This window comes from Streptomyces bicolor, from assembly GCF_000719285.1.
Classification (GTDB): Bacteria; Actinomycetota; Actinomycetes; order Streptomycetales; family Streptomycetaceae; genus Streptomyces; species Streptomyces bicolor.
In genome coordinates this window covers 1-57,671 of the sequence record NZ_JOFS01000027.1, presented here as the reverse complement: position 1 = coordinate 57,671, position 57,671 = coordinate 1, and the positions used below count along the sequence as shown (strand labels likewise).

Sequence of the window (57,671 nt, the reverse complement as noted above, 5' to 3'; positions counted from 1 at the left end):
GCACCCCGCCCCGGTGGGCGGCCCAGCCCCCGCGCAACCCACCCCGATCGGCGGCCGAGCCCCCCGCGCACCCCCGCTCACCCGTGCCAGGACCGCCACAGCGCCGCGTACGCCCCGTCGGCGCTGACCAGGTCGTCATGGCTGCCCAGCTCGGTGATGCGGCCGTTCTCGACGACGGCGATGATGTCCGCGTCGTGGGCGGTGTGGAGGCGGTGGGCGATGGCGACCACGGTGCGGCCGTCGAGGACGCGGGCCAGGGAGCGCTCCAGGTGGCGAGCCGCGCGTGGGTCGAGGAGCGAGGTCGCCTCGTCCAGGACCAGCGTGTGCGGGTCGGCCAATACCAGGCGGGCCAGCGCGATCTGCTGGGCCTGGGCCGGGGTGAGCGAGAACCCGCCCGAGCCGACCTCGGTGTCCAGGCCGTCGTCGAGCGCACGGGCCCATTCGTCCGCGTCGACCGCGCCCAGCGCCGCCCACAGCTCGGTGTCGGTCGCGTCGGTGCGGGCCAGCAGCAGGTTGTCGCGCAGGGTGCCCACGAAGACGTGGTGCTCCTGGTTCACCAGGGCCACGTGGGAGCGGACCTGCTCGGCGGTCATCCGGGACAGTTCCGCACCGCCCAGGGTGATCCGGCCGTCGCGGGGCGCGTAGATGCCGGCGAGCAGCCGGCCCAGGGTCGACTTGCCGGCACCCGAGGGACCCACCAGCGCCAGCCGGGTGCCGGGCGCGACCTCCAGGGAGACCTGGCGGAGTACGTCCACGCCCTCCAGGTAGCCGAAGTGCACCCGGTCGGCGTGCACGTCGCGTCCCTCGGGCGACAGCAGGGCGTCCCCGGCCTCCGGTTCGATGTCCCGGACCCCGACCAGCCGGGCCAGCGACACCTGGGCCACCTGCAGCTCGTCGTACCAGCGCAGGATGAGCCCGACGGGATCCACCAGCATCTGCGCGATGAGTGCACCCGTCGTCAGCTGACCGATCCCGATCCAGCCCTGCAGGACGAACACGCCACCGACCATCAGGACCGAGCCGAGGATCATCACGTGGGTGACGTTGATGAACGGGAAGAGCACCGACCGCAGCCAGAGCGTGTAGCGCTCCCAAGCCGTCCACTCCTTGATCCGCCGCTCCGACAGCTCCACCCGTCGCTCACCGAGGCGGTGGGCCTCGATGGTGCGCCCGGCGTCCACGGTCTCGGCGAGCGCGGCGGCCACGGCGGCGTACCCGGCGGCCTCCGAGCGGTAGGCGGACGGCGCCCGCTTGAAGTACCAGCGGCAGCCGATCACGAGCAGGGGCATGGTGAGCAGCACGGCGGCGGCCAGCGGCGGCGCGGTGACGACGAGCCCGCCGAGCAGCAGGACCACCCACACCACACCGATCGCCAGCTGGGGCACCGCCTCGCGCATCGCGTTGGCCAGCCGGTCGATGTCCGTCGTGATCCGGGACAGCAGATCGCCCGTCCCGGCCCGCTCGAGGACACCGGGCGGCAGCCCGACCGACCGGACGAGGAAGTCCTCGCGCAGATCGGCCAGCATCCGTTCGCCGAGCATCGCGCCGCGCAGCCGCACCTGCCGTACGAACCCGGCCTGGACGACGAGTGCGGCCACGAACAGGCCGACGGTGAGCTCCAGATGGAGTTCGCGCTCGGCGACGCCGGCCGACACCCGCTCCACCAGCCCGCCCAGCAGCCAGGGCCCCGCCATCGAGGCCACCACGGCGACCGTGTTGACGGAGACGAGGAGGAGGAAGGCACGGCGGTGCCTGCGGAACAACTCGACCACATAGGCGCGTACGGTCGCGGGGGCGCCGACCGGCAGGGTGTTCGCCGTTGTCGGGGCGGCCGGGTCGTACGCCGGTGGCGCCACGCCGATCATGCCGACTCCTCGATCTCTTCCAGTTCCTTCAGTACGTCCTTGAGGGAGGACTGGGAGGCTTCCTTGCCCAGCGCTCCGTTGAGGGCGGCCTCTTCCTCGGTCTCCCGGGTCACCACCGCCCGGTACCGCGGTTCGGCGTGGACCAGCTCGCGGTGTACGCCGACGGCCGCGACCTCGCCCTCGTGGACGAGGACGACCCGGTCGGCGCGGTCCAGGAGCAGGGGGGAGGAGGTGAACACCACCGTGGTGCGCCCCGCCCGCAGGTTCCGCATGCCCTCCGCGATCCGGGCCTCCGTGTGGGAGTCGACGGCCGACGTCGGCTCGTCCAGGACCAGCACCTCCGGGTCCGTGATCAGCGACCGGGCGAGCGCGAGGCGCTGGCGCTGGCCGCCGGAGAGGGACCGGCCGCGTTCGGTGATACGGGCGTCCATCGGGTCCTCGGCGCCCAGCGACCCCTGGACCAGGGCGGCCAGGACGTCCGCGCACTGCGCTGCCGCCAGCGCCTCCTCGGCACCGACGTCGCCCGACCTCGGCACGTCGAACAGTTCGCGCAGCGTGCCGGAGAGCAGCACCGGGTCCTTGTCCTGCACGAGGACGGCCGTACGGGCGCTGTCGAGCGGCAACTCGTCCAGTGGGACGCCGCCCAGGAGGACCGGAGTGCCCTCCTCCGAGGCGTGGCCGCCCAGCCGTTCGGCCAGCCGCCCCGCCGTGTCCGGGTCGCCGCACACCACGGCGGTGAGCCGGCCCGTGGGGGCGAGCAGTCCGGTGGCCGGGTCGTACAGGTCCCCGGAGGGCACCTCGGAGCCGTCGCGCGATCCGTCGGTGTCGGTGGCCCGCTCCAGGGAGAGCACGCGCGCGGCCCGCCGGGCCGAGGGACGTGAGAAGGAGTAGGCCATCGCGATCTCTTCGAAGTGCCGGAGCGGATAGGTGAGGATCATGATCGAGCTGTAGACGGCGACGAGTTCGCCGACGGTGACGCGGCCCTCGCGGGCCAGTTGGACGCCGTACCAGACCACGCCGATCAGCAGCAGGCCCGGCAGCAGTACCTGGATCGCCGAGATCAGGGACCACATCCGGGCGCTGCGCACGGCGGCGTGGCGTACCTCCTGGGAGGCGCTGCGGTAGCGGTCGAGGAAGAGCTCCTCGCCGCCGATGCCGCGCAGGACCCGCAGTCCGGCGACGGTGTCCGAGGCCAACTCGGTGGCGCGGCCCGCCTTCTCACGCTGGAAGTCGGCCCGCCGGGTCGCCCGGGGCAGCAGCGGCAGCACGGCGACCGCCAGCACGGGCAGGCCCACGGCGACGACCACACCGAGCGCCGGCTGGTAGACCACCAGGCCGACGCAGACCACCACGATGGTGACCGCCGCCGCGGTGAACCGCGACCAGGCCTCGACGAACCAGCCGATCTTCTCGACGTCACCCGTGGAGACGGCCACGACCTCACCGGCCGCGACACGTCGGGTCAGCGCGGAGCCCAGCTGGGCGGCCTTGCGGGCCAGTACCTGCTGGACGCGGGCGGCGGCCGTGATCCAGTTGGTGACGGCGGTGCGGTGCAGGAAGGTGTCGCCGATCGCGTTGCCGGCGGCGCACAGTGCCAACAGGCCGCCCGCGAGGGCGAGTCGCGCACCCGAGCGGTCGACCACGGCCTGCACGGCGACACCGACGCAGAACGGCAGCGCGGAGACGGACAGGAAGTGCAGCAGCCCCCAGGCCAGGGACTTCAGCTGTCCGCCCAGCTGGTTCCGGAAGAGCCACCACAGGAATCGGGGACCCGAGCGTGCGTCCGGCACACCTGGATCGGGATACGGAAGGTCTTGAATCTGCATGACGTCCCAGTGGCTCGTGTCAGTGGGGGGATCAGGGATGGGGGTGATGGGGTCGGTCCGGTGCCGATGCGTGGTGGGGGACGCGCACGGCGGCAGCAAACCGTGACAGGTTCGCGTCGCAGCGTGGTCGGACGCAAACGGTTTTCCGCCGCGCCGCACAGTTCTGGTCCCCAACCGGGAACGCGGAGCGGTCGCCAACTCCGCCAGCCGGCGGATCCCGCAACTCGGCTCGTCCCGCCGATCCCGCAACTCGGCCCGCCCCGTCGCCCCCCGATCCCGCGGTCATGCCGAACGCGGTGTCACCATGGAGTGATGCGGAACGGCGGAGCATGGCGTGCGACGGTCGCGACGGCGGCCCTCGGATCCCTCCTGGTGGCCGTGACGACCCTGACCGCGTGTCAGGGCGCGCGGCACGGCGCGGGCGAGGACGTCGGCAAGTCCGCCCGCACGCACCCGGCCGACGCCGCGGATCCGACGCCGGATCCGAGGCGCATCCCGGGCGTCGGCGACCGCTGGCAGCGGCGCATCCCCGCCGACTCCCGCCAGGTCGTGGCGGTCTACGGCGACGGCAAGGACTCCCCGGAATCCACGGTCGTGCTCTACACCAGACAAGGCTCCACCTGGGAACGCACCCGCAGCTGGCCCGCGCACAACGGCAGGAAGGGCTGGACGACCGATCACCGCGAGGGCGACAAGCGGAGCCCAGTCGGTGTGTTCACGCTGAGCGACGCGGGCGGTGTACGGAAGAACCCCGGGTCCGGGCTGCCGTACACGAGGTCCGCGGCCTTCGCTGCGCCGCGCTGGTGGGAGAAGTCGTACTGGCACGACTTCGACTACGTCATCGCCATCGACTACAACCGCGTCAAGGGCACCCCGCCCAACGACCCCACCCGCCCCGAGGGCGAGGCGAAGGGCGGTGGCATCTGGTTGCACATGGACCACGGCAGTGGCACGTCGGCCTGCGTGAGTTTGTCCGAATCAGCGATGGAGTACCTGCTGCGCACGCTCGATCCGAACCGGCATCCCGTGGTGGTGATGGGGGACAGGGCCGACCTGAAAAGCTCGCACTGACGCAGGAGGCGTCATTGCGGCGAATGCCCAACTCCCCATAGAACACGGCCATGAAGAGACGGATCGTCATGTCCATGCTCGCAGGAGCGACCCTCCTGGCGACCTCGTTCCTCGGGGCGGCCCCCGCCCGATCGGCCGATGTGCCCGCCGAGTTCGGCACCGACTGGCACGACCCCATCACCGCCGGCCCACCCGTCACCAGACCTTCCGGCAAGTCCTGTCAAGTCACCGTCGCCGAGGCCCAGTTCCGCGACTTCACCCCGTACCGGGGCACGTACACACCCCCCAAGGACTGCGGCGACCGCTGGAGCAAGGTCGTGCTGCGGATGGACGGCAAGGTCAAGGGACGTCAGTACGACCGGCTCGGCTATCTGCAGGTCGGCGGCGTCGAGATCTTCCGTACGTCGACTCCGGAGCCGTCGCCCGACGGCATCGAGTGGTCCGTGGAGAAGGACGTCACGCGCTACAGCGACACCCTCCGCCGTGGCCAGGACGTCGAGATGCTCATCGGGAACGTGGTCAACGACACGTACACCGGCGTCATCGACGTCAAGGTCACGCTGACGTTCTACGCCGGCCGCTCCGCCGAGGCCACCGACTACCCCGCCGCGCCCCGCACCCGCCCGGCCGCCACCCCCGACCGCGTCCTCACCCTCCAGAACGGCACCCTCACCACCCCGCGCAACAGCGAACGCATCGTCGCCGAGGTGTACGCCACCGGGTCCGGCGGCGGCTGCGAGGAGTTCTGGTACCTGTCGGCGCCCGACCCGGCGCCCTACTCCTGCAAGGCCGCCGGCGGCCCCTACCGCGAAGTGCAGATCAAGGTCGACGGCCGGCTTGCCGGAATCGCCGCGCCGTTCCCGCATGTGTGGACCGGCGGCTGGTCCAACCCCTTCCTCTGGTACGTCATCCCGGGACCGCGCGCCTTCGACGTCAAGCCGATCGAATACGACCTGACTCCGTTCGCCGGCATCCTCAACGACGGCCGCCCGCACCGCGTCGAGGTCTCCGTGGCCGGCGTCCCCGAGGGGCAGAGCGGCTGGAGCGCGCCGGTGAACGTCCTCGTCTGGCAGGACGCGAAGAGCGCACACGTCGCCGGGAAGCTCACCGCGCACCGGGTCGGCGACCTCGCCAACTCCTCGACGTACACGCCCGGTTCGCAGCACCGGGTGGACACCGAGGGTGGTCACCGGCTGACCGTCGCGGGCTACGTCGACACCTCGCACGGCAGGGTGACGACCACCGTGCGCCGGTCGCTCGCGAACGACTCCGCGCACCGCTGGACCGACGGCGAGAACCTGGACGCTCTTGACGCCACCTGGACGGACGAGGAGTCGATCACGGTCGACGGACGCGGACCGGCCCGCACGACCCGTACTCAGCGGACGTACACGATGGACGGCTCGATCACGATCGGCGCGGGCGACCGGCTGCGCACCGTGCTGACCCTCGGTGACCGTGCCGCGGTCGTGACCACCCAGGACGGACGACGAACCGTGTGGTCGCGGCTCGACGACACCTACACGGGTGACGCCGCCTGGACGTTGAACGTGCCGCGCGACCAGCGGCACGCGGTCGGCACGACGAACGAGCGCTACCGGCTGTACGGCTCGGGCGGCTGCTACGACCGTTCTCTGACCACCGTCCAAGGGGTGCTCACCGAGGACCGCAGCGGCTGTTGAGGCGGGGTGTGTGCGATGCGTCACTCAGGGCGTGATTTACACGGATGCAACACGTGGGCCTTGTGCGGGACCAACATCACCCGCAAAGTGATCGGCACGGAATCCGCTTTCCGTATGGCAGAAGTCCCCCGTCGCCCCATGGCCTTCTGTGTGCCGCCGTCCCCAAGGAGTGCCCGTGCCGCCGTCCGTACCGTCCCTGCCGCGACGCGTCGCACGCATGCTGCGTACCTCTCTCTTCGCGCAGGTCGCCTGCGCGCTCGTGCTCGGAATCGTCGTCGGGAAGCTGTGGCCCGGCTTCGCCGCGGATCTTCAGCCGCTCGGCGACGGTTTCATCCGGCTCATCAAGACGATCATCTCGCCGCTCGTGTTCTGCGTGGTCGTCGTCGGCATCGCCAAGGCCGGTGACCTGAAGGCGTTCGGCCGGATCGGCCTGAAGGCGCTGATCTGGTTCGAGGTCGCGAGCACCCTCGCCCTGCTCGTCGGGCTCCTCGCCGCGAATGTCGTCCAGCCCGGGTCCGGGATGAACGTCGACCCGTCCACGCTCGACACCTCGGCGGTCGACGCGAAGACGAACGGCGGTTCGCTGCCCTCGACGACCGAGTTCGCCCTCAACGCGATTCCCACCTCGTTCATCGGCGCCTTCGCCGAGAACTCCCTGCTCCAGGTGCTCATCCTGGCTTGCCTGGTGGGCGCCGCGCTGCTGCACCTCGGCCACACCAAGGTGCCGCAGGTGCTGCCCGCCATCGAACAGGCCCAAGAGATCATCTTCGCGATCGTGGGCTTCGTCATGCGGCTGGCCCCGATCGCGGTGTTCGGCGCCATGGCCGTCCTGATCGGCAACTACGGGCTCGGGGTGATCGAGACCTACGGCAAGCTGATCATCCTGTGCTACGCGGCCGCGGCGCTCTTCATCGCGCTCCTCGCCATCGCCCTGAAGGTCGTCACCGGGCTCAGCCTCTGGAAGTTCCTCCGCTACATCCGTGAGGAGATGCTGCTCGCGCTCGGCACCGCGTCCACCGAGTCGGTCCTGCCGCGTGTGATGCAGAAGCTGCGCAAGGCCGGCGCCCGCGACGACTCCGTGGGCCTGGTGCTGCCGACGGGCTACTCCTTCAACCTCGACGGCGCCTCGCTCTACCTGTCCATCGGTACGCTGTTCATCGCCCAGGCCGTGGGCGTGGACCTCAGCTTCAGCCAGCAGGTCACCGTGATCCTGGTGCTGATGCTGACCAGCAAGGGCATGGCGGGCATCCCCGGCTCGGCGTTCCTCGCGCTGTCCGCGACCGCATCCTCGCTGGGCGCCATCCCGGCCGGAGCCGTCGCCCTGCTCCTCGGCGTGGACCGCATCATGGACTCCATGCGCGTCGTCACCAACCTGCTCGGCAACTGTGTCGCCGTCTTCGCGGTCTCCCGCTGGGAGGGCGCGCTGGACAAGGAGCGGGCGAGGAAGGTCCTGGACGGCGAGATCGTGGTGGATCTGGAGGACGAGGAACCGGAGAAGGCGCAGCTCAAGAAGTCCGAGACGCCGGAGTCCGGGGAGCCGGTCACCGTTCCCGCTCAGTCGAACAAGGAGACCGCTTCCGAGGCCGGTTGAGCCCAACCAGCACAGCAGGCCGCGGCCCCCTCCACCCACTGGAGGGGGCCGCGGCCCGTTCGGTGCCCGCCGCCCGCCGTTCAGCAGCGCCGCCCGGTTCCCCCATCGATCAGCGTGTCCAGCAACTCGCCCAGCACCGCGCGCTGTTCGTCCGTGAGCGGCGCCAGAATCTCCTCCGCCGCCGACCGTCGCGCGTCATGCAGCTCCCGCAGGGCCCCCCGCCCGTCGTCGGTGAGCTCGATCCGGATCACCCGCCGGTTCGTCGGATCCGGCACCCGTCGTACCTTCCCGCTCGCCTCCAGGCCGTCGACCAGCGACGTCACCGCGCGCGGGACCACCTCGAGGCGCTCGGCGAGATCGGCCATCCGGGGCGGTGAGCCGTAGTGCGCGAGCGTGCGCAGGAGGCGGGACTGGGCCGGGGTGACACCCAGGCCGCACCGCAGCAGGTGCTGTTTCTGGATGCGGTGGACCCGGCGGGTGAAGCGCAGCAGCTGCTCGGCGAGCGGGCCGTCGGGATCGGGGGTGGTCATGCGGGAACAATATCAGGACGACATTCATTGTGAGCATAGGTAACAATGAGCTAAGGTCCGTCAGTCCGCCTCACCACACCTCCGTAGGAGCCCATGCATCCCGACAACGCACCCACCTGGACGCCACCCGCCGCCGAGAACCAGCAACCACGGCAGGTGCGCCGCATCCTGAAGCTCTTCCGTCCGTACCGCGGCCGCCTCGCCGTCGTCGGCCTGCTCGTCGGCGCCTCGTCGCTGGTCGGCGTCGCCACGCCCTTCCTGCTGAAGGCGATCCTCGACGTCGCGATCCCCGAGGGCCGCACCGGGCTGCTCAGTCTGCTCGCGCTGGGCATGATCCTCAGTGCCGTCCTCACCAGCGTGTTCGGCGTGCTGCAGACGCTGATCTCCACCACGGTCGGCCAGCGCGTCATGCACGACCTGCGCACCGCGGTCTACGGCCGCCTCCAGCGCATGTCGCTCGCCTTCTTCACCCGCACCCGCACCGGCGAGGTCCAGTCCCGCATCGCCAACGACATCGGCGGCATGCAGGCGACCGTCACCTCCACCGCCACCTCGCTGGTCTCCAACGCCACCAGCGTGGTCGCCACGATCGTCGCGATGATCGCGCTCGACTGGCGGCTGACCGTCGTGTCGCTGCTCCTGCTGCCGGTCTTCGTCTGGATCAGCCGCCGCGTCGGCAACGAGCGCAAGAAGATCACCACCCAGCGGCAGAAGCAGATGGCCGCGATGGCCGCCACGGTCACCGAGTCGCTCTCGGTCAGCGGCATCCTGCTCGGCCGCACGATGGGCCGGTCCGACTCGCTCACGACGGCCTTCGCCGACGAGTCCGAGCGGCTGGTCGACCTCGAGGTGAGGTCGAACATGGCGGGCCGCTGGCGCATGGCCGTCATCACCATCGTCATGGCCGCGATGCCCGCCGTCATCTACTGGACCGCGGGAATGGCCCTCCAACTCGGCGGCCCGCAGGTCTCCATCGGCACGATCGTCGCCTTCGTCTCGCTCCAGCAGGGCCTGTTCCGCCCGGCCGTCAGCCTGCTGTCCACCGGCGTCCAGATCCAGGCCTCGCTCGCGCTCTTCCAGCGCATCTTCGAGTACCTCGACCTGCCCATCGACATCACCGAGCGGACGGACCCCGTCCACCTCGACCGCGTCAAGGGCGAGGTCCGCTTCGAGAACGTCGAGTTCCGGTACGACGGCGACGACGACCAGCGGGGCGCCATCCTCGACGGCATCGACCTCACCGTCCCGCCGGGCGGCAGCCTCGCGGTCGTCGGCCCGACCGGCGCCGGAAAGTCGACCCTCGGCCATCTCGTGCCGCGGCTGTACGACGTGACGGGCGGCCGCGTCACCCTCGACGGGGTCGACGTACGCGACCTCGACTTCGACACCCTCGCCCGCGCGGTCGGCGTCGTCTCGCAGGAGACGTACCTCTTCCACGCCTCGGTCGCCGACAACCTGCGCTTCGCCAAGCCGGACGCCACCGACGACGAACTGCACGCCGCGGCGAAGGCGGCCCAGATCCACGACCACATCGCCGCCCTGCCCGACGGCTACGACACCGTCGTGGGCGAACGCGGCTACCGCTTCTCCGGAGGCGAGAAACAGCGTCTGGCCATCGCCCGTACGATCCTGCGGGATCCGCCGGTCCTCATCCTCGACGAGGCGACCAGCGCGCTGGACACCCGCACCGAACACGCCGTCCAGGAGGCCATCGACGCCCTGTCCGCCAACCGCACCACGGTCACCATCGCGCACCGCCTGTCCACCATTCGGGGCGCCGACCAGATCGTGGTCCTCGACGCGGGGCGCGTGGCGGAACTGGGGACGCACGAGGAACTGTTGGAGCGGCAGGGGCGGTATGCGGGGCTGGTCCGCCGAGACGCCCAACTGGAGCCGACCAGGTGACGTTATGTCGGGTTTATAAGGATGTGCGGGTTACCGTTCCCGCATGTACTTGAACACTCCGTCACGGAGAACGATTCGACTGACGCGCCGGGGCCGTATCGCTCTCATCGCCGCCGGCGCAGTCGTGGCCGGCACCGCCGTGGCGGTGCCGCTGTTGAGCACGGGCGAGGAGAAGCCGAAGCCCACCTCGCTGGTGGTCCCGAAGGGCTGGCGCGCGAGCCAGGTCTACGACGCCGTCGACAAGGCCCTCGCCCTGCCGCCCGGTTCCACGAAGAAGTCCCTCGAGAAGCTCGACCTCAAGCTGCCGAACGACGCCGACGGCAACCCCGAGGGCTATCTCTTCCCGGCGACGTATCCGCTGGAGCGGGGCGGCAAGCGGGCGACGCCGGAGTCCCTGCTGTCGGCCATGGTCGACACCGCCAACAAGAAGTTCAGCGGCGCTCCGATCGCCGCCGGCGCGCAGCGCAACGCCATGAACGTCTATCAGGCGGTCACCATCGCGAGCATCGTCCAGGCCGAGGCCGGCAGCAAGGCCGACATGGGCAAGGTGGCACGGGTCGTCTTCAACCGGCTCGAACGCGGGATGCCGTTGCAGATGGACTCCACCATCAACTACGCGCTCGGCCGCTCCACTCTCCGGACCACCGAGGCCGACACCCGGATCGAGAGCCCCTACAACTCGTACCAGCGCATGGGTCTGCCGCCCACGCCGATCAGCAACCCGGGCGAGGAGGCGATGCGCGCCGCGATCAGCCCTTCGCCGGGCGACTGGCTGTACTTCGTCACGGTCAAGCCGGGCGACACCCGCTTCACGGCCGACTACGCGGAACACCAGCGCAATGTCGCAGAGTTCAACGCCCAGCAGAAGGCGAGCCCGCGGGCGGGGAAGTGATCCGGCGGCCCGTCGAGGCTGGCGGACGGGAAACGCCCTCAGGGGTGCGGGGCTGTGTGATGTGCGGCTCCGCCGCGTGGGCGCGACAAGCCACGACTGCGCCGCAGACGACTGACGACATCACGCGGCACTTCCGTAGTCGCCGCCCTCCCAGCGGAGCGTCTGCGCCCGCAACCGCCTGATGTCCCGTACGGCCGCCCGGCCGGCCCGGTTTGCGCCGATCGTGCTGGCGGACGGGCCGTAGCCGACGAGATGGACGCGGGGATCGGCGACCGCGCGCGTCCCCTCCACCCGGATTCCGCCGCCCGGCTCGCGCAGGCGCAGCGGGGCCAAGTGGTCGATGGCGGCCCGGAAGCCTGTCGCCCACAGGATGACGTCGGCGGCCACGTGACGGCCGTCCTTCCACTCCACCCCGTCCGGTGTGATCCGGTCGAACATGGGCTGCCGGTCCAGTACCCCGTCCGCGAGCCCCTGCCGGATGGCGTCGTTCAGGGGCAGTCCCGTGACCGACACGACGCTCTTCGGTGGCAGCCCCTGCCGCACCCGCTCCTCGACCAGTGCGACGGCGGCCCGGCCCACGTCCTCGGTGAACGGGCCCTCGCGGAACACGGGCGGACGCCGCGTGACCCACGTCGTGGTCGCCGCGTACGGAGCGATCTCCAGCAGATGCTGGGTACCGGAGGCGCCGCCGCCCACGACCACGACCCGCTGCCCGGCGAACTCCTCGGGCCCGGGGTACTGCGCGGTGTGCAACTGCCGCCCCAGGAACGTCTCCTGGCCGGGGTAGCGCGGCCAGAACGGCCGGTCCCAGGTGCCGGTCGCGTTGATCAGCGCCCGCGTCGCCCAGGTCCCCGCCGAGCTCTCGACGAGCAGCCGCCCGTCCGGTCCCTCCCGCACGGCACGGACCTCGACGGGTCGCCGGACCCGCAGGTCGAAGGTCCGCTCGTAGTCGTGGAAGTACTCGGCGATCACCTCCGACGACGGCCTCTCGGGATCGGCGCCGGTCAGCTCCATACCGGGCAGCGAGTGCATCCCGTGCACCTTGCCGTAGGTCAGGGAGGGCCACCGGAACTGCCAGGCGCCGCCGGGTGCGGGGGAGTGGTCGAGGACGACGAAGTCGCGGCCCGGCTCGAAGCCGGTGCGCCGTAGGTGGTAGGCGCTGGACAGTCCTGCCTGACCAGCGCCTATGACGACGACGTCGATTTCCTCGACCGCCTCGGTATTGTTCACGCTTCTACTAACAGCCTCGGGGGCGCGGATCTTCCCGAGGCGGACCGTACGGACCTGCCGCCTACAGGCGGACCGTACGGACCCCCGCGTACAGGTCGGGTCAGGAACCCTCCGAGGCGAAGGCCCGCGTGGTCGACGGCGGCAGGTCACCGTTGTACCGCGTGTCCACGAACTCGCCGAAGTCCACCTTCGTCGGGATCAGCTTCAGCTCGGTGAAGGTGTCGGCGATCTCCTGCTCGGAGGCGACGAGCGGCTTGTCCACCGCGACCGAGATCCGGGTGGCGTTGGTGCGCTTGACCGAGGCCAGCGCCACCTCGTACGGCAGCCCGGTGTCCTTCGCCCAGACCTTGGCCCACTCCTCCTGGTGGTCGTGCACCCACGCCGTGGCGCGCCGCAGCCGCTCCAGGTAGTCCTTGATGGCGGCGGCCTTCTTCTTGTCCTGCAGCGCGGAGGGCGCCGCCACCTGGAAGGTCAGGCCGTTGGTGATCCCGTCGCCGGTCGTCAGGATCCGGCCCTGCCTGGACTGGAGTACCTGGGAGGTGTACGGGTCCCACACCGCCCACGCGTCGACCTTGCCTGCCGTGAACGCGGCCAGCGCGTCGGCCGGTTGCAGGTACTTGACCTTGACGTCGCCCAGGCTCAGGCCGACCTTCTTGAGGGACGCGACCAGCTGGTAGTTGGCGGAGGAGCCCTGCGCCACGGCGATCGACCTGCCCTTGAGCTGCTCGGGCCTCGTCAGCTTCGAGTCGTTCGGCACGAGGATCGCGTCGCCCTTGGAGGTGCCCTTGAAGGCGGCCACCGCCGTGATCTTCGAGCCCGCGCCCGCCGCGAAGACCGGCGGGGTGTTGCCGACGCCGCCGATGTCGACGGCCTTGGCGTTGACGGCCTCCAGCAGCGGCGGGCCGGAGGCGAAGGTCGACCACTTGATCTTGTAGTCGAGGTTCTCGAGCTCTCCGGCAGCGCGCAGGATGGCCTCCGAACCGCCCTTCTGGTCACCGACGTTGAGGGTGAGGGAGCCCTGGCCGTCGGTGTCCGTCGAAGCTGCCGAGTTGCCGCCGCAGGCGGTGAGCAGGAGCGCGAAGGGGAGGAGGAGCGCGGCGGGGACGAGGCGTCGTCGCATGGTGGTTCCGTTCTGAGGTGGGTGGTCAGGCGGCTTCGGCGGCGGTGTCGACACCGAGGCGCTCCAGCAGTCGGGCACGCAGTTCGGCGAACCGGGGGTCGGTGATGTCGCGCGGCCGGTCGAGGTCGATGCGCTGCTCGTGCGCGATGACCCCGTCGTCCATCACGAGGACGCGGTCGGCGAGGAGTACGGCCTCCTCCACGTCGTGGGTGACGAGCAGAACCGCGCAGCCGCGCCGCTGCCACAACTCCCCGACCAGGCGCTGGGCCTTGATGCGGGTGAGTGCGTCGAGCGCGCCGAACGGCTCGTCGAGCAGCAGCAGATCGGGCTCGCGGACCAACGCCCGTGCCAGTGAGGCGCGTTGGGCCTCGCCGCCGGAGAGCGTCTTGGGCCAGGCGTCCGTACGGTGGTCCAGGCCGACCTCCTTGAGCGCCTGCTCGGCGACGGCACGACCGGGCTTGCCCGGCAGGCCGAGCAGCACATTGCGCCACACCTTCTTCCACGGCATCAGCCGCGGCGCCTGGAAGGCGACGGCCTTGCGGCGCGGCACCAGGACGGTGCCCTCGATGTCGCGGTCGAGGCCGGCGAGGATGCGCAGCAGGGTGGACTTGCCGCAGCCGCTGCGGCCGAGGAGGGCGACGAACTCACCCGGTTGCACGTCGAGTTGGAGCCGGTCGATGACGGCACGCCCGTCGAAGGAGCGGGTCAGTCCCGCCACATGCACGGCCTGGGTGGGCCGGAGGGCCGGTGCGGCCTCGGGGCTCACCGGCCGGTGAACGTCGGTCGCCATTGCAACAGCAGCCTTTCGAGGGAGCGGACGATGAAGTCGGCGAACAGGCCGAGGAAGGCGTAGACGATCAGGCAGACCACGATCACGTCGGTCCGCAGGAAGTCCCGCGCCTGCACCATGAGGAACCCGATGCCGGAGTCGGCGTTGACCTGCTCGGCGAAGACGAGGGCCAGCCAGGCGATGCCGAGCGAGTAGCGCAGGCCGGTCAGGGCCCCCGGCAGCGCACCGGGCAGTACGACGTGCCGCACGAGCCCCCGCCTGGACAGCCCGAGGGACTCCCCGGCCTCGATCAACTGGGCGTCCACGCCGCGGATCCCGGCGTAGACGTTCAGGTACAGCGGGAACGTCACGCCGAGCGTGATGATGGCGACCTTGGGCGCCTCGCCGATGCCGAACCAGATGATGAACAGCGGGATGAGCCCGACGAACGGCACGGTCCGCAGCATCTGGACGGGCGCGTCCACCAGGTCCTCGCCGATCCGGAACAGGCCGGAGACGAGGGCGAGTCCGGTGCCGACGACGGTGCCGAGCGCCAGCCCGGCGGCGACGCGCTGGAGGGACGTACCCATGGCCGAGGGCAGTGAGCCGTCGGCGATCAGATCGCCCGCGACCTGCGCGATGCGGCCGGGCGAGGCGAGGACGTCGGCGGTCAACACGCCTGTGCTGCTGAGCAGTTGCCACAGGGCGAGGAGCAGGACGGGGCCGGTCGTGCGGCGCAGCCAGCGCGGGACGCGGGTGCGGCGGGAGGACGCGGGGAGGAGGGGGACGACATCGACGGAGGCCGAGCTCTCGAAGCCGGATTTAGAGGAAATATCCTTCTTGGGAGAGCTGGGTGGGGCATGGCTGATGCTCATGAGTGCTCCAGGAGGCGATGAGCGTTCGATGGAGACACGCGTCAGCGCCGCCGGGTCAGGTCAGGACCGGGCGGGTGCGCGAAAAAGCGTGGGTGAAGAGAGTGTGGGCGTCAGCGGCCGCGGCGACACGCGGCGGAGGCCACCCGCAGCAGGTCGATGTGACCGCGCGTGGTGAGCAGGGCTGAACGCAACATGCCGCAGAACGTAGCCAGATGGCGTGGCGACGGTCAACGCTGTCTCGCGAAGTGGACCTTGCGTATCACGGCTCGACCGTCGCCCGGCCGTCACCTGGCCTGCGAACTCCGGTGCATGGGCGAGGATGGGGGCATGTCAGACGCCTTCACCACCCGAGTTCTGAACATCGCCTCCGGCTCCTCGGAGCGGGTCGTGGACCTCACATCCGACTGCGAGGCCTTCCTGCGGGAGGCGGCGGCAGGCCGTGACGGTCTCCTGAACGTCTTCGTGCCACACGCGACGGCCGGCATCGCGATCATCGAGACCGGCGCCGGCAGTGACGACGACCTCCTGGCCGCCCTCCACACCCTTCTGCCGGCCGACGACCGCTGGCAGCACCGGCACGGCAGTCCCGGCCACGGCCGCGACCACGTCCTCCCGGCCTTCGTTCCGCCCCACGCGACGCTGCCGGTGCTGGGCGGCCGACTGGAGCTCGGGACGTGGCAGTCGGTGTGCCTCGTCGACACCAACAAGGACAACCCCGAGCGCAAGGTGCGACTTTCGTTCCTCGGGTAGCGGCTACTGCGGAACTGGGACTGCAGGCGGGATATCCGGCCGCACCAACTGACGGTCACGCCAGGTGATGCGGGTGTTCCTGCCGGCCAAGCCCCGGGCGGCCGCGTGGTAGTCGTCGATGACCGGTTCCCGGAACGGACCCGCGCGATCCGGACCTGCGGTGGCAGACCCTCAGCCGGCGAACTCCCGCACAATGCGGGTGAACAGCTGTGGCTGCTGCAGGTTCCAGATGTGCCCGGCGCCGGCGATCAGCCGCAGCTCGGCTTCGGGTAGCCCCTCGGCGAGTTCCTTGGCGAAGGGGATGTTGGCCCGATCCTTCTCTCCGCACAGCACCAGCACCGGCGCCTTGACCTCTGCCAGCCGCGGCCGCAGATCCAATCGTCCCAACTCCCTCAGTCCCGCGAGGAGATCACGCTTGCCGAGCCGACGCAGATCCTCCCCTGCCTGCTGTCGGTATGCCTCCTTCCCTCCGGCGTACATCGGTGTCAGAGCCCGGACCAGCAGGCTCTGAGGCAGCAGCCCCAGAACGAGCCGCTGCACCGCCGCTCCTGCCCCGCCCGCATGTGCCGCCCCCCCGGAGAGAACCAGGCCCGCGACCTTCCCCGGCCCGGCCAGCGCGGCCAGCAGGGCCACGCTCACCCCGCCGGAAACGGCCACGAGATACGCGGGTTCCTCAGCCTCCGCCAGCACCTGCCGCACGGTGGCAACGGCCCGGTCCAGGGTCAGCGGCCCGGGAACGGAGCCGTGCCCAGGGAGATCGGGAGTGTGGACGTGGTGGTGCTCGCCGAGAGCGGCGGCCTGGGCCTGGAAGGCGCGACCGCTGGAACCGAAGGCGTGGACGAAGATCAACGCAGGCATGGCTCGACCTCAGTTCTCAGAAGTGGACATGGGGGAAGCGCCGCTCACGCGGCACCGCCGCGGGGCTCAGGCGTGTCTCGGGCCGGCACTCGCTGAATCGGGGCATCCGGCCGGGGCCGCCGCGGGCCACGCCCGCGGCGGCGGGTCCGGGTCAGTCGGCGCGGGGCCCCAGGGCTGCCGCCAACTGGCCTACCAGGGTGGCGAAGGGCATGTCGAGCGCGCCGTAGACCTCGCCGGCGAGCGGGTCCGCGTTGTCGGCGAGGATCTGGACCATCAGCGAGGAGTAGTCGGTGACGACCACGCCGGCCTGCTGCAGGCGCAGCAGGCCCGTCTCGCGCTTGGTGGCCCAGAAGGTACCGGAGGCGTCGACGGCGACGTAGGCGTCGTACCCGGCGGCCGTGGCGGACAGCGCGGGGAACGCGGCGCACACCTCCAGCGAGACGCCGGCGATGACGAGCTTGGAGCGGCCCGTGGCCTCAACCGCTTCGCGGACGCGCTCGTCGTCCCAGGCGTTGACGGTGCTGCGATCGATGACCTTGTGGTCGGCGGGTAGGGCCGCGGCCAGTTCGGGGATCAGCGGGCCCCACATGCTGTCCGCCGCGGTGGTGGTGGCGACGATGGGCAACTGCAGGACGGCCGCTGCTCGGGCGAGGCCGGTCACGTTGTGTTTGAGGTCCTGCACGGTGATGTCGCGCACCCCGGTGAACAGGCCGACTTGGTGGTCGACCAGCAGGACGGCGGTGTTGTCACGGGTCGGCGGCTCGTCGTACCGGGTGTCGGTGCTCGTGGGCATGGTGTTCCTCTCGGCTGCTCGGGACGTCTGGTGTGTGGCGTAGGGAGTGGTCCTGGGGGGAGCCCGGGCGGCTCGGCGGCTCACGCGGCGGTGGCCGAAGGGCATGCGTCCTCCCGAGGTGGCGTGGTGCGCCGCTGCGCGAGGCCGACCGCGAGGCGCGTCAGGACGGACAGGAGCAGGAAGTGGAGGCCGGCGAGCGCCCAGCCCGTGGTGCCGAGCGCGACGACCGCAGTCGCCATCGCCGGGCCGACGAGGTCGGACAGTGAGCGCCCCAGGCCGTAGACGCCCTGGTAGTCGCCGACGGCCCGGGGATCCGCCAGGGCGTAGCCGAAGTTCCAGGCGGCTGCCGCCGTCCACATCTCGCCGCAGGTGAGCACCGCCGTTGCCAGCACCAGCGTGGCGGCAGCGAGCCCCGGGGGGAGTCCGGCGCCCGCGCCGAAGAGCAGGCAGCCCAGCATCAGCCCGATGCCGCCGCGGGTGTTGACGCCAACGGCCCCGCGGGTCGTGTCCGTGCCGCGGGCGGCGGACACCTGCAGGCAGACCACCAGCACGGAGTTGGCCGTCAGCAGCAGGGAGGCGGTCGTGCGTGGGGCCTCGGTGTGGCCGATCACCCACAGCGGTGCGGCGATGGTCAGCAGCTGGTTGTGGACGGTGGTCAGGCCAGTCAGGACGGAGAGGGACAGGTAGGGCAGGTCGCGCAGCGCGCCGAGGCGCAGCGCCGGGCGGGGGGTGCGCGGCCGCGGGACGCCGGGCAGCAGCCAGGCGAACAGCGCGGAGCAGGCAGTCACCAGGGCGCTCGCCGCAATGAACCAGAGGTACGCCGAGCGCGTGCCCGCCTGGAGGGGGATCGCCATGGCCAGCACACCGACCGCGAAGCCCAGATTGTGCACGGCGCTCAACCGGGCCCGGGAGCGCACCAGGCTCTTTGGGTCCAGGACCTGCTGGATCAGCGTAGCCTCGGCGACCCGGGTCGACGACAGGCACACCGCGGTCGCGCTCCCGGCCAGCAGGAACGCGGGGAGGGAGTGGACGAGAGCGTAGGAGCAGAAGACCCCGGCGGCGGCGAGAGGCAGGCATATCAGGACCCGCCGGGCGCCGATGCGGTCCACCAGCCGGCCGGCCGGCACGGCGGCGATGAGCCCGAAGACGCTCGCGACCGACATGCCGAGGCCGACCTCTTTGCCGCTGAGCCCGCCGGAGTGGACGAAGAACACGGCGACCGTAGGCAGGATGCCGCCAAGGCCCACCGCCCGGGCGAGGACGCCCCCCGCCAGCAGCCGGTGGGGGCCGCGCGGCGGGAGCAACTGCTTGCCCGCCGCGGCGATTTCCTTGATCCTGTGTGCCGTCATGACGCAGAAGCTAGAACGGGCATGTCACGGGACGAATCCGTAGTGCTTCAGTAGAGCCTACGTAGGCCGGAACGGGGATCGCTGTGCTGTACGGGCGGGAGGACGAGGTGGCCGAACTCGTGGGCCTCACCGACCAGGTGCGGGGCGGCACGAGTGCGGCCCTGGTGCTGCGCGGTGAGGCGGGGATCGGCAAGAGCAGTCTGCTGGCGCACCTGGAGCAGAGGGCGCAGGGCATGACGGTGCTGCGGGCCGTCGGCGTGGAGCCGGAGTCCGATCTGGCCTTCGCCGCGCTGCTGCAGCTGCTGCGCCCCGTCGCGCACCACATCGATACGCTTCCCGAGCCCCAGGCGCAGGCGCTTCAGGCGGCGTTGGGGCACGGCGGCACCTGGCAGGGGGATCGCTTCCTCACCGGTCTCGCCGTGCTGTCCCTGCTGGCCGAGGCGGCGGCGGAGCGCCCCCTGCTCTGCCTGCTGGACGACGCCCACTGGATGGACGAGCCATCGGTGCAGGCGCTGCTCTTCGCGGCCCGCCGACTGGCAGCGGAAGGCGTGGCCCTGGTGTTCGCCGCGCGCGACGAGGGGTTCGACGCCCCGGGGCTGCGCGAACTGCGGCCCGGGCACCTGGGCCGCGCGGAGGCCGGGATCCTGCTCGACGCCCTCGGCGTGGACCCAGCTCGGCGGCAGCGGATCATCGAAGAGGCGGGCGGAAACCCCTTGGCGCTCACCGAGTTCGCGGCCGGCGACGACACCGCCTTCGCGCCGGTCGTACCGCTCGCCGCCCCCGACCGGGTGCTCGCCTCCTTCCGCAGCAGGATCTCGGCGCTGCCCGGGCGCACCCGGACGATGCTGCTGATCGCCGCGGCGGACCCGCAGGCTCATCTCGCCCAACTGCTGGCGGCCGCACAGCGGCTGCACGTCGGGCCCGGGGACCTCGCTGACGCGGAGAGCCTGCGGCTGATCGAAGTCGCAGGGAACTCGGTCCGCTTCCGGCACCCGTTGATCCGCTCCGCGGTGTACCAGGGCGCACCGCTGGCGAGCAGGGTCGCCGTGCACCGGGCACTGGCGGACACCGCCCCGACGGCGGACGGCGGCGCCCTGCACCGGGCGGCGGCGGCGCTGGGGCCCGACGAGGCGGTGGCGACCGCCGTCGAAGCGGTGGGCGCCCGCGCCAGCGCCCGGGGCGGCTTTGCGGCGGCGGCGAACCTCTACCGCCAGGCCGCCCGGCTGACGCCGGAGCCGACCGCCCGCGCACCACGCCTGACCTCGGCGGCCTGGTCCGCCCACCGGGCGGGGATGGCGGCCCTGGCCGGCGAACTCGCGGAGGAGGCAGGCCACCAGGCCGCCGCAGGCCCCGAGGGCCGGGCCGACCGGGCGGAGGCGGCCCATGTCCGTGCCCTGGCCCTCTTCGAGCAGGACCAGGCCTCCGAGGCCGTCAGGCTGCTGATCGAGGCAGCCCCGGACGCGCCCGCGCAGGGCGCGCAGATGATGCGGAGCGCCGCGTTCTACGCCTGGCACAGCAATGACCTGGACATGCTGCACCACTGTGCCGCCGTGCTGGCCCGGCAGCGCGAACGGCATCCGGTTGGGCGGGCGGTACAGGGCCTGGACCGGGTGGCGGCTGGCGACTTCGCGAAGGGCCTGCCCCTGCTGTCCCGTCTGTTGGACGAGGCGGACCGGGCGGACGAGGACAGCCGAAGCCACGCCATCACCGGCGGTCTGCTGCTGGGCGACGACACCCGCCTGCGCCGGGTGACCGAGGCCGAGACGGCGCGATGCCGGCAGCAGGGCGTCGTCGGACGGCTGCCTTTCCTGCTGAGCGTGCTCGGCCGCCTGCACGTGTACGCCGGAGAGCATCGGGAGGCTCTGGCCACCATCACGGAGGCGAAGGCGCTCGCCGGCGCCGCGGGCCTGCACAAGCGGCTGACCCAGCTGAACCACGTCGTCGCCCGCATCGCGGCGATCGAGGGCGACGAAATCCGCGTACGCGCGCTCGCCCGGCCAGGCCCGGCCGTCGACGGCAGCCACGGCTTGGCGGCCCTGATCCTCCTCGACCTCGGCCTCGGCCGTTACGAGGAGGTGCTCCGCAGGATCCACGAGGCCGAACGCCAGGGCTCCTGGAACTCCATGGCGCTCATCCTCGCCTGCACGGACGCGGCCGAGGCGGCCGTCCGGCTGGGCGACGAAGACCGGGCCGAGCACGCCGCGCAGCGGTTCGCCTCCTGGGCGACGGCGAGCGGACGGCCCTGGGCCCGGGCCACCGCGCTGCGTATCGAGGCCCTGCTCACCCAGGACCTGCCCCTCTTCGAGCAGGCCATGCAGGCGCATCATGGTGACGCCTCACACGGCGGCAGACCCTTCGAGCAGGCCCGAACCGAACTCGTCTACGGGGAGGCGCTGCGCCGCAACCGGCGCAGCGCCCAGGCGGCGGTGCACCTGCGCGCCGCCGCCGCGACCTTCGACCGTCTCGGCGCCACTCCCTGGGCCGAGCGAGCCCGCGGCGAACTGCGGGCCACCGGCACCAACCCGGCCGCGGCACAGGCCGCCACCTGCGCACCCGCGGTCGCCCTCACCCCGCAAGAGCTTCAGGTCGTCCGGCTCGCCGCCACCGGCATGCCCAGTCGCGAGATCGCCGCTCAGCTGTTCCTGAGCCCGCGCACCGTGGAGTACCACCTCTACAAGGTGTATCCCAAACTGGGCGTGACCTCACGAAAGGAGCTGGCGGAGCTGGACCTGCACGGCTGAGGGCGGCAGGAGAGCCTGAGCGCGCCTGTGCCTTCCAGCAAGGAGGTCATGTCTGCGGCCGGGTTCGCCCCCGACAGTCTCGCGGGCAGCGGGTGGCGCGCGGCCATGACCAGGGCGACGAGATCAGGGGCCAGCCCTGCGATCCACGCACGGTTGCGGCTGCGCACGGCGTCCGATGCGGGGAGCCGCTCGCCCTTGGTGGGCGCGGCTTCGAGTCCAGCGTGGTGCCGGCGGGGCAGTAAGCGATGTAGTAGGAGATCTCCTCGGGCCGGCGGACGCTCCGGCGGGCGATGACCCAGTGCTGCCGGTCGGGACGGTGCCGGGGTCGGACTTCCACGCGGGCTCAGTCGAACACGCGCGGGCCGTGGGCGCCGTCGCCGCACGAGCGGTGTTTCCACGTCGCTGGCTGGTGCCGGAGACGGACTGGATCGTGTCGGTCGTTCAGCCGGCCGCCAGCGGGGAGGTGGACCGGGGGTGCTGTCCACAGGCGCGGCCATGCAGCCTCCTTGCCCACATCATTCGTTGCCGCAGTCGACTGCGGGGACTGTCCGGCCGATTGGGCATTGGTACGCTTCCGTAACACCGCACGTGACGTTCGGGGACCAAGTGACCATGGCAGAACGGGACTTAAGCGATGACGGGTGGCCGGGGTCGCCCGAGGACGATGGCGCGCTCGGTGGTTCGAGCGCGCTCGGCGCCATGCTCGCCACGGCCGTCATCACCGCGGCTGTCGTGCCTTTTGTGCAGACGCTGGTGACCAAGGCCGCCGAGGATTCGTACGCCGTGGCCCGTGACTGGCTTCGACGGCAGTTCGGCCGGGAGGACGTCGGCGAAGGCGATCCCGAGAGCCCGAGCAGGACGCTGCTGGTCGTCAGGGATCCCGATCCAGGACTGAACATGGCCCTGTGTCTCGGGCCGGACGTCTCGAACGAGGCGATCCGTGCGCTGGAGCACTTCGACATCGAAGCGGTCACCGCCGAGGCTGAACGGAATGCCGTCACCAAAGTGCGGGTCTACTGGGACGAGGCGGCGGGCTCCTGGCAGATCGAGCGCAAGCGTCGCCGTGGCCGGCGCAACTGAGCGATTCGCTGGGAGGACTTCGCATGTTGGTCGGTGCCCTGTCGCATCAGTGCTTTCACTTCGTCGATCTCCAAGTCCTTAACAGTTCCACGGACCTCTCTGCCTATCTGCGGAGATGTGCCGGATCGACCTGCCCTCTGTGCGGGACCACGGTCAAGGAACTCGAACTGATCATTGACGACGCGGAAGCGAAAGGTCTCAGGAGCGGGGACTCGCCCTGGAACCGCGGAGCCGAGCCGACAGAAGGTTTTCGCAGGTTCTTCGCTGATCGGGACACGGGATCTACGCGGTTCCAGGGCGTCGCCGGCATCCTGCGCGCACAGGTCACCGGTTCCGAGGAAGCGCGGCGAAGGGAGGTGTGCGCCGCGTTGTCCGAGAAGTACCGGGCGGATGTCGCCTTCAACGTGGCCTTGAGCGCCCTGGAAGTGGGAGACACCAGCAAGGCACGCCGGGCCCTCCAGGTATGTCGGGAATCGGGGGACGACCACCTGCGTGCGAGCGCGGCGTTCAAGCTCGGCGAGACGTACCAGAACCAGGGTGATCAGCAAGTCGCAGCCAGGTGGTACCGAGCCGCGACGCAGACCGAGACGAGGGACATCCGCGCTGCAGCGAATCTCTGTCTCGGGATCGCGTGCAGGAAGCTGGGCGACCTCGATGGGGCCCGGCGAGCGTATGAGGACGGCGTGGACTGCGGTGACACCATGATCCGTGGGATGGCAGCCTTCCGACTCGGCACCGTCTACGAGGAGCTGGGCCATACGGCGAAGGCGCGTGAGACCTACGAGTTCACCGTCGGGCTCCACGACGAGGGCGCGTCGCACGAAGCGGCCGTGAATCTCGGCGCGATCGAAGAGAGCGACGGGCACTGGGACAGGGCCAAGAGCCTGTGGGAATACGCCTTCGAGACGGAGGACGAGGAGGTGAAACCCCACGCTGCGTTCAACCTCGGCCGCGTGTGGGAGCACGAAGGACACCTCAGAGAGGCGAAGAAGTTCTATCGCATCGCGGCACGAACATCCGACCCCGAACTCGCCGCTCGGGCTCGCGGATACCTGCGCAGCACCAGCCGAGTATGGCCGGACGGTCGCTGACCATGACAGTGTCGGATCCCTTGGAGGCGGAGTACCGCGCGCTGCTGGAGCGCCGCGGAGTCGGACATCTGGCCGCCAGGCCCACCCCCGAGCAGATCAACGCGCTCATCGACCGGCTGGAGATGGGGGAAAAGGATCTCCACGCGGACCTCATCCGATCGATACGGCGTGGCGACTACTCGGTCCTGCACCAGAACCCGTACGACGGGATCAGGACGGACCTCCTTCATACACTCCAGCTCAGTGGAATCGAGCTGCCCGGCCCCGTATACGTCGGTGAGTACCCGCACAACTCCTTCAACGCCCAGGCATGTGTGGTTCCTGGCGGAACTCTGATCCTCGTCAACACTGGGCTGATGACCCTGCTGTTCCAGGTCGCGAAGTTGGTCGGAGCCTCGTTCCGGACCTTCACCAGGACCGAGGACGCGGGCATGCAGTTCGAGGAAGAGACCGCCGAGATGATCCGCCAATGGGATCGTGCACGAAAGACCGTCGCGAAGGCGGTGGTCGCCTACATCTTTCACGGGGACGCGCGACGTGCCGGCCGCATTCCGGTGGACGCGGACTCACGCGCCCTCCTCGGCGTCCCGCTCGCCGGCGCCGCCAGAGACTTCGTGGTCGGCCATGAGTTCGGTCACTTCCTGGCCGGCCATCTGCACGAGCCCGCGGCGCGAACACGCTCTGGAGAGTGGATCCGCAAGAGTCACCAACAGGAGTTCGAGGCCGACGAGATCGGCGCGCTGCTCATGCTTCGTCGGCTCGAAAACCCCGGCGACCAGATCCAGAAGAACTTCGCGGTCGCGGGGCCTTTCCTCTTCTTCGCCATCGACCACCTAGTGACCCGGGTGCGCAACGAGATCAACGACATTCCCGCAGGCCTGATCGTTACGGACCACCCGCCGTCCGACGAGCGCGCCGCCGCTCTGCGCCGGCTGTTCGTGGAGATCGAGGGCCCCGGCGTCGTCCAGTTCGCCAACGCCTTCGTCTCCGTGCTGTCCGCGCAGGAGAACGACATCCTCGACTTCGTCGACAGCCTGCTACACACCGCCTCTGGTTAATACTCCAGCAGCGCCTTCGAAGGCGTGGAAGCACAGACTTCGCGGAATCCTTTGCTCGGTGACATAGCTCGAAGACCGTCGAGGTGCGGGGCATGCGACGGAACATAGCCCACGGGAAAAGGGTCTAGGATTTCGCCCCCAACGGAACAGTGAGCAGCGCTGCTGCGGTGGCCGGACGCCTCGTCTGCCGGGGGAGGCGGAGAAGGCCGTCACCCCCTCCGGGACCGTCTCGACAGGGTGAAGGTGCTACGCAGGGAGGACCTGCGACAATCGGCCTCCCCAGGCGGCAGGGCCCGCTCTGCAGGCTGCTACGTTCCGTCGCATGCCCCGTTCCGATCTCCGTCTCCTCGACTTGATCCGGCAGAGTCCACGCCTGGCCGAACTCGCAGCGTTCCCCTTTGACTTCGACCTCTGTCGAGCCGACCACACAGAGGACGTCCGTCTGGCCTCGGGTGCGCCGGTGGAGGGAATCGCAGGCGACGACACCGGTGGCACCTACTTTCTCCATGGCGACGGAGGGGTGCTGTACGCCGACTCGGAGGGGCATGCGGGACTGATCGCCGAAAGCCTCGCCGACGCACTGGAGTTGGTGACCGGCCTCCCCGGATGGCGGGACCACCTGCACCTTCCGCCGGAAACAGGGGAAGAGGAACTGTCGGCCGCAGCCCTCGAAGTGGAGGACGGCATCCGCGCCTCCTACGCGCCCTCCCTCGACGCCTGCCGAGATGAACTCCTCACCGCCCTCGGGCTCAGCCTGCGGCCTTCCGCCGAGCTCTTTGCCCGGATGCACCGTGCCCTTCTCCGCACCGAGCCGGACCACGTGCTGCTGCTCACCGACGAGGGCAGCGCCTACCACCTGTTGGACCCGCACCCCTGCCCCCCGCTGCGGGACACCGTTCTCGAAGCCTGCCGGGCGGACCTGGCCCATCTGCGCGCCGACCGCGCCGCCTGGCCGATGGTGGCCTTCTCCGCGGCGTCTGACCGGAGCGGCTCGGAGCACGACGCCAACGCGGCCCGCCGCGCCGGTGTGCTGCGCGCGGCCCAGTGCGACCGGCGCGACACCGACCTGCCCCTCCTGCGCCATCTCCTCGAGCAGGAGACCCTCTGCCGCCGTGAGGCCCCCTTCGGTGGGATGGGCGAGGAACTGCATCTCGCCGTGTTCCTGGTTGCCCGCTGCCTCCGCGAGGAGGACCTCCCCCGTCTCCACGCAGCTCGCTGCGCCAACTTCGATACCTGGTGCGCCCTGTCCGACCTGCCACTCGGCCGACCGGACAAGAGCGGCGAGGACGATTTCCGCTGGGAGCCCGAGGCCCTGCAGGCCTGGGCCGGAGCCCTCGACACGGCGGAGTGGTTCGGCGACGACCCGAAGTCCGAGCCCGTCGAGACCTGGGTGATCCTCGCCCGTCGCCAAGGCCGCACGGAACTCGCCCGTGTGACCCTGATACGCATGCTTGACGACATCGGGCCCGCCGACATCAGCGAACTGCCCTGGATCGTCAGCGAGTTCGCCGAGCTGGGCGACTTCCCGCAGGCCGCCCGCGCCCAGCGCCTGTACGTCTCGTTGCAGGACACCGACCTTGCCCGTGGCTTCGCGTACACCCGACTGTCCGGCCTGGAGCGGCAGGCCGGCGACCTCGACCGGGCATGGACGTCGCTGCAGCGCGCACTCACCACCCTCAACGGCCCGACGTCCCCGAAGCCGGGCCCGCGTCAGCCCGCACTCTTCGACATCGAGCCGCCCCCTGCCGAGGACGACTGGCGCGACATGGCTGGGGCCCGCGACCTCGTCGAGGAACACTTCCTGCTCGCACGCTCAGCCGCCGACTCCGGCAATCCTGCCCTCGCCCACTCGTCTCTCATCACCGGCACGGCTCTTCTCGACACAGTCCACCGCACGCCCCCGGCCCTGTACACCGCAGGCCCACGCCGCAGCGCGGGCCTGCGGTGACGAAGACCTGACTGCCCGCTACGCGGACCTTTTGGCCCAGGAAGAGGAGCGCCTTGCCGAGTTCCCATATGACGTGGGCGACAACAACGACTGACCCCCCGCAGTCACGTGTCTTCTGATCAGCTGGCTGTGAAGCGGTCGGCCTGCATGGCTACGATCGAGGTTGTCCTAACGGAGTTTGGCGGACACGAACAAGGACAATCCTCGTCGTCAGGTGCGGTTGTCGTTCCTTGCGTGACGAGGGTGCCGACTGTAGGTCTGAAGTCCGGCCGTACCCAACGAGTCCGGCTCGCCCTTGTCCACCCGCAGCCGACATCGAGCGATGCGGTGAACGATGAAGCCGTAGGTGGGGGTGCTGCTGTGTTGCCCGGTGTGCCCGAGTCGACTGTCGCAAGGCGACTTGACGTTGACGACACAGACCGTGCCGATGCCTGCTGGCTCTCGCCCGATGCAACTCTGTTGGCCATCACTTCAGTGAACGCATGAGTCCAGGGTTGCCTGTGGGCTGTGGCCTGCGGTGATGTCGTGACTGGAGAGGCGGCGAGGTGGCGTGGAGTCGCGGCCAGGGGACGCTCTTCGGAGGTCCTCTTCCCGTGGCCGGTCGGCCTCCACAGCCCGACGGTGCGCAGGTCGAACCGCACCTTGCGCTTTGGGCACATCTCCAGACGATCACGCCTCATCGATGTCGTTCGGCCAGGCGGGCCCCACGTCCACATGGCCGAGTTCCACGCGTATTCCGGGGAGCGCCCGCGGGGCCGGGCGCGGGGAGAGCAAGGCGGTGAGGGACCGGCGGAGGCCGTTCTCGTCGCCTTCGGGATGCTTCGCGTGCAGGTGGTAAGGCCGGGGGTCCTGGACGAGGACCCAGCTCGGGTCCCAGACGCCGGTGCGACGGCCCCCTACGACCGCGACGGGGTCCACGACCGTGCAGCGGTAGGTCACCCGGACGGGGAAACGCGCCGCGGAGTCGGACGTGGCCAGGTGCCATTTGGCGAACAGCTGCACGTCGGGGCGGACGTCGACCAGGGTCACGGCGGTGGCCCGCGCCGTGTCGACGGCCCCCGTCCGGTGCTCCCCGTCGATCTCGTGCACGAGGATCTCACCCGCCCCCGCGACCAGCGGAGCGCGCCGCTCGAGCCACGCGCTCCACCGCAGCCGGGGCCGCAGTTCGCGGTGGCGGAGGATCGGGTACCGGGTCGTCACGCCGCCGCCTCCTTCAGTACTGCAGGGCCGTGGCCACGTCCCTGCCGATGCGCTTGACCGCCGCGAGGTCGAGACCGTAGTGGACGTAGCGGCCGTTGCGTTCCACGCGCACGAGCCCCAGGTCGCGCAGGGTGCGAAGGTGACGGGAGACCTGGGGGCGAGTCATCGACAGCCGGTCCGAGAGGTCGGCCGTGGTCATCGCCTGGCGGGCGATGAGCCGGCACAGCCGGACCCGGCGAGGATCGGTGAGCGCCAGCATGCGGCTGCGGGCCAGGGTGACCCCGATCTCCGGGGCGTGCACCGGGAAGTGGACGACCGGTGGGAGCCCCGGTTCGTCCTTCACCAGCAGGTGCGGGGCGCCGTATCGGGTGGGGATGAGCAGGATCGGCGTACGGGCCGGGCTGATCACCGCGTGGTGCACCTTGTCGAAGACGACCCGCGACGGACCGGCCGGCCGTGCGCTGGACGGGCTGAGCGAGAGCAGGGCCGCCTCCGGTCCTTCGTCCGCGAGCCGCTGCCGGACGAGGTGCGCGGCACGGGCGAGCGCGGGCTCGGTCGTGGCCCACAGGTCGGCGAAGAAGACGCGGCGGCACAGGTCGAGGAAGGCGAGGATGTCGGTGCGCAGTCGCTCCGGGTCGCGCAGCAGGTCTTCGGCGAGGGTCGGGTGCGGTTCCGGCAGACCGGAGGCCGCCCGGCGCAGTGCGGCGGCCTGTGCCGGGTCGTGGAGCAGGCGGCTGAAGTCGAAGCCGCGGTAGCCGCTGGCACAGGTGTGGGCGGTGAGTTCGGCGAACCGGTCCGTCGTCAGTTCCGGCAGGGGCGCGTTCAGCCCCGGGTAGAAGCCCCGCCAACGCAGCGCCGTCCACAGCGGGGCGAAGCGACGCAGGCCCGCTCGGAACGCGGGCGGGGCGTTGCGGGTGGTCTCCTCGGCCCAGGGCGCGTGTTCGGTGTGGTGGGTGTGTTCTGTCAGGACGTGCAGGCTTGCTGCCAGTTCCGCGAGCGGCGACACGGTCACGGTGAAGCGGTCGGGGGCGGCCCCTTCCAGGACGATCACGACCGGCATGACGGGAAGTGTAGGGTCGCGGGCTGCTCACATCAGCACCTCGGCTCCCGCAGCGACCAATGCGAACTCCGCTCTCACGGCTGCCAACAGCTCCTCGTCCGTGAGCAGTTCGGCGACTACGCGGGCCAAACCGGTCGCCGCGATCTCGGTGCGGTCGTGGGCGAGCGAGGTCGCCGCCGCCTCGCGCATCGCCTCGGAGTGGGCGGGCGTACCCGGCTCGGCGATCTGGATGTACGGGTGGATCACCGGCAGAAGCTGCGAGAGGTTGCCGATGTCGGAGGAACCGGCGGGGCTGTCCGGACCGGCGGGCGCGATGTCGAGGCCCAGTGCGCGCACGGCCTGCCCGAACCGTTCGGCGAGCACGGTGCTGTCGCGGCGCTCCGCGTAGAGCGGTCCGGTCTCTGACACCTCGGCCGCGGTTCCGGTGGCGAGCGCCGCTCCCTCGGCGGCCGCGCGAACCCGCTCGACCAGGGCCCCGGCCGATACGGCCGTACGGTCCCGTACGTACAACTCCACGGCGGCGTTGGCGGGAACGACGTTCGGGGCTTGCCCGCCGTCCGTGACGATGCCGTGCAGGCGTGCTGTCGGCGGGACGAACTGCCGCAGCGCGTCGAGGGCGGTGAGGAACAACTGGGCGGCGGCCAGTGCGCTGCGGCCCTCCCACGGTGACTTCGCGGCATGCGCACTCACGCCGGTGAAGGCGACGCGCAGGTGCGCCGCGGCCAGCGAGTGCTGGGTGGTGACGGAGCGGTCGGCCGGGTGGAACATCAGCGCCGCGTCCACGCCCTCGAACACCCCGGCCTCGGCCAGCCGGACCTTGCCGGCGCCGCCCATCTCCTCGCCGGGCGTGCCGATGACGGCGACCGTTCCTGGGTGCGACGGCAAGGCCCGTACGACGGCGATCGCGGCTGCGGCGCACCCGGCTGCGATGAGGTTGTGCCCACAGCCGTGCCCGACGCCGGGCAGCGCGTCGTACTCCGCCAGGACGGCGACGTACGGGCCGGGCCGGCTGCCCTCGTGCACGGCCACGAACGCGGTGTCCATCCCGCCCACCGCCTCCGTCACGGCGAAGCCGGCTTCCGTGAGCCAGCGGGTCAGCGCCTGCTGGGCGTGGAACTCGGAGAACTTCAGCTCCGGCCGCGCGTGGATCGCCAGGCTCACCGCCTCCATGCGGGGACGCAGCGCGGCGAGTTCAGCGGCCAGGGCCCCCAGCGGGGGCGGGGCGGTGGTGGGCATGTGGGCCTCCGTCGTACGGGACGAGCACCGGGACGTACGGAATGAGCTGTCACGGTGTGCGTCGAGACTGCGGCAGCCGTCGCGTCGTCGGACCGCGATTACCGCGCCGCAGGTAACCCACGCAGACTGCGCGCTCCGGACGGACAGGATGCCTCCGTAATGAAGGTCGGTGAATTCAGGGGTGCCGGCCCGGGTCACGCCGTTCGACTCGGGACGCCGGACGAGGGTCCGGTCTCGGACGAGAAGGTAGATACCGCCTGGGCCGAGTTGACCGACTTCTCCAGCTACTACGTTGAGCTGCCGGTAAATGACCACCTGCTCACCATGGCGAATGCCATGGCCACCGCCTACGAGAGGATGATGGTCCGCTCGTGGAAGCTGTGTCGGTTCGAGCGCAAGACACTGCTGTTGCCCGATCACCCCGTCACCTTGATCCGTTACGCACGCGAACCCGAGTTGAGGGGCGTCGGCCTCGTAAACGCCGCCGCGATCACGGTTCCCATCGACCGCCAGGCGGCCATCATCATGACGGCACCCGCCGGTCGGGACGGCATGTTCCCGGCTAACACCCAGGTGGCGAACGAGCTGAACCATCGCTTCGCGTGGAACTCGCGCATCGAGCTGTTCCATCACCCTGATGACAGATGGTCTGGCGGGAAACGTCGGCGCCATAGACCTCGGCCAGGTGGGCCTGCACCTCACCGGTGGTCAAGCCCTTCGCGGCCAGCGAGATGACCATCTCGTCGACGCCGGTCAGACGCTTCTGCCGCTTCTTGACGATCTTCGGTTCGAAGGAGCCGTCGCGATCGCGGGGCACCGTTATCTCCACCGGGCCCACGTCGGTCAGCACGGTCTTGGAGCGTTTGCCGTTGCGGGAGTTGCCGCCGTTCTTGCCGGCCGTATCGTGCTTGTCATAGCCGAGGTGGTCGGTGATCTCACCCTCCAGGGCGGACTCCAGCAGCCGCTTGGTCAGCTGCTGCAGCAGCCCGCCCTCGCCGGTCAACTGCAGGCCCTCGGACTGGGCCCGGCCCACCAGCTCGTCGATCAACTGGTCGTCCACGGCCCTCGCCGACGCAGCCTTCGTGGGCTCGACGGGGTCGGACTCAGACACGTTCTCACTGGTCATCGATGCATCTTCCATGATCGGGAGTTACACCGAACGATTTACAGTCCCCGTGCGTCGCCTCAGTACCAGACGGAGAACGTGGCGTCGGCTCTGCCGGTGGCGGTGGAGATCGGGTCGATGCGCAGCGCGTAATTGAAGTGCCGGATGTAGCGGTCCGGGTGGCTGTGAGAGCGGAACGACGACCAGGACGGGTCGGCGAGCCCGGCGGTCCTGTGGAAGGTGGCGTCCTGGGCGAACCTCGTGCTGCCGTCGTTGGCGTCCAGCCGCAGCTGGTAGAAGGAGTGCCGCAGATAGCGGGTCGGCTGGTTGAGGGACTGGAAGGAGACGCCGGAGGGGTCGGCCAGCCCCGGCACCAGCTTCCATTGCGAGTCGGTGTAGGGGTCGAACGGGTACGGGTCGATGCGGCCGAGGGAATCGACCTGCCGCCAGTATCTGTCCGGGAAGTTGTAGGACTTCAGCCGGTTCCAGGCAGGCTTTCCCCAGGTGGCGACCATGTTGTCGTACACCGTTTGGGGGATCGGCTTGATGTCGGCATGCTTGGAGTTCAGCGGCTGGGTGTAGACGCGCCGGTCGGTGGCGGTCCAGGTGCCGGTGGAGAGGTCGTTGGTCTGCCAGGTGTAGAAGAGCGCGTTGGCGTCGCCCCACAGGTACCAGGTGCCGGAGGCCTCGGCGAGGATCGGGCCCTCGATGCCTCCCTGCGGCGCCAGGCCCGAGGTGAACTGGGTGAAGCTGCCGGGGGCGAGGGAGGTGGACCTCGCACCCACCAGGCTGTTGCGGCCCTTGTAGTACAGGTAGTTGACGCCGTTCACGTCCTTGGCCATGGTGCCGTCGATGATGTCGTAGCCCGGGTCGCAGAAGACCTGCGGTGCCGTCACCGTCTGGAAGTCCGTGGTGTAGTTCACCATGATCACGTTGTGTCCGCTGCTGTTGACGGCCGAGTAGATGAGGGCGTACTGGCCGCGGGAGGGGTCCCAGAAGGCTTCGGGCGCCCAGGTGTGGGTGGCCATTTCGTGCAGTTTCAGCAGACGGTAGTTGTCGAAGGAGCGCAGGTCGGCGGAGTCCCAGACGTGGATGTACGGGGTCTTCTTGGTCCAGTCGGTGCCCTTCAGATTGGTCGCCATGACGACGAAGGTGCCGTCCTGCTTGGGCAGGATGAAGGGGTCGCGCAGACCGCCGTCGCCCGCGGTCGGGGTCACGACGGGGTTGTTCTGGTTCAGCGGCATCCATTGCAGCGCGTCGGTGCTGACCGCGAGGTGCAGGCCGTAGTCCGTGCCGAGGTTTCTCGGTGACTGGGTGAAGTAGGCCATGACGAACGGGGAGGTCGTCGCGGCGCTCGCGGACCGGCTGCCGAGGGTCAGCACGCCGGTGGTGGACACCGGCACGGCCGCGGCCATGCCGAGGAAGAGCCGGCGCGACGGGAGGGGCGTTGCACTCATCTGGTGCCTCCGGGGCGTAGGAAAGGTGCGGGCGGATCCAGAACCTGTGGGCGGCCCTGGCCTGGAGCCGCCCACAGGTTCGATCCCTCGTCAGCTCCAGGGAGTCGCGGTGAGCCAACTGGGGCCTGGCTGGGCCCACGCTCTCGTGTTGTTCCAGGCCTTGGTGCCGCCATCAGGGCCCTGCGGACGTGGGGGGTTGGGGTGACGCATCCGTGCCGGCGCCGCCTTGGCGGCGCCGGCACCCCTGGCGATGCGGGTCAGTTCGTCACACGGAAGGTGGCGTCACTGCGGCCCAGAGTGGTGGTGATGGGGTCGAGGCGGAGCTGGTAGGCGTAGTGGCGGATGTAGCGGTCGGGGTGGTTGTACGACTGGAAGGACGACCAGGTGGGGTCGGCGAGTCCGGCGACCTTGTTGAAGGTGGCGTCGGCGGCGAACTGGGCGGAGCCGTCGTTCAGGACGAGCTGGAAGTCGTAGTTGGCGTGGCGCAGGAAGTAGCCGGGGTAGTTCACCGACTCGAACGAGACGGTGCCGGTGCCCGCCAGGCCGGGCCTGATCCGGAACTGGGAGTCCTCGACGGGGCTGACGTTCGGGTCGATGCGCACGTCGAAGTCGATCTGGCGCACGTACCGGTCCTGGAAGTTGTACGACTGGAGCCGCTGCGCCGGGGTGTTGGGCCAGCGGGCGAGCACGCGGCTCTCCTCGGCGGCCGTGAGGGTCGTGATCGCGCCGTGGCGCTTGGGGGTGCCGCCCATGTCGTAGCTGGTCGTCGGCTGCAGCCGGTAGGTGCTGATGTCGAACGGGTTGGTCGTCAGGATCGGCCTGTACTCGCGTACGCCCTGCGCGTTGTTGTGGTCGATGTAGAGGGCCCACTCGTCGCGGTCCCTGAACTTCATCCAGACCGGGCCTTCGACCACGTTGCCGGTGAGGCCGATGCTCGAGAGGTTGCCGAGGTTGGTCCACGTCCCGAGGATCGAGTTGCTGCCCTCGATGTTGTTCTGGCCGTCGCCGGAGACCCGCAGGTAGCGGTAGTTGCCGACACCGGCGGGCACCTCGGTCATCTGGGTGTCGACGACCGGGGTGCTGCCGGGCGGGTCGATCCAGATCTGCGGGGTGGTGATGGTGCGGAAGTCCTTGGTGCGGGCGGAGTAGATGCGGTACTTGAAGATGCCGTTCACCGAGGCGTTCGTCGCCCAGTACAGGACGTAGTCGTTGGTCTCGGGGTTCCAGATCGCCTCCGGCGCCCACGCGTTCTTTCCGCCTGGGATCAGTGAGGCGGCGGCGAGCAGCCACGGCTTCGACCAGGTCACCAGGTCGGTCGACTCCCACACCACGAAGTTGGGGCTGCCGTTGGTGTATGTCGAGCCGCAGCGGACGCACAGGTCGGTCGCGATGATCCAGTACTTGCTGCCGTCGGGGGAGCGCACCAGTGCGGGGTCACGCACTCCCTTCGTGCCGATCTTGGAGTTGAGGATCGGCGCTCCGCCGTTGAGGTCGTTCCAGTGCAGGCCGTCCGTGCTGTGCGCGAGGTACAGCATCTGACCGGTCGCGGAGTCGCCGGTGAAGTGCACCATCAGGTAGCCGGGGTCGGCGGCGGCCGCCCGCTGGGGTGTGGTGAGGGCTTGGCCCGTGAAGAGGAGGCAGACGGCGAGCAATATCACCGTCAGCCGGGCGCGGAGCGCAGACATCGGATCTCCTGTCGGGTGCGGGTGCCACCGCCGGGCGAAGGGGGAGCGGGGTTGGCGGGGGGAACTTGGTCTCGGAGTGGGCGGGACAGGACCCGGACACCGCGTAGTCCGGAAGGGGGGGACCCGAACGACGGTGTTTCACCGCTTCGCCCAGGGCGCCGTGGTGACGGCGGGTCAGGGCGCGCGAGCACGTGCGTCCGCCCAGGTGGGGCGGCTGCGGCACGGGCCGGGTGGTTGTGCTTCTCAGCGCCCGTGAAGGCGTTTCAGGTGGGTGGCGCTTCGGCCGGAAGCCTTCGTAACCAACTCACTGTCCAATCAGGCACGTTGAACGATATATCGAACATTGTTCGCGAAATCGGGCAGAGGCTAAATCCGGAGAAGAGAGCGCGTCAATACATCCGACACATCCGATTAACCGAACGTACAAATGAGCGATCCGGCACTCACCCGGCCCCCTGGGCGTGGCGCGCGACGGGAGACGCGACGCGGCACGTCCGATCACGACCGACGGGCCCCGTCGCCGCACCGGACCGACCGCGACTACCGGCAATCGACACCCCCCGAGCCGGACGCGAACGAGGGCGCGACAGCGCGGAGAAATCCGTGGCACACCGGCGGGACCGGCGACGAGACTGCTCGAATGAGCGCCTCTTCCCCCTGCCCCTGCCTCTGCCTCTGCCGCGGGCATCGCGTGCTGGAAGCGATGCCCGGCTCGTACGAGATCCGCCCCGTCTGCTGGTGGCTGGCCCACGCCCTGGCGCCGGGACCACCCATGACCACGCACATCGAGAGACTCGTCCAGCAGCTCGATGACGGGACCGGCCCGTCCTACGACGCCCGCGCGGAACTGATCGACATGGGCGCCGACGCCCTCCCCGCCCTCATCGACGGGCTGCCCTCCCTCGGCGGCTTCGGGCAGCTGACCGCCATCGAGGTCTTCGAGGAGGTGGGCGACCCCCGCTGCGGTCCCGCCCTCATCGGGCTTCTGAACAGCGACAACCCGACTGTCCGCGAATGCGCTGACGCGGATGACGGGCGCAGCCCGGAGCCGGAGCAATGAGTACGGCGACCGGGCTCTGGAGGCGTGACCATGGTGGTGGCCATGACCAAGCAGCCCGCCAGTGCTCTGACCCATTGGCCTCGCGGCCCCTGGAGACGGGCAGGAGGCAGTCGCTCTGGGCGCGCTGGCCCTCGGTGACCCCGCTCCCGGACCAGGCGCGCCTCCTTCACCGGGATCTGTGGGGAATTGCATCGCCGCAGGTCGGAGCGATGCCACTGGCGAGCCTACGAACGAGTTAGGCCCGATTCCCGAACGCCCTGCCAGGCTCATGCACGTCAGGCGGGGTCGTCGGGTGCAACCCGGACGAGAAGGGCTTCGTTCCGCAGCCCAGGGGGCGGATCGTGGAGCAGACGTATGGCCTCTTGAAGTTCTACCGCCGTCTCGTACGCGACTATGAACACCAGCCCGCCTCCTCCCGCTCCCGCGTCCTGTGGGCGATGACGTCCGCCATGAGCCGCCGCCTCACCGGAGCCGCCCTCGCCTCCTGGAGGACCGCATGAGCTGGAAGATCACTGAAAATGTTCGGCTGTTCTGGCCCTGGACCACACGGTCCGGGGCCAGTCTGGTGGGTATGCAGGGTGAGCGGGCCGGGGTGTCGGTCGGGCCCGATGCGTGGGAAACCTGCCGGGACTTGATCCCGTAGCGGAGTGTGTTCGCGTTCCTGGCCGAGCACCGGGAGGCGCTGTTCCCGGCGGGGATGTTCGCGGACATGTATCCGTCGTCCAACGGGCGGCCGAGCCATCCGCCGCAGATGCTGTCCGCGGTGGCGGTGCTGCAGGTCCTGAACGGTCTGTCGGACACGGAGGCCGTCCAGGAACTGCGCTGCGACCTGCGGTGGAAGGCCGCGTGCGGACTCGGGCTGCTGGACGGAGAGTTCGACTCCTCGCTGCTGACGTACTTTAGGCGCCGGCTGCAGCACTCTCGCGATCCGCACCGCGTGTTCACCGCTGTCAGGCAGGGTGTCGAGGCCACCGGGATCCTGCACGCCGCCACCGGCGGGCATTAGATTCCACCGTCTTCCAGGACGCGGTGGCCATCCAGGACACCGTCACTCATCGCGGTGGTGAAGCTCCTCAGCGGGTATCGCGAGCCGCAGGGTGGGCAGGCGGCTGAGCAGGGTCTTGAAGGCCACGCGGAGTTCGGGGCGGGCCAGGCTCTGCCCCAGGCAGGAGTGCGGACCGGCGCCGAAGGCGAGGTGCGGGTTGGGCGAGCGGGTGAAGTCGAGCCGGTCCGCCGGCCGCCCTCGCCGAGATCGTCCGCCTCTACGGCCTGCGGCCGTGGATCGAGCAGAGCTACAAGCAGGTCAAGGACGAACTCGGCCGGGCCGACTTCCCGGTCCGCTCCGACCGCGCCATCCGCCGCCACCAGAACGTGGTCAACTGCGCCTTCTCCTTCTACTGGGACCGATGGTTCGCCCCACCCGGACCCCTGGACGCCACCGCGCCGGATCCATGTCCCGAGGAGGGGTCACAGAAGGGCCCAGACCAACCCCACCGGGCCTCAACTGCCTTGCTGGCCCAGGGCCATACGCGCCATACGTTCCTGGCTCACCCCCGCCGTCACCCTCAACCGATGGTGGCGAGCCTGGACGGACAAGGACCCACCCCCCGAGCTCCAGGCCCTGATCGACGCGCGGTCACCACCGGACACAGCATTGACCTCTACCACCGGATTCAACGAACTACCGGTACCTCGCCGGACTCCCCCTACACGGTGCCGTGATCTGGATCCGCAGCCTCCGACCAACGTGATCCGAGTACAGGGCTATGAGGCTCGGACGTGTCTCCTATCGCTGCCATAGCCATACGATGCCAGCACTGCCCGCGAAGTGCCCGGAATGGGGACCGCCCCTGGCAGATTGCCCTGTGGGTTGAGACCGTAGCTCGTGCCGTTTGCCCCGGTGACGGGGGAGCGCCCCTGCGTTCCGCGTCGCGGATGACATCGAGGCCGTGCGTCTTCACCTGGAGTTGCCGGCCCACGGGGGTGTTCCTGGGAGCGTCCGCCATCGTCGACCTGCCTGTCCAGATGTGTCCGGGTGACGCCGAGTCCCATGACGGAGGACCGTCAAGACCAGCTGCCTTTCATCGGTGGTGCCCACTTTTGTGTTATCGCCCGCTCCGTATCACGTCTCCCTACGTAGGCACTGTCCCCACAAGAGCCCAAGGAACGACACAGTGACACTTCGGATCAGCCGACGCAGCATGCTCAAGGCCGCGGGAGCGGCGACCGGCGCGGTCGGTATCGGCACGGGCGTGGCCGCCTCCCCCGCGACGGCGGCGGGCACAGCCTTCGCGCATCCCGGGATGCTCCACACCCGGGCCGATCTCGAGCGCATGGCCGCCAAGGTGAAGGCGGGCGCCGCCCCCTACACGGCGGGTTTCGCCAGGCTCACCGCCAACCGTCACTCGCAGAGCACATGGCGGCCCAACCCGCTGACGACCTCGATCCGGGGAGGGAGCGGCGTCCAGAACTACGGGGCTCTCTACCACGACGTCCACGCCGCCTACCAGAACGCGCTGCGCTGGAAGATCACCGGCGACACCGCACACGCCGACACCGCACGGGACATCTGCAACGCCTGGTCGGGGACGCTGAAGGGCATCGGTGGAGGCTCCGAAGTCGTGCTCCTGGCGGGCATCTACGGGTACCAGTTCGCCAACGCCGGCGAGCTCTTGCGCGGCTACCCCGGCTTCGACCTGGCCCGTTTCCAGGACATGCTGGTCAAGCACTTCTATCCGATGAACCGCCACATGATGTACCGCGAGACCAATTGCATCGGCCACTACTGGGCGAACTGGGACCTGTGCACCATGGCCTCGATCATGGCCATCGGGATCCTCTGCGATGACCGGGCCAAGTTCGACGAGACAGTGGACTACTTCTACCACGGCGAAGGCAACGGCTCGCTGGCCAAGGCGATCCCCTACGTCTACAACGACGTGGGCCTGGCCCAGTGGCAGGAGAGCGGGCGCGACCAGGGCCACAGCCTGATGGGTATCGGCCTGATGGGCACCATCTGCGAGATGGCCTGGAACCAGGGCGTCGACCTCTACGGCGCGGAGGACTCCAGGTTCCGCAAGGCGTGCGAGTACGTCGCCCGGTACAACCTCGGCTACGAGGTGCCCTACACCACCTACACCTGGACAAACGGCGTGCACTGTTTGAACACGGAGCAGACCGTCATCTCCGAAGGCGGCCGAGGCGGTGGGCGCCCGGTCTGGGCGCGGGTCTACAACCACTACGCCAAAAGGCGCGGCATGGCCATGCCGAACACCCGCGAGATGCTGGCCCGCAGCGGGCCCGAGGGAGGCGGCGGCGACTACGGCCCGAACAGCGGCGGATTCGACGAACTCGGCTTCGGCACCCTGGCGTACACCCGGGACAAGGCCACCGCGGCCGAGGCGGCGGCCTCACCGTCCCCGTCGAAGTCGACGGCCGCCAAGTCCGGTGCCTCCGGGTCATCCGGTTCGTCCAAGTCCCCGGCCGGGCAGTCCTCCGGGGACGTCAGCACCCAGGGCGGGAAGAGCGGCGAGGGCCTGGCTGCCACCGGCGCCTCGGACCTCGCTCTGTGGACGGCGGCGACCGGCGTCACCGCGGTAGCCGGCGGCCTCCTGCTGCTCCGCCGCCGCGGCCAGGCCCGCCGCAACGCGGAGTGACACCCGCGGTGACACGAAAAGTCCGGTGACTGACCACAGTCGGGCTCCCTGCACGCGCTGTGCGCTACCGCACGCGGTTCGGGGTTCGGGCCTTCTCCGGGACGGTCGACCCCGCCGCTCCCGGGGCGCTGGAGAGCCCGCCGCCCTCCCCCCACGTCGAAGTGTCCGTTGCAGAAGACGGCTCTGCCCGTCTGGTCAACGGCCACCTCGCTGTCGAGGCTGCCGGACGGCCGGCTGAGGTTCCGGCACTCCGCCTCGGGCCGTGAACTCCTCGCCGACAGGTCCCCGTACACCCATCATCCCGGTCCCCGCGTCCATGCCGCCGGCGGCCGGACGGAACAGCACTTCGAGGCCTACGGCGGCGAGCGGCTGCACGGACTCGGGCAGCATCTGCACGGGCTCCTCTCGCCCAGCCGGAGACGGACACCTTCACCGAAGAGCCGAGCAGGGCGCGGCGGGACTCGGGCAGCTCGGCGACGCGCCAGGCGGCCGCGCCCAGCACCAGCGCGGTGCGCGGGTCGGTGGTGCGCAGCGCGTCTGCCACGTCGGCGACCTGGCGGGCCGCTTCCTGGGTGCGCCGGCGCGCGTTGTCGGCGTAGGCCTGCCAGACGGCGAGGGCCGTCCGCAGCGGCACCGCCAGGACGGCGGACAGTGACACGGTCAGGATGCGGTGTTGCGGCCCGCCGCTCCGCCGCCCAGGTGTCCGGCGCGGCGGACAGGAAGTCCCGCTCCGGCAGCGTCAGCGCGAGGTCGGCCGCGTGGTCCGGGAACAGCTTCTCGGCGCGGGCCAGCCGGTTGCCCCGGTACAGGTCGCCCTGGTCTTCCCCGAGCGGGCCGAACTGGAAGAGCTGCGGTCACAAAAGCTGGAGCGGGCCGAGTACGAGGCCGACCGCGCCCGGCGCTGCTACCACCTCGCCGAACCGAAAACCGCCTGGTCGTGCGCCAGTTGGAGAAGGAGTGGGAGACCTCACTGGCCAACGAGCAGAAACTCCGCGAGGAGCATGACCGCTTCACCCGCACCAGCCCCCGCGTCCTCACCCCGGCCGAGCGGCAGACCATCACCGCTCTGGCCAGTGACATCCCCGGGCTGTGGCATGCGAAGAGAACCACGGTCACGGACCGCAAGGAGATCGTCCGCCCGATCGTCGACAAGGTCATCGTCACGGTGATCGGCACCAGCGAACGCGTGAAGGCGACCGTCGTCCGGGCCGGCGGTGCCACCACCTCGGGCGAGCTCGTCCGCCCGATCCAGCGGCTCAACCAGCTGTCGTACTACCCGCAACTGGTCGACCGCATCCGTGAACTCGCAGGCCAGGGCATCGGCGCCAGCGGATCGCCGACGCCTCGAAGCCGAGGGCTACCGGCCGGCCGAGGGCGGCAAGCGGATCACCTCGAACACCATCCGCAACCTCATGCGCCAACTCGGCTGCCCGCTGGCCGAGTCCACCGCCCCGCACCTGACGGAGAAGATCCAGGCCAGGATGAGTCGTGGCTCAAACACCTGGCCGCGGAGTTGGACATGACCACCGCCACCCTCTACGCCTGGATCAACCGCGGCTGGATCGCCACACGCCGAGAGAGCTGCTGGCCGCCCCGGCTCGTCGCCCACGTTGACCAGCACAAACTCGCCGAACTACGCGAACGGCGACTCGTCCGCCCGGCTGGTACAGCCGCCGCCTCTGGAGCGACGCCGAGGGACCCCAGCCGAACCACCTTCATGAGTGCACTGCGCTTGACACGTCTCGATGACCCACCTGCGGGGCAGCACAACGAAACCGGCGATTTTGTCGGTACGTTTGACGATTGTCACGGTCAGCCGCAGAACGGTCTTGGCTCAGGCCACCAGACGTCCGGCGTAGCCGCCATCGGCCCGGACGAGACTGATCGTGGAGAACCGTTCGCGCAGCAGCGCCAGCAGTCGGTGAGCGCCGTCGCGGTCTTGCATGCCGGCGGCGGTGACAGTCACTCAGCCCAGCGCGATCGCGGTCCACGACACCGCCGGCAGCTCGATACTGAGCAGGCCGTCGGACAGGATCGCGCTCGGGTTCGCGTGCGGGGTCACGCGGTTCTGCTCGGTGAGTGTGTTCTTCGCATACGCATCCGGGTCGGCGAGTGTGACCGCCTCCAGAATCCGCGAGGAGCCAAGGCTGCGCACATCGACCGTGACCTGAGTGGCCTGCATAAGCCCGCGGTTGACGAGGAAGACCGCGGCCCGGTCCTCGTCGACGGTCGCGACGGCGTCGACGACAGACGCCTCGCCATGCCGTGCCGTCGTGTAGGTCGGTGCTTCGACAACGGGCCGGATCACCTCACCGGCGGCAAGCCGGCTGGTGATCGAGAACGGGTAGAAGGTCGTCTGCCGCCAGGCAGGGCCGCCGGGCTCGGTCATGATCGGCGCGATCACGTTGACCAGTTGCGCGAGCGAGGCCGAGGTGACGCGGTCGCTGTGCTTGAGCAGCGTCATCAGAAGGTTGCCGACGACGACGGCGTCCGCCACCGAGTAGACGTCCTCCAGCTGCCGGGGGGCGTGCCGCCACTCGTCGTTGACCTCGTCGGACTCGTGGAACTCCTTCTGGTACCAGACGTTCCACTCGTCGAACGAGATGTTGATCTTCTTCTTGGAGCGTTTCTTGTACCCCACGTGGTCGGCGGTCGCGACGACGGTGTCGATGAAGTAGTCCATGTCGGTCGCCGAGGCGAGGAAGGAGCCGAGGTCGCCGTCGAGCTCCTGGTAGTAGGCGTGGCAGGAGACGTAGTCGACGTGGTCGTAGGTGTGCTCGAGCACCGTGCGCTCCCAGTCGCCGAAGGTCGGCATCCAGGAGCCGGAGGAGCCGCAGACCACGAGTTCGAGGTCCTTGTCGGCCATCTTCATCGCGCCGGCGGTACGGGCGGCGAGCTTGCCGTAGTCGTCGGCCGTCATGAAGCCGGTCTGCCAGGGTCCGTCCATCTCGTTGCCGAGACACCACATGCGTACGTTGTGCGGCTCCGGCGTGCCGTTGGCGACACGCAGGTCCGACAGCGCCGTACCGGAGGGGTGGTTGGCGTACTCGAGCAGGTCCAGGGCGGGCTGGATGCCCCGCGTGCCGAGGTTCACCGCGAGCATCAGCTCGGAGTCGGTGAGCCCCAGCCAGCGGGCGAACTCGTCCAGGCCGACCTGGTTCGACTCCAGCGAGTGCCAGGCGAGGTCGCGGCGCACCGGGCGCTTGTCGCGCGGGCCGACGGAGTCCTCCCAGCGGAACCCGGAGACGAAGTTGCCGCCCGGGTAGCGGATGGTCGTGCTGCCGAGCTCCCTGACGAGCGCGACGACGTCCATACGGAACCCTTCGTCGTTCGCGCTCGGGTGTTCCGGCTCGTAGAGCCCGGTGTACACGCAGCGACCGAGGTGTTCGACGAACGAGCCGAAGGTGCGGCGCCGGACGGGAGCGATGACGGCCTGCTTGTCGAGCTTGATGTGGGCCCGGGGCAATTCAGTGGTCCTTTGCAGTTCAGGGCGGGAGTGGGGCAGCGAACGCGCTACTTGACGGCGCCTGCGGTCAGGCCCTTGCGCCAGTACCGCTGGAGGCTGACGAAGGCGACGAGCAGAGGGATCAGCGACAGGAACGCACCGGTGATCGGCAGCAACGGCGGCACTCCGCTGGCGAACTGCGCGCGCCACTGCACCAGGCCCACCGTGACGGGCTGCAGTGAGGGGGTGTTGAGCATGAGCGAGGGCAGCAGGTAGTTGTTCCAGATGCCGACGAACTGGAACAGGAAGACGGTCACCAGTGCCGGGGACATCAGCGGCAGGGCGATCCGGAAGAAGGTGCGCTGTTCGCCTGCTCCATCGAGCCGTGCGGCCTCGAGGAGTTCGTCCGGGACGGACGCCGCGGCGAAGATCCGGCACAGGTAGACGCCGAACGGGCTGACACAGCTGGGCAGCAGCACCGACCAGTAGGAGTTGGTGATGTCGAGCTTGGCCATGAGCAGGAACAACGGCAGGGCGAACATCGGCGCCGGGATGAGAACCGAGGCGAGGACGACGTTGAACACGCTTTCCCGGCCGCGGAAGCTGAACTTGGACAGCGCGTAGCCGGCCATCGCGGACAGCAGGGTGCCGACGGTGGCGCCGACGAAACTGTACAGCGCGCTGTTGGCGAGCCAGGTGGAGAAGATGCCGCCCTCGAAGCTGAACACGTCTTGGATGTTGGTGACCAGGTCGAAGTGGGAGAACCACAGCGGCGTACCGGTATAGAGGTAGCCCGAGGCTTTGGTCGCGGAGACGAACAGCCACCACAGCGGGATCAGCGTGTACAGGGCCATCAGGCCCAGCATGCCGTTGACGACGACCTTGCTCGCGATGTCGGTGCCGCGGCGGGCCGGTCGGGTCGGACGGGTCGGTCGGCCGGCCGAAATCACGCTCATGCCATCGCTCCCTTGCGCTGGTTGTACTTGAGAAAGCCGAACGAGAGCACGAGGGTGATCACCGCGAGCACGACGGACTGGGCGGCGGCCAGGTTCTGGCCGCCCACGTCCATGCCCAGGGTCGCGTTCATGATCGGGGAGAACTTCGGGTCGATGCCCGGGATGCGCGCGCTGACCAGCACCGCCGGCTCGGTGTACAGCTGCGCCGTCCCGATGATGGAGAAGATCGTGGTCAGCACCAGCGCGGGACGTACCAGCGGGATCTTCACCGCCCACGCCAGGCGCCATCCGGTGCAGCCGTCGAGCGCGGCGGCCTCCATCACCTCCGCCGGGATCGTCTGCAGCGCGGAGTAGATGATCAGCATGTTGTAGCCGGTCCAGCCCCACGTGATCATGTTCCCGATCGAGACCGGAACCCACGACGGCGACAGGAAGTCGACGTCGATCCCGAGATGGGACAGCGGTCCGGTGAACGGCGAGAGGTCTTTCGCCAGGAGGAAGGACCACATCAAAGCGGCGATCGCACCCGGCAGCGCGTAGGGCAGGAAGAACGTGAGCCGGTAGGTCTTCCGCAGCCGGGCCGAGCGGGAGTCCAGCAGGAGCGCGAGCAAGAGGGCCAGGCCGAGCATGACCGGGACCTGAACGCAGCCCAGCAGCGCGACCCGGACGATCGACGCGGTGAAGTCGTGGTCGCTGAAGGCGGCGGCGTAGTTGGACAGTCCCGCGAACTCGGTGGACTGCGCACCGCCGAACAGCCCGGCGCGGCGGACGGTGAAGAAGCTCTGGTAGATCGCGTACCCGATCGGCGCGACCATCATGGTCAAGAAGAGCACCGCGAACGGTGCCAGGAAACCGGACGCGGTCAACGCGCTGCGGCGGCCAGTGCGCCGCGGCCGACCGGCGGGGGAGGCGCGGCGGGTGGCCGCGGGCGCCCGCCGCGGCGGTGACGCGGTCCGGGTGCTGCTGGGACTGCTCATGAAAACCTCGCTGGGCGGTTCGTCGTCAGGGAGCGGGTCCCCGCGGCGCCGGTATGGGCGGCCGCGGGAATCCTTCGGGCGGTTGGAGTCCCGCTGCCTCAGCCGTTGGTCACCGACAGTCCGAGCTTCTTGATCGCGGCGACCGTCGAGGCCTGGACCTTGGTGACCGCGTCCGGCAGGGTGCCCTTGCCCATGGCGCCGGTGAGGTCCGTCTGGACCTGCTGATAGGTCGGGCCGTTGGTCCAGGTGCTGGGCACCTGCGCGGCGGAGGCCTTGTAGACGTCGCCGACCTTCTGGCCGCCGAAGTACGGGTCACCTGCCTTCAGCGCCGGGTCGTCCTGTCCGGCCTTCGACGCCGGGTAAAGCCCGCTTTCGATGCCCGTCTTCACGGCCTGCGGGTCGCTGGACAGGAACGCGGCGAACTGCGCGGCTTCGCGGGGCGACTTGCACCCGGTCATCACCGAGGTGGCCGAGCCGCCGTTGCTGGAGCTCTTGCCGTCGCCGGCCTCCCAGGTCGGCATCGGGGCGACCGCCCACTTGCCGGACAGGTCCTTCAGGTCGGACTTCAGGCCGCCGGCGGCCCAGGACGCGTTGACGAACGTCAGCACCTTGCCGGCTGTGGCGGCCTTGTTGAACTTCGGGTCCCAGGCGTTGCCGGTCTTCGACACCAGACCCTTGTCCGTCAGGTCCTGCCAGAATTCGGCGACCTTGCGGGTGCCGGGGTTGTCGATGCTGACGGTCCAGCTGTTTCCCTGGACCGAGTACCAGGACTGGCCGGTCTGCAGGCTGTAGGCCGCCAGATCGTTGCCCTCGCTGGGCGCGTTGCCGAACTTCACGCTCGGATCGGCGGCGGCGACCTTCTTGGCGTCGGCCTTGTACTCGGCCCAGGTGGCCGGCGGCTTGGTGATGCCGTACTTGGCGAACAGGTCCTTGCGGTAGAAGAGGACCATCGGGCCGACGTCCACCGGGACTCCGTAGATCTTGCCGCCGATGCTGGAAGCGGAGACCGCCGACGGGGCGTACTTGGCCATGTCGGCGCTCGCGTACTTCGTGATGTCCATGACGCTGTTCTTCACGAGCATGGACGGGATGGCCTGGTACTCGATCTGGGCCAGGCACGGGCCCTCGCCGGCGGTGATCGCGTTGCTGATCTGGGTGTAGCCGCCCGTGCCGCCCGACGGAATCTTCTTGTAGGTGACCTTGGCGTTCGGGTGGGAGGCGTTCCACTGGTCGACGATCTTCTCGTAGCCGGCCCAGCCCCAGAATTCCATCTTCACCGGCCCGGCCTGGCTCTTCTCGGAGTTGTCGGAGGTGCTCTTGGTGCTGCTGCACGCGCCGAGGCCGGCCACGAGGAGCGCCGCGGTGGTGATCGTCAGGAGTCTGCGGGTGCGTATGGTGGTGCTGTTCATGTGAGGAACCTTCTGTGACAGGGGCGGACTTGCTGGATGGCCGGTGGGCGGGCGGGCAAGGCCCGTCTACCGGCTGGTGCTGAACTCCACGCCGAACGCCGTGGTGACCGCGGCCAGGAAGTGCGGTGCCGACGGGCCCGGGCCGCAGGCCGTGCTGCCCAAGCCGTGGTGGGCGTGGTCAAGGTGCAGGTGGAGTCTGCCGTCGCGGACCAGGTCGTGCTGGTGGGCCGCGGCGGCCAAGGCGTCGGTGCTCCAGGGACGCACGGTCAGGTCGATGACCGGGGCGCCGGTGATGAGCAGGGTGCCGCCCGGAGTTGTGATCCCGGCGCGGCGGACTTGGTGGCGGTTGCCGTTCTCCTGCGGGCGGACCTGAGGGACCTGCATCGCGGAGACGGTCGACCGGTGGCGGCCGACGCGAGCCGCGGCGCGGGAGTCGCGGTACGCCTCACCGGGACCGGGACCGAACCACTCGACTTCGGCGTCGGTGCCGGGCAGCGACATCGCGACACCCAGTCGGGGCAGCGGCACCGACCATGGGCCGTCGGACGTGACGACGGTTTCCAGCCGGAGCCGGGCCTGGCCCGCATCCGGTGTGTCGCAGGCCGTCCAGCGGTAGACCACGCCGAGCCCGCAGGAGGACCCGGCGGCGGCCAGCCGGGCGGTGACCGTGAGTCCCGACGCGTCGGGCTCGACACCCAGGACATCGTGGCGCATCCGGTGCAGTCCGGCGGCGAGCCAAGCGCCGATCTGCTGCTCACCGAAGGCGCTGAGCAGGTCGTTGTCGATCGGGGCCCGCCAGACGTCCAGCCTCGGACCGTCGAGCTCCAGGTCGCCGAGCCGTATCAGCACCCCGCTGCGGGCGTCGAACCGCGCGGGAGCCAGTGCGATGTACCCGTCATGGGCGATCGCCGGCGCCGGAGTGAAGGGGACGGGCGAGGCGGCCGGAGCCACGACCAGCCCCTGGGACCAGGCGATCTCGTGGCCGGCCCCGGCCCAGGTCTCGTCGGCGGCGAGCACCGCGGTCACGGTCAGCCACACCTCGTGGCCGGAGTCGTTCTTGCGCGCCGCATCGAGCGCGGCGGTGACGTCGGCGGGCCACGCGACGGTTGTCGTCGCGCCCGGAGCGGTCGCGGGTACGGTCAGGCCGCCGGAGCCCACCGGCTCGCCGCCGTCCTCGACGGTCCACCGAAAGTCCAGGTAGCCGCTGTCGCGGACGTGGTGCAGGTTGTGCACGCCGATCTGCCGAGTCGCCGGGTCGATGTGGATCCGGACCGGTTCGATGACCTTCTTGTACTCGACCAGGCCCGGCGACGGCGTGCGGTCGGGGAAGAGCAGCCCGTCGGCGACGAAATTGCCGTCGTGGACCTCCTCGCCGAAGTCGCCGCCGTAGGCGTAGAACGAGTGGGGGTCCTCCTGCCCGGTGAGCCGGGCGATCCCGTGGTCGATCCACTCCCAGATGAATCCACCGGCCAGGCGCGGATGGGCCTCGATGACCTGCTGGTACTCGGACAGCCCGCCGGGGCCGGTGCCCATGGCGTGTCCGTATTCGCACAGCACGGCCGGCAGGGCGCGGCGGTGTGCGTCGTCGGCCGGATCAGCCGTCAGTGCCTCCTGGCCGCGCCCCACCACGGCCAGCTCGTCCACGCCGATGTACATGCGGGAGTACAGGTCGACGTACGCGCAGCTCGCGAAGTCGCCCTCGTAGTGGATCAGGCGGCTGTCGTCGCGCTGCCGGATCCACGCGGCCGCGGCGGCCAGGTTGGCTCCGGTGCCGGACTCGTTGCCCAGCGACCAGACGATGACCGAGGGGTGGTTCTTGTCGCGTTCCACCAGCCGCGCGGTCCGGTCCAGGTAGGCCTCGCGCCACGCGGGGTCGTCGCTGGGGTTGCGCCGCCAACCGCCGGGTTCGAAGCCGTGCGTCTCGAGGTCGCCCTCGCAGAACACCCACAGGCCGTGCTCGTCGCACAGGTCCAGGAAACGGTGGTCGGGTGGGTAGTGGGCGGTGCGCACCGCGTTGATGTTGTGCTGCTTCATGAGCAGCACGTCGGCCACCATGGTGTCCTCGGTCAGGGTCCGCCCCGTCAGCGGATGCCATTCGTGGCGGTTGACGCCCCGCAGCGAGATCGGCCTGCCGTTCACGGTCAGGACGCCGTCCACGACGGCCACGGTGCGGAAGCCGATGCGCAGCGGTATCCGCTCCCCGGCTTCGGAGACCAGTTCCCCCGCGTACAGGCGCGGCCGCTCGTCCGACCAGGGCTCGATGCCGTCGATCACGTGCGGGCCGGCCGGATCGGCGGCGGATATGCCGAGCTCGGGCACCGACAGGGACACCCGGGTGGGGGCGGTGACGTCGACGGCCAGGGTGCCCTGCCCCGTCGTGTGGTCGTAGGCGGTGTGGACGAAGAAGTCCTCGACACCGCGTGCGGCCACGGACACCGACCGGAAGATCCCGGACAGCCACCACATGTCCTGGTCTTCCAGGTAGCTGCCGGACGACCACTGGTGCACGCGGACCGCGAGCACGTTCCGGCCGGGCCGCAGAGCGGCGGAGACGTCGAACTCGGTGGTCAGCCGGCTGCCCTTGCCGTCGCCGAGCCGGATCCCGTTGAGCCACACCGCGAACGCGGAGTCGACGCCCTCGAACCGGAGCACCGCGGCCGATGCCGGGAACCCGTCCGGAACGTCGAACTCGCGGCGGTACTCGCCGGTCGGGTTCTGGCGGGGCACCCGCGGCGGGTCGACCGGGAACGGGTACAGGATGTTGGTGTAGGCCGGGGCGCCGTAGCGCGGCTCGCCGGGCAGGCCGGTCATCTGCCAGCAGGACGGCACGGCGAGCAGCTCCCAGGCGGTGTCGTCGAAGTCCGGCGCGGCGAAGTCCCCGGTGAGGTCGTCCAGCCCTGACGCCAGTCGGAATCTCCAGTCGCCGTCGAGCGCGATCGTGGGCAGGTCGGAAGCGAACGCGGCGCGCGGCCACAGCCGTCCGGTGCCCGGCGACCGGTCTTCGACGTAGGCGTTGGGGTCGAGGCCGTTCATCAGTAAAGGAGTTACCTCTCGGAATGCCCTCGTGGTGGCGGGAAACGGCTGGGAAGGACTGTGCCGACGGCTCATGGGTGTGCCGTGGCAGGTCAAGCGGTGCCAGGCGCTCAGCGGTCGCGCCGGGCGGGGCCGCTGCTGTCCCTTACGGTCAGGGTCGGGCGCAGCAGCGATACGACGTTGGTCGGCGGCCGGCCGGAGTCGACGGCTCGTAGCAGTAGTTCGACTGCCTGCTGGGCCATTTCGCGTTTGGGGAAGGTGACCGTGGTCAGTGCCGGTCGGATCCGCCCGACTTGGGCGATGTCGTCGAAGCCGACGACGCTGACGTCGTCGGGGACCCGCCGCCCGGACCGGACCACCGCCTCGATGGCACCGACGGCCAGGATGTCGTGGGTGGCGAAGATCGCCGTCAGCTCCGGATCCGCGTCCAGCGCCGCGCAGGCCGCGGCGAACCCGCCGGCGGCGTCGTCGCTGGTGCAGGCGAACACCTTGCGGTCGTCCAGCCCGTCGGGAGCGAACGCCCGGCGCAACCCCGCGACGCGCGGCGTGTGCGCGGGGAGGTCGGCGACCACCGCGATGTTCCGGTGGCCGAGATCCCGCAGGTGGCACCCGGCCAGGAACCCGGCGTGCTGGTAGTCGATGGACACCACCGGGAGCGTGGTCGGCGGGTCTCCCTCCCAGGCGATCAGCGCGACCGGGAAGTCGGCTGCGGCGAGCATCGGCAGCTGCTGATCGACGCCGTTGTCCCCGGCGGCCAGCAGTGCGTCCACCGAGCGCGCGGCGAGGTTCTCCAGGTGGGCCCGGGTGTAATCGGGATCGTCGCGCGTCGTGGCGAGGAGCAGGTTGTATCCGCGGCCGACCAGGAGGCTCTCCACCTCCTCGACCATCTCCGAATAGAACGGGTTGGCCACCGACGGCACGAACAGCCCCACCGTCGACGTGCTGCCCGTGCGCAGCGAGCGCGCCACCAGGTTCGGCTTGTAACCGAGTTCGGCGATCGCCTTGTTCACCTTCGCCAGCGTCTCCGGCCGCACCTTCTTGCCCGAAACCACGTTGGAGACGGTCTGTTTGGTGACTCCCGCCCTCGCGGCCACATCCGCCATAGTCACCACGTAGTCTCCCCAAAACATTTATCGATCCACGAAAGTGGCGTCACTGTAGGACGGCTGTCGGGGCAGGGCAAGACTTTGCGCCGCGGCAGTGGTTCCAGCCCTTACGGAGCGCGGTAGGGCGCCATGCGCAGGTCATGATTGTTTTCGCGACTTGACGTGCGCGGAGCATTGACGGCTCCGGAAATGCGGCAGTAACGTCCCCGCCACGCCAGATCTCATGGATCGGTCAACGTGGTGCTGTCGTCACCCTGGTCCACGCGCGCAACAACACTCGATGTCATCTCGCGCCCCGCGCTCGGTGCGTCGGGGTGTCCTCTCGACCGCGACGGCCCCGACGGCCGCGGTCCGGCCGCGGCATCGCGAATGCTCCGCGCCGTCTCCAGCAGACGGCGAGCGCCTGAACAGACCTGCAAAGGTCTCGTCCTGAGGAGAGACAGGCATGATCAGACCGGCCGGCGACGCCGCCGACCAGAACCCCGCCCCGGCGCGACGCAGCTCGCGCGTGAAGCGCTTCATCGCGGCCGCTGCCGGCGCCACCATCGCGGTGGCGAGCCTCATGCTCACCGGCACCGGTCCCGCACACGCCGCCACCACCGTCCACACGTACGCGCCGACGGGTGTGGGAGGCGGTACGACGACGTCCCCGGACCAGGCGTCCACCAAGTACCAGGTGCAGGTCGCCGGCACGCCCGTCCAGGCTGTGCGGTACACCGCGAACCGCAACAACTTCGACATCGCGCGCTTCGCGTCGGACTCCCGGACACCGACGATCACGGTCACGCTGCCCAGCACCACGATTGACACGGTGAACGTCTACCCGGCGCGCTACTACCCGTCCGGCAGCGTCTCGGTGAGCGCGGACAAGCACACCCTGACGTTCCGGATGTCAGCCGACGCCGGGTTGAACCAAGCGATCGTGATGGTCAACGGCGACTCGACCAGCGTGACGGGACAGCCCTACCTGGCGGTCATCAACGACCCTCTGGAAGACCCGGCGCAGCGTCCGAACACCACGAGCGCACCGGACGGTTCCGGCGTCAACCTGCAGACCGGTGTCCTCAACTTCCAGGAGTTCGCCGCGAAGTACCTCGCGGCGCACCCGAACAGCACGGCTCAGAAGGCTCCCGCCGCGACGACGAGTTCCATGGCCGGCAAGACCGTCAACGGCACCGCCATCCCCGCTGGTCAGAAAACCTCGGCCGGGACCCTGGTGAGCGCGAGCACCGTCAATGTGCGCTACCCGAATGTGCGGGCGATGGCCGCTGGCGACGTCACGTACGCCCTGAAGGCCGCCATCGACACGATCAAAGCCAACCCCACGGCGCTCAACACGCTCTACTTCCCGAACGGCACGTACGTGTGGTCCGGTCTCCTGGTCAACGGTCTGGACGGCAGCAAGCTCAAGGGCGGCAAGCTGAGGATCTACACCGAGGAAGGGGCCCTGCTGAAGAACCGCATCCAGGGGTACATGGAGGCGTTCGAGCCGGCGGTCGGGATCATCAACTCGAGCAACATCGAATTCGACGGCCGCGGCGTCTTCGACGGCAACGGCGTGGCGAACTACAACGCCCGCAGCGTCGGTGACTCGCACGACGCCTACCGCAGCCAGCACCAGGGCGGCGTCATGGTCATGCACTCGTCGGACATCACGTTCGACGACACCTACGTGCGCGACTCGAAGCAGTGGAACTACGAGACCCACAGCGCCAAGAGGGTGACGTTCAACAACATCAAGGCCCTCACCCCGTACCCCCAGCCGTGGATCGACGGGATTGACTTCGCGAGCGGCCAGGACATCACCGCCAACGGCGTCTTCACCCTCGGCAACGACGACGCGTTCGCCTCCGGCCACTACAACCCCAGCGACGGATTCACCCCGATGGCCGCCGGCGTGTGGGGCAACTTCCAGCTCGGCACCTCCACCCCCGATGTCCAGGGCTATGCCAACGCGGTGGGCGCCCACGACGCCGTCGCCGACGAGCTCGGGTTCGACAACTACCACTGGGACAACGCGGAGTCGAAGAACATCTCGGTCAGCAACACGCTGAGCTGGTCCGCCGGTGCCGGCAACTCGATCCGCATCGGATGGAGTTCGTGGGGATACAAGCTCAACAACTACACGTTCGACAACTTCAACTCCATCTCGCAGGGGGCCGGCGGCATCTTCACGCAGAACAGCCCCAAGCCGTACCCGCGCATCTCGAGCATCGTGATCAAGAACAGCTCGTTCGACACCTCCCGGTACGGGTCGGGACCGATCAGGCTCAACGGCGGCAACGGATCCACCCAGACCATCACCGCCGAGGACCAGGCGACCTACGGGTTCGCCCCCAACCCTGACGGGTCGGGCGCCACGTACACGTACACCAAGACCCCGATCAGCACCTTCAAACTCGACAACGTCTGGTTCTCGCAGCAGAAGGCGAACAGCAGCCCGTTGAACGGCGCCACGAACGTGACGCTGAACAACCTCCGCGTCGGGGGCCAGCTCGTCCAGTACTCCAGCCAGTTCCCGCTGGCGCCAAGCGGGATCGGCACTCTGACGTCCACCTTCACGGACGCGAACGGCCAGACCCAGAACGTCAAGGCCGGCGCCCTCACCAACGGCGACACCTGGGTGGGTGCGTGGACCGGCGACCAGACCAAGAACAACTCCTCGGACCTGACCCTCATCACCCGCAACACCGGGGTCGGCCTGATGGGCGAGCAGTACACCACCGGATCCGGAGACGGAAAGCTCTCCTACATCCAGTTCCCTCTCAACGGCCTCACCAAGGCACCGAGCCAGGCGACACTCCATCTCACCTACGTCGGCCACCGCTATTCGTCGGTCCCGTCGACTGATACCGACCAACTCCTCGTGCAACCCGTCACCGACACCACCTGCACCGGCGGCGGCACGTCCTGCCCGATCAACACGATGACCTGGCGGAACCGGCCGAGCTTCACCGCCACGACCTCCTCCGTCGCGAAGTCGGCCACCTTCAACCTCGGTTCCACCGTCATCGCCGAGGGCGGCGGGACCCACCAGGGCAACGCCGTCGACGGCCGCGACATCACCGTCGACATCACCTCCTTCGTCCAGAACGCCTACGCGGCAGGTCAGTCCACGCTCCTGCTCGCCGTCGGCAACGCGGGGGGCACCAACCACGAGCTGCGCTTCGTCAGCTCGGAAGGCGCCACCGGCTCCGGGAAGCTCACCAACGGGACCGCCGAGATGGCGCCCGGGGTGACCGTGACCCCGTAGACACTCGAGGCCGGTCCGTCCCCCCGGGGCGGGCCGGCCTCAGCCGTCCGGTTCTGCCGTCGACGGCTGATGCAGCCACCGCATGTCTGACGAAGCGCTGTTGTTCACCACCGCACCCGCACCGGTGGCACCCCTGGACCCAGTTGTACTCACCGTCCGACAACGGAGTCGACCCATGCCACTGCCCGACCTTCCCCTCAACCGTCGGCGTTTCCTCACCACGGCCGCCCTCGCCGCCGGCGCCACGGCCCTGCCCGGCTTCGTCTTCGCCGACCGGGCCGCGGCGGCCGTACCGCCCCAGGTCACCCTCCCCGACCGCGGCATATGGGACAACGCCACCGCCTCCGCCTGGACCGACGGGTTCCTGAGCGGAAACGGCGAGTACGGGGCCGTCTACTACGGGGCGCCGCCCCTCGAGAAGATGATCGTCAACCATCACCGGTTCGTGCTGCCCAACGGCAGCCGGAGCGTCATGCCCCCGGTGATCTCCGGCAAGCTCGAAGCCGCCCGGGACAAGGCGCTGGCAGGCGACTACGCCGGAGCCTCCACGACCTTCGCAGGCGGCTGGAGCCTGCGCTGGACGCAGACCTTCCACCCCGGCTACGAGTTGCAGCTGAAGACCCCGGGCATGACCACCGTCAACGACTTCGCCCGCATCACCGACTTCCGCACCGGAGAACTCACCCACACCTGGACCGACCAGTACGGCACCTGGAAGCGCCATGTCTTCGTCTCCCGCGCCGACCAGGTCATCGTCCACGAGCTGCTGCCCGCCACCGGCCGCACCGTGGACACCACCATCAGCGTCAACACCGCTCTTGCGGGCGTGCCGACCAGCGTGTCCTTCTCCGCCACCGCCGCCGTCACCGGCGGCGACGGTTACCTGAACCTGCGCGGCACCTACCCCTCCGGGGGTGCCTACGGCTACGAGGGCGTCACCCGCGTCGTGGTCTCCGGCAGCGGCTCCTCCGTCACCGCCGGCGGGCAGACCCTGGTGGTCGCCAAGGCCACCAAGGTGCTGCTGCTGACCAAGCTCGGCCGGTACGAGACCTCCACCGGCTGGAACAGTCAGCCCCTGCAGACCGCCCTCGCGGCGCTGACGGCCGACTACGCCACCCTCCTGGGCCGCCACGCCCCGAAGCACCAGGCGATGTACGACCGCTCCAGCATCGACCTGAACGTCTCCGCCGCCGACCGCCGGCTGGCCACCAGCGAGCTCATAGCCCGCCAGAACAGCAACGCCTCCGCCATCGACGTCGCGCTGCTGGAGCGGATGTACGACTCCGGCCGCTATCTCTTCATCAGTTCCAGTGGCGTCCTGCCACCACGCCTGACCGGCATCTGGACCGGCACCTGGAACGGCTCCTGGGCCGACGACTTCACCACCGACGCCAACATCAACCTCCAGGTCGCCGGCGGCAACATCCTCGACCTCACCGACGCCATGCAGGGCTACTTCGACCTCATCCTCGGCCAGCTCGCCCACTGGCGCGACAACGCCACCAACCTCTACGGCGTCCGCGGCTTCCTCGCCCCGTCCCGGACCGACGGCGAGTACGGGCACATGCTGCACTTCAACAGCGGCAGCTTCCCCGGCGAGGCCTGGACCGGCGGCGCCGACTGGCTGCTCTACCCGCTTCTGGAGTACTACCAGGTCGCCGGCGACAGTGCCTTCCTGAAGAACAAGCTCGGCCCGGCCCTGATGGAACTGGCCCTGTTCTACGAGGACTTCCTCACCCGCACCGACTCCAGCGGCAAGGCCGTCTTCGTCCCCTCCTACTCCATGGAGAACACCCCGACCAGCACCGGCCAGGCGTTCTGCATCAACGCCACCGGCGACATCATGGCCGGCCGGCACGCCCTCCAGGCCGCGATCGACGCGGCCAACACCCTTGGCCTGGAGCAGGGCAGCGGCCAGGGCGTGCAACGCTGGACCGACCTGCTCGCCAAGCTGCCCGACTACACCGTCAACAACGAGGGGGCGCTCGCCGAGTGGTCCTGGCCGGGCCTGACCGACCGCTACAACCACCGGCACGTCCAGCACCTGTACGGCGCCTGGCCGCTGCACGAGATCAACCCCGAGGACAAGCCCGACCTGGTCAAGTACGCCCGCACGGCCCTGGACAAGCGAGGCGACCAGAATTATTCCGCCCACGGCAGCCTCCACCGGGCGCTGGCCCGCGCCCGCCTGAAGGACGGCCCCGGCGTCTACAGCAACCTGCTGAAGATCTACGGCAGGAACATGGTGTGGCGGAGTCTGATGACCTCCCACAACCCCAACCTGGACATCTACAACTGCGACGCCGCCAACACCATCCCCGCCGTCCTCGGCGAAGCACTCGTCTACACCCGCCCCGGTGTCCTTGAGATCCTCCCCGCCCTCCCCGACCAGCTCACGAAGGGCACCATCAACGGCGTCCGCGGTCGCAACCGCAGCACCATCCAGTCGCTGTCCTGGGACACGGCGGCCCGCACGGCCACCGTCAAGCTCACCTCCGACATCGACCAGAACATCACCTTCATCTGCCGGCGCGGCATCACATCCATCAGCACCGGTGCGACGGTCACCACGTCGTCGCTGGGCAACCACGCCCGCATCGTGTCGCTGACCGCAGGAATGAGCACCACGATCACGATCGGCCTGCTGACCGGCCTCTTCAAGCTGGTCAACCGCAAGAGCGGCAAGGTCATGGACGTCTCCGGCGCCTCCACCTCCAACGGCGGGCCCGTCATCCAGTACACGTGGTCGGGCGGCGCGAACCAGCAGTGGAAGCTGCTCCCCGACTACGACGGCTCGTTCCGCCTGTCCAACGTCAACAGCGGCAAGGTGCTCGACGTCCCGGGCGGCTCCACCAGCGCCGGCACAGCCCTGGACCAGTGGTCGGACGCCAACGCCGCCAACCAGTGGTGGAAGCTCGTTCCAGCGGCCACCAGCGGCTACTACCGCCTCGTCAACGTCAGGAGCGGCCTGTGCGCGGACGTGCAGAGTGGATCCACCGCCGACGGCGCCAAGGTCATCCAGTGGCCCGCCAACGGCGGCTCCAACCAGGAATGGCAGCCAGTGGGGCTGTGACGGCCCTGGGCACGTGAGCGGCGGCGATCCGACTCGCCGCCGCGGCCTGGCTCCGGCATCACAGGATGGCCAGGTGGCGGCCGGTCAACGGCACGGGCGACTGACTGGTAGTCATCCAGCGCGGGCCCAGAACGCCACCAGCGCAGCCCGGCATCAAGAAGACCCCACCTACTCCGACGCCGACACCGAAGCGACAGACCGCAGCGACGAACCGCGTTCGAAAATACGAACGACGTGCGGAGCTGCGGACGAAAGGTAAAGGTCGTCCGCGCTCGGCAAGCGGCATGGTCCACCTCGACGGCGTCAAACCCGTCGCCGACCTGCTGGCCGCGGCTACCCGCCATCTGCCCAGCGACGACCACCGGATTATGCTGGCTGAGCTGCTGGGCGAAGGCCTACGGGTCGAACTGGCGGGCGTGCGCGGGCCGTTGACCACCGCGCTGAGCAAGGCGGCGCTGGTAACCGGCATGCAGGGCGTCGCCCCGGACGCCGCAGCGAGGACGGCGCTGCGCAGCGCCATCGGTAACGGCAGTAGGTACGTCGCCACCAGCCTGACCGCAGAGGAGTTGCTGCGGCAGCTCGTCAGGGAGCAGTTCGCGGAAGCTGCATCGCGCAGATCCCGACTGCGGGCACGTGAGAGCGCCTGTTGACTGGCCCCGCGGACTTCACTCACCCAGGACACGCCGTACGGCCCCGCCGACGCACCCCAGACACCGCCAGCCCCAAACTGCCCCTTGCGTATCGGACTGGTCCTGGCTGGCGGCGGGCCAAAGGTGCCTACGAGTTGGGCGTCCTGGACTGCATGGCGGAGATGGGTGCGCAGGTGTCCGCGATCGTCGGCACGAGCATCGGCGCACTCAACGGCGCTGTTCTTGCCAGCGAGGAGACGTTCTTCCACGGCGTCGAACAGCTGGCGCGATTCTGGGAACGCTTTTC

43 protein-coding genes and 6 pseudogenes are annotated in these 57,671 nt (G+C 69.7%); 23 read left to right on the top strand and 26 right to left on the bottom strand.

From position 1 onward, the window contains the following. Positions 1–77: 77 nt before the first annotated feature. Positions 78–1,865, bottom strand: a complete 1,788-nt coding sequence (locus tag IF78_RS0130120; protein WP_031486035.1) for an ABC transporter ATP-binding protein — start codon at positions 1,863–1,865, stop codon at positions 78–80. Next, positions 1,862–3,691 carry an ABC transporter ATP-binding protein gene (locus IF78_RS0130115; protein ID WP_031486034.1) on the bottom strand — a complete coding sequence of 610 codons (1,830 nt, stop codon included), beginning with the start codon at positions 3,689–3,691 and terminating at the stop codon, positions 1,862–1,864. The genes IF78_RS0130120 and IF78_RS0130115 overlap by 4 nt, the downstream gene beginning before the upstream one ends. A gap of 312 nt (positions 3,692–4,003) precedes the next feature. Between IF78_RS0130115 and IF78_RS0130110 the strand changes: the two genes are divergently transcribed. The 3 genes from IF78_RS0130110 to IF78_RS0130100 all read left to right on the top strand — a co-directional run bounded on the left by IF78_RS0130110 (position 4,004) and on the right by IF78_RS0130100 (position 8,035). Beyond that, positions 4,004–4,762, top strand: coding sequence for a L,D-transpeptidase family protein (locus tag IF78_RS0130110; protein ID WP_031486033.1), 759 nt, complete (start codon positions 4,004–4,006; stop codon positions 4,760–4,762). A gap of 50 nt (positions 4,763–4,812) precedes the next feature. Beyond that, a complete protein-coding gene (locus IF78_RS0130105) occupies positions 4,813–6,444 on the top strand; it encodes a peptide-N4-asparagine amidase (protein ID WP_031486032.1) in 1,632 nt (543 codons plus the stop codon). 175 nt (positions 6,445–6,619) lie between these two features. Next, entirely contained in the window at positions 6,620–8,035 is a 1,416-nt protein-coding gene (locus IF78_RS0130100) for a cation:dicarboxylate symporter family transporter (protein WP_031486031.1), read from the top strand. An 80-nt stretch (positions 8,036–8,115) separates the two neighbouring features. Here IF78_RS0130100 and IF78_RS0130095 read toward each other — a convergent pair whose 3' ends face one another. Beyond that, positions 8,116–8,565: a MarR family winged helix-turn-helix transcriptional regulator gene (locus IF78_RS0130095; protein WP_031486030.1), complete on the bottom strand. Its 450-nt coding sequence runs from the start codon at positions 8,563–8,565 to the stop codon at positions 8,116–8,118. Between the two features lie 93 nt (positions 8,566–8,658). On the opposite strand from IF78_RS0130095, the gene IF78_RS0130090 reads away from it, so the two are divergent. Both IF78_RS0130090 and mltG read left to right on the top strand, forming a co-directional pair. Further along, on the top strand, positions 8,659–10,470 hold the full coding sequence (locus tag IF78_RS0130090) for an ABC transporter ATP-binding protein (RefSeq protein ID WP_031486029.1): 1,812 nt from the start codon (positions 8,659–8,661) through the stop codon (positions 10,468–10,470). A gap of 43 nt (positions 10,471–10,513) precedes the next feature. Continuing rightward, entirely contained in the window at positions 10,514–11,362 is an 849-nt protein-coding gene (gene mltG, locus IF78_RS0130085) for an endolytic transglycosylase MltG (RefSeq protein WP_031486028.1), read from the top strand. Positions 11,363–11,482: 120 nt separating this feature from the next. Here the strand turns inward: mltG and IF78_RS0130080 are convergent, their stop codons facing one another. The 5 genes from IF78_RS0130080 to IF78_RS50960 form a co-directional block, all read right to left on the bottom strand. Beyond that, positions 11,483–12,592: an NAD(P)-binding domain-containing protein gene (locus IF78_RS0130080; RefSeq protein WP_051828283.1), complete on the bottom strand. Its 1,110-nt coding sequence runs from the start codon at positions 12,590–12,592 to the stop codon at positions 11,483–11,485. A gap of 100 nt (positions 12,593–12,692) precedes the next feature. Next, on the bottom strand, positions 12,693–13,712 hold the full coding sequence (locus IF78_RS0130075) for an ABC transporter substrate-binding protein (protein ID WP_031486026.1): 1,020 nt from the start codon (positions 13,710–13,712) through the stop codon (positions 12,693–12,695). A gap of 25 nt (positions 13,713–13,737) precedes the next feature. Next, entirely contained in the window at positions 13,738–14,502 is a 765-nt protein-coding gene (locus IF78_RS0130070; RefSeq protein WP_031486025.1) for an ABC transporter ATP-binding protein, read from the bottom strand. Further along, entirely contained in the window at positions 14,475–15,356 is an 882-nt protein-coding gene (locus IF78_RS0130065) for an ABC transporter permease (protein WP_031486024.1), read from the bottom strand. The genes IF78_RS0130070 and IF78_RS0130065 overlap by 28 nt, the downstream gene beginning before the upstream one ends. Before the next feature lie 110 nt (positions 15,357–15,466). Continuing rightward, positions 15,467–15,550 (bottom strand): putative leader peptide, encoded by an 84-nt coding sequence (locus IF78_RS50960; RefSeq protein ID WP_313884353.1) that lies wholly within the window; start codon positions 15,548–15,550, stop codon positions 15,467–15,469. 133 nt (positions 15,551–15,683) lie between these two features. Between IF78_RS50960 and IF78_RS0130060 the strand changes: the two genes are divergently transcribed. Continuing rightward, complete coding sequence (locus IF78_RS0130060) at positions 15,684–16,106, top strand: secondary thiamine-phosphate synthase enzyme YjbQ (protein WP_031486023.1); 423 nt, start codon at positions 15,684–15,686, stop codon at positions 16,104–16,106. A gap of 171 nt (positions 16,107–16,277) precedes the next feature. On the opposite strand, the gene IF78_RS0130055 is transcribed toward IF78_RS0130060, so the two are convergent. The 3 genes from IF78_RS0130055 to IF78_RS0130045 all read right to left on the bottom strand — a co-directional run bounded on the left by IF78_RS0130055 (position 16,278) and on the right by IF78_RS0130045 (position 19,106). Then, complete coding sequence (locus IF78_RS0130055) at positions 16,278–16,964, bottom strand: alpha/beta fold hydrolase (protein WP_031486022.1); 687 nt, start codon at positions 16,962–16,964, stop codon at positions 16,278–16,280. Positions 16,965–17,115: 151 nt separating this feature from the next. After that, positions 17,116–17,757 carry an isochorismatase family protein gene (locus tag IF78_RS0130050; protein ID WP_031486021.1) on the bottom strand — a complete coding sequence of 214 codons (642 nt, stop codon included), beginning with the start codon at positions 17,755–17,757 and terminating at the stop codon, positions 17,116–17,118. 80 nt (positions 17,758–17,837) lie between these two features. Next, positions 17,838–19,106 (bottom strand): MFS transporter, encoded by a 1,269-nt coding sequence (locus IF78_RS0130045; RefSeq protein WP_051828281.1) that lies wholly within the window; start codon positions 19,104–19,106, stop codon positions 17,838–17,840. An 83-nt stretch (positions 19,107–19,189) separates the two neighbouring features. Between IF78_RS0130045 and IF78_RS0130040 the strand changes: the two genes are divergently transcribed. Continuing rightward, positions 19,190–21,847: an ATP-binding protein gene (locus tag IF78_RS0130040; protein ID WP_031486019.1), complete on the top strand. Its 2,658-nt coding sequence runs from the start codon at positions 19,190–19,192 to the stop codon at positions 21,845–21,847. 214 nt (positions 21,848–22,061) lie between these two features. Here the strand turns inward: IF78_RS0130040 and IF78_RS46645 are convergent. Beyond that, positions 22,062–22,244 (bottom strand): annotated as a pseudogene (locus IF78_RS46645) (IS701 family transposase); the annotation flags it as partial. Between the two features lie 215 nt (positions 22,245–22,459). On the opposite strand from IF78_RS46645, the gene IF78_RS0130035 reads away from it, so the two are divergent. From IF78_RS0130035 to IF78_RS48595, 4 genes are all read left to right on the top strand, one after another. Then, positions 22,460–22,927 carry a hypothetical protein gene (locus IF78_RS0130035; RefSeq protein ID WP_158751547.1) on the top strand — a complete coding sequence of 156 codons (468 nt, stop codon included), beginning with the start codon at positions 22,460–22,462 and terminating at the stop codon, positions 22,925–22,927. A gap of 23 nt (positions 22,928–22,950) precedes the next feature. Next, positions 22,951–24,018, top strand: coding sequence for a tetratricopeptide repeat protein (locus tag IF78_RS0130030; RefSeq protein WP_031486017.1), 1,068 nt, complete (start codon positions 22,951–22,953; stop codon positions 24,016–24,018). A 2-nt stretch (positions 24,019–24,020) separates the two neighbouring features. Next, the gene (locus tag IF78_RS0130025; protein ID WP_158751545.1) at positions 24,021–25,076 is read left to right on the top strand and encodes a M48 family metalloprotease; all 1,056 of its coding nucleotides are present in this window, start codon (positions 24,021–24,023) and stop codon (positions 25,074–25,076) included. Between the two features lie 322 nt (positions 25,077–25,398). Then, positions 25,399–27,024: a hypothetical protein gene (locus IF78_RS48595; RefSeq protein ID WP_051828279.1), complete on the top strand. Its 1,626-nt coding sequence runs from the start codon at positions 25,399–25,401 to the stop codon at positions 27,022–27,024. A 669-nt stretch (positions 27,025–27,693) separates the two neighbouring features. Here IF78_RS48595 and IF78_RS0130015 read toward each other — a convergent pair. The 3 genes from IF78_RS0130015 to IF78_RS0130005 are packed head-to-tail and all read right to left on the bottom strand — an operon-like array spanning position 27,694 to position 30,520. Then, the gene (locus IF78_RS0130015) at positions 27,694–28,224 is read right to left on the bottom strand and encodes a hypothetical protein (protein WP_031486014.1); all 531 of its coding nucleotides are present in this window, start codon (positions 28,222–28,224) and stop codon (positions 27,694–27,696) included. A gap of 13 nt (positions 28,225–28,237) precedes the next feature. After that, positions 28,238–29,284, bottom strand: coding sequence for an ArsR/SmtB family transcription factor (locus IF78_RS0130010; protein WP_031486013.1), 1,047 nt, complete (start codon positions 29,282–29,284; stop codon positions 28,238–28,240). A 27-nt stretch (positions 29,285–29,311) separates the two neighbouring features. Beyond that, complete coding sequence (locus tag IF78_RS0130005; RefSeq protein WP_051828277.1) at positions 29,312–30,520, bottom strand: amidohydrolase; 1,209 nt, start codon at positions 30,518–30,520, stop codon at positions 29,312–29,314. A gap of 159 nt (positions 30,521–30,679) precedes the next feature. On the opposite strand from IF78_RS0130005, the gene IF78_RS50955 reads away from it, so the two are divergent. Then, the gene (locus IF78_RS50955) at positions 30,680–31,255 is read left to right on the top strand and encodes a DUF4238 domain-containing protein (RefSeq protein WP_078662645.1); all 576 of its coding nucleotides are present in this window, start codon (positions 30,680–30,682) and stop codon (positions 31,253–31,255) included. Here the strand turns inward: IF78_RS50955 and IF78_RS0130000 are convergent. From IF78_RS0130000 to IF78_RS0129990, 3 genes and pseudogenes are all read right to left on the bottom strand, one after another. Continuing rightward, positions 31,164–31,646 (bottom strand): annotated as a pseudogene (locus IF78_RS0130000) (IS256 family transposase); the annotation flags it as partial. The gene IF78_RS50955 and the pseudogene IF78_RS0130000 sit on opposite strands and share 92 nt — an antisense overlap. Before the next feature lie 59 nt (positions 31,647–31,705). Then, positions 31,706–33,082, bottom strand: a complete 1,377-nt coding sequence (locus IF78_RS0129995) for a glycoside hydrolase family 43 protein (protein ID WP_031486010.1) — start codon at positions 33,080–33,082, stop codon at positions 31,706–31,708. Between the two features lie 257 nt (positions 33,083–33,339). After that, positions 33,340–34,767: a glycoside hydrolase family 43 protein gene (locus IF78_RS0129990; RefSeq protein WP_031486009.1), complete on the bottom strand. Its 1,428-nt coding sequence runs from the start codon at positions 34,765–34,767 to the stop codon at positions 33,340–33,342. Between the two features lie 640 nt (positions 34,768–35,407). Here IF78_RS0129990 and IF78_RS49845 point away from each other — a divergent pair. The 4 genes and pseudogenes from IF78_RS49845 to IF78_RS51095 form a co-directional block, all read left to right on the top strand. Further along, positions 35,408–35,827 (top strand): hypothetical protein, encoded by a 420-nt coding sequence (locus IF78_RS49845; RefSeq protein ID WP_234439908.1) that lies wholly within the window; start codon positions 35,408–35,410, stop codon positions 35,825–35,827. 341 nt (positions 35,828–36,168) lie between these two features. Beyond that, the gene (locus IF78_RS48590; protein ID WP_158751541.1) at positions 36,169–36,327 is read left to right on the top strand and encodes a hypothetical protein; all 159 of its coding nucleotides are present in this window, start codon (positions 36,169–36,171) and stop codon (positions 36,325–36,327) included. Between the two features lie 197 nt (positions 36,328–36,524). Next, a pseudogene (locus IF78_RS51100) lies at positions 36,525–36,677 on the top strand (transposase); the annotation flags it as partial. A gap of 24 nt (positions 36,678–36,701) precedes the next feature. Further along, positions 36,702–36,880, top strand: a pseudogene (locus IF78_RS51095) (IS5/IS1182 family transposase); the annotation flags it as partial. Here IF78_RS51095 and IF78_RS46630 read toward each other — a convergent pair. Further along, positions 36,876–37,058, bottom strand: a pseudogene (locus tag IF78_RS46630) (cytochrome P450); the annotation flags it as partial. The pseudogenes IF78_RS51095 and IF78_RS46630 sit on opposite strands and share 5 nt — an antisense overlap. Here IF78_RS46630 and IF78_RS50950 point away from each other — a divergent pair. After that, positions 37,058–37,485 (top strand): annotated as a pseudogene (locus IF78_RS50950) (IS701 family transposase); the annotation flags it as partial. The pseudogenes IF78_RS46630 and IF78_RS50950 overlap by 1 nt on opposite strands. A 516-nt stretch (positions 37,486–38,001) precedes the next feature. Further along, complete coding sequence (locus IF78_RS0129960) at positions 38,002–39,483, top strand: alginate lyase family protein (RefSeq protein ID WP_267882981.1); 1,482 nt, start codon at positions 38,002–38,004, stop codon at positions 39,481–39,483. 195 nt (positions 39,484–39,678) lie between these two features. Here IF78_RS0129960 and IF78_RS48585 read toward each other — a convergent pair whose 3' ends face one another. Then, on the bottom strand, positions 39,679–39,873 hold the full coding sequence (locus IF78_RS48585; RefSeq protein ID WP_031486004.1) for a hypothetical protein: 195 nt from the start codon (positions 39,871–39,873) through the stop codon (positions 39,679–39,681). A gap of 908 nt (positions 39,874–40,781) precedes the next feature. Here IF78_RS48585 and IF78_RS48580 point away from each other — a divergent pair. Beyond that, on the top strand, positions 40,782–41,006 hold the full coding sequence (locus IF78_RS48580; RefSeq protein ID WP_158751539.1) for a hypothetical protein: 225 nt from the start codon (positions 40,782–40,784) through the stop codon (positions 41,004–41,006). Positions 41,007–41,449: 443 nt separating this feature from the next. Here IF78_RS48580 and arfA read toward each other — a convergent pair whose 3' ends face one another. The 6 genes from arfA to IF78_RS0129915 all read right to left on the bottom strand — a co-directional run bounded on the left by arfA (position 41,450) and on the right by IF78_RS0129915 (position 50,406). Further along, complete coding sequence (arfA, locus tag IF78_RS0129940; protein ID WP_031486002.1) at positions 41,450–42,949, bottom strand: arabinosylfuranosidase ArfA; 1,500 nt, start codon at positions 42,947–42,949, stop codon at positions 41,450–41,452. Between the two features lie 47 nt (positions 42,950–42,996). Beyond that, the gene (locus IF78_RS0129935) at positions 42,997–43,884 is read right to left on the bottom strand and encodes a carbohydrate ABC transporter permease (protein ID WP_031486001.1); all 888 of its coding nucleotides are present in this window, start codon (positions 43,882–43,884) and stop codon (positions 42,997–42,999) included. Beyond that, a complete protein-coding gene (locus IF78_RS0129930) occupies positions 43,881–44,861 on the bottom strand; it encodes a carbohydrate ABC transporter permease (RefSeq protein ID WP_031486000.1) in 981 nt (326 codons plus the stop codon). Before IF78_RS0129930 ends, IF78_RS0129935 begins: the two co-directional genes overlap by 4 nt. A gap of 98 nt (positions 44,862–44,959) precedes the next feature. After that, on the bottom strand, positions 44,960–46,270 hold the full coding sequence (locus IF78_RS0129925) for an ABC transporter substrate-binding protein (RefSeq protein WP_031485999.1): 1,311 nt from the start codon (positions 46,268–46,270) through the stop codon (positions 44,960–44,962). 66 nt (positions 46,271–46,336) lie between these two features. Continuing rightward, a complete protein-coding gene (locus tag IF78_RS0129920) occupies positions 46,337–49,303 on the bottom strand; it encodes a glycoside hydrolase family 2 TIM barrel-domain containing protein (RefSeq protein ID WP_031485998.1) in 2,967 nt (988 codons plus the stop codon). Positions 49,304–49,413: 110 nt separating this feature from the next. After that, positions 49,414–50,406: a LacI family DNA-binding transcriptional regulator gene (locus IF78_RS0129915; protein ID WP_324617295.1), complete on the bottom strand. Its 993-nt coding sequence runs from the start codon at positions 50,404–50,406 to the stop codon at positions 49,414–49,416. Between the two features lie 448 nt (positions 50,407–50,854). On the opposite strand from IF78_RS0129915, the gene IF78_RS0129910 reads away from it, so the two are divergent. From IF78_RS0129910 to IF78_RS50945, 4 genes are all read left to right on the top strand, one after another. Beyond that, positions 50,855–53,662 carry a DNRLRE domain-containing protein gene (locus IF78_RS0129910; RefSeq protein ID WP_031485996.1) on the top strand — a complete coding sequence of 936 codons (2,808 nt, stop codon included), beginning with the start codon at positions 50,855–50,857 and terminating at the stop codon, positions 53,660–53,662. A 175-nt stretch (positions 53,663–53,837) separates the two neighbouring features. Next, complete coding sequence (locus IF78_RS0129905) at positions 53,838–56,735, top strand: glycosyl hydrolase family 95 catalytic domain-containing protein (RefSeq protein ID WP_031485995.1); 2,898 nt, start codon at positions 53,838–53,840, stop codon at positions 56,733–56,735. Between the two features lie 284 nt (positions 56,736–57,019). Next, the gene (locus IF78_RS0129900; protein ID WP_031485994.1) at positions 57,020–57,385 is read left to right on the top strand and encodes a hypothetical protein; all 366 of its coding nucleotides are present in this window, start codon (positions 57,020–57,022) and stop codon (positions 57,383–57,385) included. Next, on the top strand, positions 57,382–57,671 hold a 290-nt coding region (locus IF78_RS50945; RefSeq protein WP_369122759.1), incomplete at its 3' end, for a patatin-like phospholipase family protein. The genes IF78_RS0129900 and IF78_RS50945, both read left to right, overlap by 4 nt.

Coding starts and splice junctions, on each gene's coding strand:
- IF78_RS0130120 (WP_031486035.1), bottom strand. CDS start 1,865: ATGATCGGCGTGGCGCCACCGGCGTACGACCCGGCCGCCCCGACAACG.
- IF78_RS0130115 (WP_031486034.1), bottom strand. CDS start 3,691: ATGCAGATTCAAGACCTTCCGTATCCCGATCCAGGTGTGCCGGACGCA.
- IF78_RS0130110 (WP_031486033.1), top strand. CDS start 4,004: ATGCGGAACGGCGGAGCATGGCGTGCGACGGTCGCGACGGCGGCCCTC.
- IF78_RS0130105 (WP_031486032.1), top strand. CDS start 4,813: ATGAAGAGACGGATCGTCATGTCCATGCTCGCAGGAGCGACCCTCCTG.
- IF78_RS0130095 (WP_031486030.1), bottom strand. CDS start 8,565: ATGACCACCCCCGATCCCGACGGCCCGCTCGCCGAGCAGCTGCTGCGC.
- IF78_RS0130090 (WP_031486029.1), top strand. CDS start 8,659: ATGCATCCCGACAACGCACCCACCTGGACGCCACCCGCCGCCGAGAAC.
- mltG (WP_031486028.1), top strand. CDS start 10,514: ATGTACTTGAACACTCCGTCACGGAGAACGATTCGACTGACGCGCCGG.
- IF78_RS0130075 (WP_031486026.1), bottom strand. CDS start 13,712: ATGCGACGACGCCTCGTCCCCGCCGCGCTCCTCCTCCCCTTCGCGCTC.
- IF78_RS0130070 (WP_031486025.1), bottom strand. CDS start 14,502: ATGGCGACCGACGTTCACCGGCCGGTGAGCCCCGAGGCCGCACCGGCC.
- IF78_RS0130065 (WP_031486024.1), bottom strand. CDS start 15,356: ATGAGCATCAGCCATGCCCCACCCAGCTCTCCCAAGAAGGATATTTCC.
- IF78_RS50960 (WP_313884353.1), bottom strand. CDS start 15,550: ATGTTGCGTTCAGCCCTGCTCACCACGCGCGGTCACATCGACCTGCTG.
- IF78_RS0130060 (WP_031486023.1), top strand. CDS start 15,684: ATGTCAGACGCCTTCACCACCCGAGTTCTGAACATCGCCTCCGGCTCC.
- IF78_RS0130055 (WP_031486022.1), bottom strand. CDS start 16,964: ATGCCTGCGTTGATCTTCGTCCACGCCTTCGGTTCCAGCGGTCGCGCC.
- IF78_RS0130050 (WP_031486021.1), bottom strand. CDS start 17,757: ATGCCCACGAGCACCGACACCCGGTACGACGAGCCGCCGACCCGTGAC.
- IF78_RS0130045 (WP_051828281.1), bottom strand. CDS start 19,106: ATGACGGCACACAGGATCAAGGAAATCGCCGCGGCGGGCAAGCAGTTG.
- IF78_RS0130035 (WP_158751547.1), top strand. CDS start 22,460: ATGGCAGAACGGGACTTAAGCGATGACGGGTGGCCGGGGTCGCCCGAG.
- IF78_RS0130030 (WP_031486017.1), top strand. CDS start 22,951: ATGTTGGTCGGTGCCCTGTCGCATCAGTGCTTTCACTTCGTCGATCTC.
- IF78_RS0130025 (WP_158751545.1), top strand. CDS start 24,021: ATGACAGTGTCGGATCCCTTGGAGGCGGAGTACCGCGCGCTGCTGGAG.
- IF78_RS48595 (WP_051828279.1), top strand. CDS start 25,399: ATGCCCCGTTCCGATCTCCGTCTCCTCGACTTGATCCGGCAGAGTCCA.
- IF78_RS0130010 (WP_031486013.1), bottom strand. CDS start 29,284: ATGCCGGTCGTGATCGTCCTGGAAGGGGCCGCCCCCGACCGCTTCACC.
- IF78_RS0130005 (WP_051828277.1), bottom strand. CDS start 30,520: ATGCCCACCACCGCCCCGCCCCCGCTGGGGGCCCTGGCCGCTGAACTC.
- IF78_RS50955 (WP_078662645.1), top strand. CDS start 30,680: ATGAAGGTCGGTGAATTCAGGGGTGCCGGCCCGGGTCACGCCGTTCGA.
- IF78_RS0129995 (WP_031486010.1), bottom strand. CDS start 33,082: ATGAGTGCAACGCCCCTCCCGTCGCGCCGGCTCTTCCTCGGCATGGCC.
- IF78_RS0129990 (WP_031486009.1), bottom strand. CDS start 34,767: ATGTCTGCGCTCCGCGCCCGGCTGACGGTGATATTGCTCGCCGTCTGC.
- IF78_RS49845 (WP_234439908.1), top strand. CDS start 35,408: ATGAGCGCCTCTTCCCCCTGCCCCTGCCTCTGCCTCTGCCGCGGGCAT.
- IF78_RS48585 (WP_031486004.1), bottom strand. CDS start 39,873: ATGCTGCCCGAGTCCGTGCAGCCGCTCGCCGCCGTAGGCCTCGAAGTG.
- IF78_RS0129935 (WP_031486001.1), bottom strand. CDS start 43,884: ATGAGCGTGATTTCGGCCGGCCGACCGACCCGTCCGACCCGACCGGCC.
- IF78_RS0129930 (WP_031486000.1), bottom strand. CDS start 44,861: ATGAGCAGTCCCAGCAGCACCCGGACCGCGTCACCGCCGCGGCGGGCG.
- IF78_RS0129925 (WP_031485999.1), bottom strand. CDS start 46,270: ATGAACAGCACCACCATACGCACCCGCAGACTCCTGACGATCACCACC.
- IF78_RS0129920 (WP_031485998.1), bottom strand. CDS start 49,303: ATGAACGGCCTCGACCCCAACGCCTACGTCGAAGACCGGTCGCCGGGC.
- IF78_RS0129915 (WP_324617295.1), bottom strand. CDS start 50,406: ATGGCGGATGTGGCCGCGAGGGCGGGAGTCACCAAACAGACCGTCTCC.
- IF78_RS0129910 (WP_031485996.1), top strand. CDS start 50,855: ATGATCAGACCGGCCGGCGACGCCGCCGACCAGAACCCCGCCCCGGCG.
- IF78_RS0129905 (WP_031485995.1), top strand. CDS start 53,838: ATGCCACTGCCCGACCTTCCCCTCAACCGTCGGCGTTTCCTCACCACG.
- IF78_RS0129900 (WP_031485994.1), top strand. CDS start 57,020: ATGGTCCACCTCGACGGCGTCAAACCCGTCGCCGACCTGCTGGCCGCG.